Source organism: Kitasatospora sp. NPDC056531 (genome assembly GCF_042794375.1).
GTDB lineage: Bacteria > Actinomycetota > Actinomycetes > Streptomycetales > Streptomycetaceae > Kitasatospora.
In genome coordinates, this window is sequence record NZ_JBHTTU010000016.1 from 1 (window position 1) to 56,929 (window position 56,929).

Consider the following 56,929-nt stretch of genomic DNA (forward strand, 5'->3'; position numbering starts at 1 on the left):
GCCGGGGCCGGAGCGGCCGGGGCGGCGGGCGCGGCCGGAGCAGCAGCGGCGGGCGCGGGGGCAGCGGCAGGGGTCGGCGTGGGGCCGGCCTGGGTCGCGGCCTGGGTCACTGGGGTCACCTCGGTACCGGGCTTGTAGTCGGCGAAAAAGTCCCACCAGGCTCGGTCGACCGAGTTCGGGTCCTGGAGGTACTGCTGGTAGATCTCATCGACGAGCCACTCATTGGGACCAAAGCCAGTGGAGCTTGCCGAGCTGGGGGTTTCAGGTTGTGGCGACACGGCGGCAACCGCCCTCTTCCGCTTCCTTTTGGGATGTTTGGACAGCGGGGATTAAGGCTACGCCCCTGACCAGTGATCGCGCAGTCCCCGGGCCCCAGGCGTCGCCCAGATCACAGTCCTGACCTGCAGATTGGCTGAAAAAGTACGTTAGAAAGCCGTATCTGAGGGGAACCGACCAGGCTCGATCGGCCCCCATATGTGGGCGAAATCGGACAAAACCTCAGCCGAATCGTCCGACGACCTTCGTATGCGTCTGTGTCGGATCTGTGACAAATGTCCCGGCCCGCTCAGTGCTGCCCGGGCAGCCGGACCTCGATCCGGCAGCCGCTCGGGGACTCGGCCACGGCGATCCGCCCGCCGTGCAGGTCCACCGCCCAGCGGGCGATGGCCAGGCCCAGCCCGGTGCCGCCGTCCGCGCCCGCTCCGGAGGCGGTGGCGGTGCCGCTGCGGCTGAACCGCTCGAAGACCCGGGTGCGGTCGGCCGGCGGGATGCCGGGACCCTCGTCCTGGACCTCCAGCAGCAAGCCGCCCTCCTCGCCCTCGGGTCGGGCGCGCACGGTCACCGTGCCGCCGGGCGGGGAGTGCTTGCAGGCGTTGTCGACCAGGTTGGCGACCACCTGGTGGAGCCGTTCCGGGTCCGCCACGGCGGTCAGGCCGGCCGGGTTGACCTCCAGGGCCAGGCGGACGTCGCCGCGTCTGGAGAAGGCGCCGCCGGCCGTCGCGCCGTCCACGGTGACCCCGCGCAGCACGCCGTCCAGGAACTCGCGCACCTCGAAGGGGCGGGCGTCCAGGTCGACCACGCCGTCGTCGATCTTGGAGAGGTCCAGCAGGTGGGTGACCAGGCGGCCGAGCCGCTCGGTCTGCTCCAGCGCGGCCTCCAGGGTCGCCGGATTGGGCTGGACGACGCCGTCCACCACGTTCTCCAGCACGGCGCGCAGCGCGGCGATGGGCGTGCGCAGCTCGTGCGAGACGTTGGCGACCAGCTCACGGCGGTGCTGGTCGGCGGCCTGCAGGTCGGCGGCCATGGCGTTGAAGGCGGCCGCCAGCTCGCCGATCTCGTCGCGCGAGTTCACCTCGACCCGGCGGCTGTAGTCGCCGGAGGCCATCGCGCGGGCGGCGTCCGTCATCTCGCGCAGGGGGGCGGTCAGCCCGTGTGCGAGGAACTGCATGAACAGCAGCGAGGCGATCATGGAGAAGACCATGATGATCCGGATCTGGGTCTCGGACCGGATCGCCACGACCACCATCCCGGTGGCCAGGAACACGGAGACGATCACCAGCAGGGCGAGCTTGCCCTTGATCGAGCGGACGGGGTCGAGCGGGCGGATGTCGGCCCAGACCCGGCGGGCGGCGCGGACGGCCAGCGTCTGCGGGCGCACGCCGTCGGCGTCCCCGTTGCGTTGCTGTGGAAAGGTCATTGGTCCCTTGTGATCCCCGCGCGGTGGCACGGCGGTCTCGGGACGCGGGCCCCCCGGTGGCCCGTCGCCCGAAGCTCCCGCCGTCAGGAGAGCGGGGCCTCCAGTGCGTAACCGACGCCGTGGACGGTACGGATCCAGCTGGCGCCGATCTTGCGCCGCAGTGCCTTGACGTGGCTGTCGACGGTGCGGGTGCCGGACGCGTCGGTCCAGTCCCACACCTCGGCCAGCAGCTGCTCGCGGGTGAGCACCGCGCGCGGCTGGGCGGCCAGGCAGGCGAGCAGGTCGAACTCGGTCGGCGTCAGGTGGACGTCGCCCGAGGCCAGCCGGACCCGGCGCTGCACGTGGTCGATCTCCAGCTCGCCGAAGCGCAGGCTGCCGAGCGCGGGCGTGCGGGCGGCCTGCTGGGCGCGCTCGACGCGGCGCAGCAGCACGTTGACCCGGGCGGCCAGTTCGCGCATCGAGAACGGCTTGGTCATGTAGTCGTCGGCACCGACGCCGAGGCCGACCAGCAGGTCCGTCTCGTCGTCGCGCGCGGTCAGCATCAGCACCGGCACCGGGCGCTGCGCCTGGATCCGGCGGCACACCTCCAGGCCGTCGAAGCCGGGCAGCATGATGTCCAGGACCACCAGGTCCGGCTGCCAGGTGTGGAAGCCGTCCACCGCGCCCGGACCGTCGTGGGCCACGGCGACCTTGAAGCCCTCCGCACCCAGTCGGGCCGCGATCGACTCCGCGATCGTGGGCTCGTCCTCCACCACCAGCACTCTGCGCTGGCTGCTCACCGTGCCACCGGCGTTGTGGTTGTCCTGCTGAATTTCTGTCACGGTCACGCCACCGCCCCCAGGGCTGCGGGCCGGCCACCTGTGGGGATGGCGGGGCTCCGCTCGTAGTCTTGTTCCGTCGTGGACTGTGCCGGGTCCGCCGTCCCGTCGCGCGCCCAGGAGAGTGGAGGACGGGTGGTTCCCCGTCCACGTCTCCCGCGCACATCGCAGCGTACGGACAGTGGATGCTTTCCGGCAGGTGGACCGGACGTTTCCGGCCCGTGGGCCGGCTGTCCGGCCGCCCGCGGGCCCACTGCACGAGTGGGCACGGGCCGATACCTTACCCGGCGAATTTTCACTGCGTAACGGTACGTATGCAGTCGAGTTGACGCCAAGTCGCCGGTCAGAGGCCCTACTGACGCGTCAATTGGAAGAAGGTCTGGACCAATGCCGGTAATCCGGCCGGTCCCCGGGGCGACGGTCTTCACGGGCTTTTCTCAGGTGCCTCTCAGAACCTCGACGTACCGTGGCCACGACAACGCTCCGCCGGATGGGATCAGGGCCCCGCGCCGGTACGTTGGGCTGCGGCGAGGACCGACGGCTGCGGGCGTGGAGCGGAGGCGGCATGGCTGGACTGCGGCGCGACGCCGGCGGGAGCGCGGCCGCGCGGGTGCCGTACGGAATGCTCCGCCACGGGCTGCGCACCGGCGTATTCGAGTGGCTGCTGGAACGGGTTCCGACACCTCGGCGCAACCCCTTCACGCTCGGGTACCTCGCGGTGGTGGGCGCCACCACGACCTTCGCCACGCTCGCCGATCCGGAACTCGTCCAGCGGTTGCAGCAGGCCTCCAGTTCGGACGGCCACAACCTGCTCCAGCATCCTTTGCGCGCTCTTGTGCTGAGTGGGTTCTGGGTCGCCGGGGACGTGTGGATGCCGTACCTGTGGGGCTTCGCCTTCACCCTCGCGCCGCTGGAGCGCAGGGTCGGACCGGCCCGGGCGGCGGCGGTGTTCGCGATCGGGCACGTGTCCGCGACGCTGCTCTCCCAAGGGGTGGTGATCGCCGCGGTGGAGACCGGGCGGATGGCACCCGCGGCGATGGACTACCTGGACATCGGGGTCAGCTACGGCGTGCTCGCCTGCCTGGGGGCGGTGGCCGGGTTGTTGCCCCGGCGCGGGCGGCTGCTGGCGCTGGGCGGCGCCGGGCTGATGATCGCCCAGCAGATCGCCACCGAGAAGGACGTGGTCACGGCCGTGGGGCACCCGGCCGCGGTGCTCGCCGGAGTGGCGCTGTGGCGCTGGCTGCGCGGGGCCGAGCGGCGCCCGCCCCGGCCGCGCCGGCGCTCGGCGACGGTCCCGGCGGCCGGGTCGGCCCCCGCCGCGGTGCGCGCCGGTGCGCGGCCGTCCGCCGCGCGCTGACCGACCGACCCCTTCGTTGGGCTCTCCTTTCCCCATGCTTTTGACGGTGCCGTCCGCCGGTCCGTCCTGCGGCCTCTCTGTTCGCTCGTGGCGAACAAGGTGCCGGGAACATCCGGGCGCCGCGAAGCCTTAGTCAGGTCGGCTCAAGTTCACTGACTGGGGAGAGATCATGGCATCGACGTCCACTCCGCTCACCCTGCCCGTACTGCCGCTCGACGACGAGGTCGTCCTCCCGGGCATGGTCGTCCCGCTGGACCTGAAGGACACCGAGGTGCGCGCCGCCGTCGAGGCCGCCCGCGCCGCGGCCACCGGCTCCGGCAAGCCGCAGGTCCTGCTGGTCCCGCGGGTGGACGGCTCGTACGCGGCGGCCGGCACGCTGGCCACCGTGGAGCAGGTCGGCCGGCTGGCCGACGGCCCCGGCACTATCGGGCAGCCCGCCGCGCTGGTGCGCGCCGTGCGCCGGGTCCGGATCGGGGTCGGCACCACCGGCCCCGGCGCCGCCCTCTGGGTGGAGACCACGCCGTTCCGGGAGTCCTCGGTCGGCACGCCGGTGGCCGGGCGGGCCGCCGAGCTCGTCAAGGAGTACAAGGCGCTGTCCACCCAGTGGCTGCGCAAGCGCGGTGCCTGGCAGATCGTCGACCGGGTGGCCCAGATCGAGGGCGTCGGCGAACTCGCCGACAACATCGGCTACGCGCCCTTCATCACCGCCGAGCAGAAGCTCAAGGTGCTGCTGGAGGCCGACCAGGTCGCCCGCCTGGAGTACGCGCTGACCCTGCTGCGCGACCACCTCGCCGAGGAGGAGGTCAACGACACCATCCGCAAGGACGTCGAGGAGGGCGTGGCCAAGCAGCAGAAGGAGTTCCTGCTCCGCCGCCAGCTGGAGGCCGTCCGCAAGGAGCTGGCCGAGCTGAACGGCGACCCGGCCGACGAGGAGGGCGACTACCGCGCCCGGGTCGAAACCGCCGACCTGCCCGAGAAGGTGCGCGAGGCGGCGCTCAAGGAGGTCGACAAGCTGGAGCGCGCGTCCGACCAGTCCCCCGAGGGCTCGTGGATCCGCACCTGGCTGGACACCGTCCTGGAGCTGCCCTGGAACGAGCGAACCGAGGACGCGTACGACATCTCCGGCGCCCGCGCAGTGCTGGACGCCGACCACGCCGGGCTGACCGACGTCAAGGACCGGATCGTCGAGTACCTGGCCGTCCGCAAGCGCCGCTCCGACCAGGGGCTCGGGCTGGTCGGCGGCCCACAGGAGGGGCAGCGCGAAGCGCTTCCCAAGAAGGGTGGCGGTGGGCGACGGGCGGGCGGCGCGGTGCTCGCCCTGGTCGGGCCCCCCGGGGTCGGAAAGACGTCCCTCGGGGAATCGGTGGCCCGCGCCATGGGCCGCAAGTTCGTCCGGGTCGCGCTCGGCGGCGTCCGGGACGAGGCCGAGATCCGCGGTCACCGGCGCACCTACGTCGGCGCGCTGCCCGGCCGGCTGGTGCGGGCGATCAAGGAGGCCGGCTCGATGAACCCGGTCGTCCTGCTCGACGAGATCGACAAGGTCGGCTCCGACTACCGGGGCGACCCGGCCGCCGCCCTGCTGGAGGTGCTGGACCCGGCGCAGAACCACACCTTCCGGGACCACTACCTGGAGGTCGAGCTCGACCTCTCCGACGTCGTCTTCCTCGCCACCGCCAACGTGCTGGAGGCCATCCCCGAGCCGCTGCTCGACCGGATGGAGCTGGTCCGGCTCGACGGCTACACCGAGGACGAGAAGGTCGTCATCGCCCGCGACCACCTGCTCCCGCGCCAGCTGGAAAAGGCCGGCCTCGGCGACGGGCAGGTCAGCGTGGACGAGGAGGCGCTGCGCAGGCTCGCCGGGGAGTACACCCGGGAGGCGGGCGTGCGCACCCTGGAGCGCTCGATCGCCAGGGTGCTGCGCAAGATCGCCGCACAGGCCGAGCTGGGCGAGCGCGAGCTGCCCGCCACGGTCGGCGCGGAGGACCTGCGCGCCCTGATCGGCCGACCGCACCACGTGCCGGAGTCCGCCCAGGAGCCCGCCGAGCGGCGCACCGCCGTCCCCGGCGTGGCCACCGGCCTCGCGGTCACCGGCGCCGGCGGCGACGTCCTCTACATCGAGGCCTCGCTGGCCGACGCCGAGACCGGCGGCACCGGGCTGACGCTGACCGGGCAGCTGGGCGACGTGATGAAGGAGTCCGCGCACATCGCGCTCTCCTTCTTGCGCTCGCGCGGGGCCGAGCTGGAACTGCCGGTCACCTCCCTGCGCGACCGCGGCGTCCACCTGCACGTCCCGGCCGGGGCCGTCCCCAAGGACGGGCCGAGCGCCGGCATCACCATGACCACGGCGCTGGCCTCGCTGCTCTCCGGCCGCAGGGTGCGCACCGACGTGGCGATGACGGGCGAGGTGTCGCTGACCGGGCGGGTGCTGCCGATCGGCGGGGTGAAGCAGAAGCTGCTCGCCGCCGACCGGGCCGGGGTCACCACGGTGATCATCCCCAAGCGCAACGAGGCCGACCTGGACGACGTCCCGGCCGAGGTGCTGGAGCGGCTCACCGTCCACCCGGTGTCGGACGTGCGGGAGGTGCTGAAGCTGGCCCTGGAGCCGGCCGAGGTGCTGGTCGCCGCCGTGGCGTAGCGCTCGCCAGGGCCGACGGCCAGGGCCTGTCCGGCGGATCCAGCCGGGCCCGCCGGACAGGCCCGGCGCGTGCCACACTGCGGAGATGCCGTCCCCCATGCAGCGCGTCCTGGCCCGGGTGCCGGCCCGGCTGCGCCCGCTCCTGGTACGGCACCGCCGGCTGGTGAAGTTCCTGCTGGTCGGCGGCGGCTGCTTCGTGCTCACCGTGGTGATCGACTTCGGGCTCAAGCTCACCGTCCTGGAGCACAAGCCGGTGGCCGCGCTGACGGTGGCGACGGTGATCGCCACCGTCGTCTCCTACGTGTTCAACCGGCGCTGGGCCTTCCGCACCGCCGGACGCGGGCGGGAGGCCCTGCTGTTCTTCCTGGTCAGCGCGGTGGCGATCGGCGTCAACGACGCCCCGCTGGCGCTCTCCCGGTACGCCCTGGACCTGCGCGAGCCGTACGTCGACCCGCTCACCCAGGAGTTCGCCGACTTCCTCAGCGGGATGGTCGTCGGGACCTTCGTCGCGATGCTGTTCCGCTTCTGGGCGGTGCGGCGGTGGGTCTTCACCGGCCCCGCCGAGCGGGCGCGGCCGGGTTACGCTGCACCCGAGATGCCACGGGATGTCTCGTAAGACCGTGAGGTGAGAGTTATGCGCGGCGAGCCGGACGGCGTCCGGACCGGGCCCGCCAGTCAGCAGGGGATGCGCCGGGCCAACCTGGCCCTGGTGCTCGGGGTGATCGCGTGCGGCCCGCGCTCGCGCGCCGAGGTGGCCGCCGAGACCGGGCTGACCAGGGCCGCGGTCTCCTCGCTCGCCGAACAGCTGATCTCCGCCGGCCTGGTCGTGGAGGAGGGCCCCGCCGCGCCCAGCGGCAAGGTCGGCCGCCCCGGCACCGCGCTCGGGCTCAACCCGCTCGGGCCCGGCGGCCTCGGCGCCGAGATCGGCGTCCGACACCTGGGCGTCTGCGTGGTCGACCTGCGAGGGGAGGTCCGCGCCTGGCGGCGACAGGAGGTCGTCAACCGCGGCCGGCAGCCCGCCGCCGTGATGGCCGACCTCGCCCGGCTGGTGCGCTCCGCCGTCGCCGAGTCGGGCCTGCGCCCGGCCGGACTGACCCTGGCCGTGCCCGGACTGGTCGGCGCCAGCGGGGTGCTCCAACGGGCCGCCAACCTCGGCTGGCAGGACGTCCCGCTGGCCCCCGAACTGCGCCCGGCGCTGCGCACCGCCGGGGACCGCCTGGCCGAGCTGCCGGTCCAGGCGGACAACGAGGCCAACCTCGGCGGACTGGCCGAACGGTGGCTGGACGAGGGCCCGGAGGACTTCCTCTACGTCTCCGCCGAGGCCGGGGTCGGCGCGGCGATCGTGGTCGGCGGCCGGCTGCTGCGCGGCGCGCGCGGCTACGCGGGCGAGTTCGGCCACGTCCCCGTCCACCCGGAGGGGATGCGCTGCGCCTGCGGGGCGCACGGCTGCCTGGAGCAGTACGCGGGCGAGGCGGCGGTGCTGCGGGCGGCCGGGCTGACCGCTGCGCGCGGCGACTGGGTGACCCTGCTGGCCGAACGCGCCGGGGCCGGGGACGGGCCGGCCCTGGCGGCGCTGGCCGGGGCCGGCTCGGCGCTCGGCATCGCGGCGGCCGGGGCGGTCAACCTGCTGGATCCGGCCGAGGTGGTGCTGGGCGGCGGCTACGCCCGGCTGGCGCCCTGGCTGCTGCCGGCGATGCGCCGCGAGCTGGCCGCCCGGGTGACGGTGCGGCCCTGGGCGGAGGACCGGCTGACGGTCTCCAAGCTCGGCCGGCGCGGGCCGCTGCTGGGCGCGGCGGTCGGCGTGGTGCGTGCCATCGTCGCCGACCCGGGGCGGCTCACGGGCGGCTGAGGCCCGCGTTCCCGGAACACGGAAGAGCCCCCGGCCGACAGCGGCCGGGGGCTCGGGCCCCTCCGGCGAAGATCCGCCGGACGGGCCCGGAATCAGTGGTGCTCCGAGGCCGGGGGCTCAGGCCTGCGCGGACTCGGCGACGATCTCGCGGCCGCCGGAGCGCGGGCCGCGCAGCACGGCCAGGTAGGCGACGCCGACGCCGACCAGCGCCCAGATCACCAGGACCAGGATCGGCGTCCCCAGGTTGGTGGAGCCGAAGTAGGCGATGGACTTGGTGGCGCTGGTGCCGGCGCCGTTGGGGATCAGCGAGCCGATCGCACGCCAGAACGGCGGCATCATCGGGGCCGGGTAGACACCGCCGGCGCTCGGGTTGCCCAGCACCACGAAGACCAGCACCGCGAGGCCGATGCCGAGGACGTCGAACAGGCACTGCAGCGCCATGGTGAACGCGCCGACCGTGAACACCACCAGGGCGCCGATGCCGGTCAGGGCCGGGATCGAGCCGGGCAGCGCGTCCAGGACCGGTCCGGCGATGATCGTGCCGCCGAGGCCGGCGCCGACCGAGTACAGCGCCAGGACGCCGAGGCGGATCAGCAGGCGGTGGACGTTGGCCGGCTTGGAGCCGGCGCTGATGCCGAGGATCGAGGCGACCAGGTAGCCGCCGACGCACCAGCCGATGACCAGGTAGAAGGCGGAGAGGCCGTTGGTGTCGCCCTTGGCCAGCGGCACGACGTCCTCGACCTTGACCGTACGGCCCTGGGCCTTGTCCAGCGCGGTGGTGACGGTCTCGGCGGCCTTGGCGGCGGAGGTGCCGCGGGCGCCGCCGACCAGCAGGGTGTCCTCGGTGCCGGTCAGGTTCACGACCAGCGCGGCGTAGATCTTCTGGTCCTTGATCTGCTGGGTCGCCGTCTCGGCGTCCGGCGCGGTGACGGGCTTGACGGCCTCGGCCGGCACCGACTCCAGGGCCGCCACCAGCTTCGGCGTGACCTGCGGCGGGGCGACCACCGCGATCGACAGCTTGTGCGGGGTCGGGTGGTGCAGCGCCCCGACGTACGAGGTGATGAAGCCGAGTTGCAGCAGCAGCACGCCGATCACGAGCAGTGCCGCACGCGGTGTGACCGCGCCCTTCAGTTCCGCGACGAAACCCTGCCCCGGGGCGGCCATCCACATCTCCTTGCGTATCGGAAGAAATCGGATACTTAATACCATGAACTAGTTGGCTCGTCTCAACTCCCGCACCCCTTTCCGGCCACTGCGGCTGGGCGATACTGGCGCCGTGACGGACGAGGAAGCCCTGGTGGCGGTGGAGCGCGAGGTCGGGCTGATGTTCCGGCGGGGCCGCGCCAGAGTGGCGGAACTCTCACGCCGGGTGCACCCCGAGCTGGAGGGCCTGGGGTACAGCATGCTCGCCTACATCGAGCAGGCCGGGCGGGTGCGGGTGACGGACATCGGCGTGCACTTCGCGGTCGGCAAGGCCACGGTGAGCCGGCAGATCCGCGCGCTGGAGGAGCTCGGCCTGGTCGCCCGGGAGGTGGACCCGCGGGACCGCCGGGCCGCGCTGGTCTCGCTGACCGAGGACGGGCGCAAGCGCTACCTGGCCGCGTACGACGTGCGGATGCGGCGGGTGCGCGAGGTGATGGGCGGCTGGTCGCGGGAGGACGTGGCCCGTTTCGCCGAGCTGCTGCACCGCTTCAACGACGTGCTGGGGGAGCCGCCCGCGGAGTGATCGGGCCCCGCCCGGGGCTTTGCTTAGGCTTGGAGAAAGTTGCCTTAGTCAACCATCTGGCTTATGGTTGCTTAAGGCAACGAATTTTCCTGCCCGCGCATCCCCACCGCTCCCAGCGAAGGACACAGATGACCGTCACAGCCGAGGCGGCAGCCGGAGCCGCCGTCGACGACCGACCGATGACCCACCGGCAGGTGATGGAGGCGCTGTCCGGCCTGCTGCTCGGCCTGTTCGTGGCCGTGCTCTCGTCGACCGTCGTCTCCAACGCCCTGCCGCACATCCTCACCGACCTGCACGGCGGCCAGTCCGCCTACACCTGGGTGATCACCGCGGCCCTGCTCACCCTGACCGCCTCCACCCCGATCTGGGGCAAGCTCTCCGACCTCGCCAGCAAGAAGCTGCTGCTGCAGATCGCCCTGCTGATCTACATCGCCACCTCCGCGCTGGCCGGCCTCTCGCAGAACACCGGTGAGCTGATCGCCTGCCGCGCCCTGCAGGGCATCGGCGCCGGCGGCGTGGTCGCGCTCGGCCAGATCTGCCTGGCCGCGATGGTCCCGCCGCGCGAGCGCGGCCGCTACAGCGGCTACTTCGGCGCGGTCTTCGCCCTCGCCACCATCGGCGGCCCGCTGATCGGCGGCGTCATCGTGGACACCTCCTGGCTGGGCTGGCGTTGGTGCTTCTACGTCGGCATCCCGTTCGCGCTGGCCGCGATCCTGGTGGTGCAGCGCACCCTGAAGCTGCCGGTGGTCAAGCGCCCGGCGAAGATCGACTACCTGGGTGCGCTGGTCATCACCGGCGCCGTCAGCCTGCTGATGATCTGGATCACGCTGGCCGGCAAGAACTACGCCTGGCTGTCCTGGCAGACCGTGGCCATGGTCGGCGGCGGCCTGCTGCTGGGTGCTCTGGCGATCGTGGTCGAGCGCCGCGCCGCCGAGCCGATCATCCCGCCGGACCTCTTCAGGTACCGCACCGTCACCCTGGCCGCGATCGCCAGCGTGCTGGTCGGCGTCGGGATGTACGGCGCGACCACCTTCCTCAGCCAGTACTTCCAGCTGGCCCGGGCCAAGTCCCCGACCATGGCCGGCCTGATGACCCTGCCGATGATCATCGGCCTGGCGGTCTCCTCCGCCGTGGCCGGCCGGCTGATCACCAAGTACGGCAAGTGGAAGGCCTACCTGGTCTCCGGCACCGCGCTGCTCGCGATCGGCTTCGGCCTGCTCGGCACCGCCCGGGTCGACACCGACTACGGGCTGCTCTCGGTCTACATGGCGATCACCGGCGTCGGCCTCGGCCTGACCAGCCAGAACCTGGTGCTCGCGGTGCAGAACACGGTGCCCCGGCACGAGCTCGGCGCGGCCAGCTCCGTCGTCACCTTCTTCCGCACCATGGGCGGCGCGATGGGCGTCTCCGCGCTCGGCGCGCTGCTGAGCACCAAGGTCGGCGACTACCTGGCGGCCGACCTGGCCGCGGCGCACATCCCGGCCGGGCACGGGGCAGCCGGCGGCGGCATCCCGGACCTGGCCAAGCTGCCGGCCCCGATCGTCCCGCTGGTGACGGACGCCTTCGGCCACGGCATCGGCACCGTCTTCCTGTGGGCCGCCCCGTTCGCGGCGCTGTCCTTCGTCACCGTGCTGTTCATCCGGGAGACCGCGCTGAAGACCACTCAGGAGAACTGACCGGCGAGCCGGGGACGCGCGAGAACGGGCCGGGGAGTGTTCGACACTCCCCGGCCCGTTCGGCGTTCCGGAACGACTACGGCGCGGCGATCAGCACCAGGCCGTAGACCACGGCCGCCGCGCAGACGGCGAAGCAGGCGTACGCGCCGGCCAGCAGGGCGGGCTGGGCGCCGCCGGAGGCCTGGCCGCCCTCGCGGGCGCCCAGTGCGGCCTCACGGCGGGACAGCGCCAGGATGCCGAGGGCGAAGACGGCGACCACGGCGACGGTGACGCCGAAGCTGATGCCGGCGGTCTGGGCCAGGGCGGTCCACTTGATGTGCATGGTGGGTGCTCCTCAGCTCGCGGCGCTCAGGCCGCGACCGTGGTCGAGGCGGGGGTGGGGGCGGCGTTCGCGGCGACCTCGACCGGGGTGACCTCGGCGACGTCGTTGACGTTGTCCGCACCGACCGGCTGGCGACGGGAGATCATCCACATCGCGCCCGATCCGGCCACCAGCACGGCGCCGACCAGGGCGACGCCCCAGGTGCCCTGCCGGGCCAGCACGGCCGCGCCGCCGGAGACCAGGGCCGCGGCCGGCAGGGTCAGGCCCCAGGTGTAGACCATGCGGCGGACCAGGCTCCAGCGCAGCTCCGGCTTCGGGCCGCCGAGGCCGGCGCCCATGATGCCGCCGGTGCAGACCTGGGTGGTGGAGAGGCCGAAGCCCATGTGCGAGGAGGTCAGGATGACGGTCGAGACGGCCGACTCCGAGGCGAAGCCCTGCAGCGGCTTGATGTCGGTGAGGCCCTTGCCCATCGAGCGGATGATCCGCCAGCCGCCCATGTAGGTGCCGAGCGCGATGGCGGCGCCGGCCGAGACGATCACCCAGGTGGGGGGCAGCGCGCCGTGCGGCAGGGCGCCGACCGAGACCAGGGTCAGGGTGATGATGCCCATCGTCTTCTGGGCGTCGTTGGTGCCGTGCGCGAGCGAGATCAGCGAGGAGGAGAAGACCTGGCCGGTCTTGAAGCCCTTGTCGGTGGCCGCGGCGTTGCCCTTGCGGGTGATCGCGTACGCCAGCTTGGTGGCGCCCCAGGAGGCGAGACCGGCGACGAAGGGGGAGGCGACCGCCGGGATGATGATCTTGGTGATCACGGTGTCGAAGTTGACGCCGTTCATGCCGACGCCGACGATCGTGGCGCCGATCAGGCCGCCGTACAGGGCGTGCGAGGAGCTGGACGGCAGGCCGCGCAGCCAGGTCAGCAGGTTCCAGAGGATCGCGCCGGCCAGGGCGGCGAAGATGATCTCGGGATGAACGCCGGCCTTCTCGTTGACGATGCCGCCGGAGATGGTGGTGGCGACCTTCACGGACAGGAACGCGCCCGCGAAGTTGAGCAGGGCCGCGATGGTGACCGCGACCTTCGGACGAAGGGCCCCGGTCGCGATCGCGGTGGCGGCCGCGTTGGCGGTGTCGTGGAACCCGTTGGTGAAGTCGAAGGCGAGCGCTGTGATGATCACAACGGCTACCAGGAACGAGATGTGTTCCATACCCAAACAATCGTCGTAGTTGTCGCACGGACGTTGGTGACGTCGCGACCGTAGGTCGGCTTGGTAAACGGAAGGTGAACTGAGCCGGGAATCGTGGTTCCGTTGGTGGCCTGACGGTGGCTAGAAGCTTTCGGAGGGGTGGCCTGGACCGCGCTGAGCTGGACGTTAGCGAAGAACGCCCCGGTTCGCCCCCGTTTGCTGAGAGCTGTCTCACAGATCAATCGAGAATTAACCTCCAGGTCCGCATGCGCCCTGTTTCCGACGAGTAACCCGTGGGAGGATCGGCGGGATCCGGCTGGACCGGGGGCAGGGCAAGGGAAGTCGGGCGGGGAGGACCACCCATGGGCGGGGCTGCACAGCGCAGGGAGTCGACGGGCGTACGCCCCTGGGTGCGGGCGGCCCTGCGGTGCGGAGCCGTCCTCGCGGCCGCCGCGCTCGCGCTGCCGGCGGCCGCCCAGGCCGCCTACGCCGCGCCCGACCCGGGAACGGGCGTCGCGGTGGCCCCGGGCACGGACCCGATGGCCGAGGCCAAGGCCACCCTCGGGCCGCTGCTCGACCAGTTGCACGGGCTCTACCAGAGCGCCGAGGCCGCGACCGAGCAGTACAACGGGTCGGTCGCCAAGGTGGCCGAGCAGCAGGCCGCGCTCACCGACCTCCAGGGGAAGCTGGACCGGCAGCAGAAGCAGGTCGACACCGGGACGGACATCGCCGCCCAGCTCGCCGCCGCCCAGTACCGCAACGGCGCCGCCTCCGCGTACGCCGAACTGCTGCTCTCCAAGGACCCGTACGAGGCGGTCACCATCGCCGAGCTGCTGGCGGCGGCCAGCCGCTCGCAGTCCGAGTTCCTGAACAAGCTGAAGACCGACCGTGAGGCGCTCGACGGGCTGAAGAAGCAGACCGAGGAGGCGCTCAAGACCTCCCAGGCGCTGGTCGTCCAGCAGGACGCCGCCAAGGCCAAGGTCGCGGCCGACCTCGCCTCGGTCGAACAGCTGGTCTCCTCGCTGACCGGCGCGCAGCGCTCCGAGCTGGAGCAGCTGGAGAAGGCCAAGGCCGACGAGGCCCAGCTCGCCTTCCTCGCCTCCGGCGCCCTGGGCAAGGGCGAGCGCACCCCCTCGTTGACCGGGCGCGCGTCGGTGGCCTTCGCGCTGGCGCAGCTGGGGAAGCCGTACCTGTGGGGCGGCATCGGCCCGGACTCCTACGACTGCTCCGGCCTCACCTCGCAGGCCTGGCTGCACGCCGGCAAGCCGATCCCGCGCACCAGCCAGGAGCAGTGGGCACAGCTGCAGCACGTCCCGCTGAACCAGCTGCGGCCGGGCGACCTGGTGGTCTACTTCCAGGACGCCTCGCACGTCGCGATGTACATCGGCGGCGGGCTGATCGTCCAGGCCCCGCGGCCGGGGGCGTTCATCAAGGTCTCGCCGATCGGCTCGATGCCGATCCTCGGCGCCGTCCGGCCCGACCCGGACGGCGCGGCGGACGACGCCGGCGGTGCCTGGAAGGTGCCCGACCTGCCGAAGGGCTGGGACTCCGTCACCCCGATCGCGCCCAGCCCGGCCAACCAGGTCACGCCCACGCCCGCGCCGGGCAGCCCGGCGACCCAGCAGCCGGCCACCCCGGGGACGCCGAGCGGGACGCCCTCCGGCACCGGCACCCCGTCGGGCCCGGGCACGCCCACCGACACCGGCTCCGGCACCCCGAGCAACCCGGGCACGCCGTCCGGCAGCGGCACCCCGACCCAGACCCCGACGGGCACGCCGACGCAGACGCCCACGGGGACCCCGACCGGTACGCCGACGCAGACGCCCACCGGGACCCCGACCGGCACCCCCACCCAGACGCCGACGGGCCCGGGCTCCCCGAGCACCACCGGCTCGGCGGGCGCCTCGGCCCCGGGCAGCGCCACGGCGACCCTGCCGCTGGGCGGTCTGCTGCACTGACGCGGTACGACGGAGGCCGCCCCACGTCCGGTGACGTGGGGCGGCCTCCGCGTTGCCGCTACTCGGCCGCGCCCGAGTCGGGCTCGAAGCGGATGACGACGGCCTTGGAGGTGGGGGTGTTGCTGATGTCGGCGGTGGAGTCCAGCGGAACCAGGACGTTGGTCTCGGGGTAGTACGCGGCGGCGCCGGCCCGGGCCACCGGGTAGTGGACCACGCGGAAGTGGGGGGCGCGGCGCTCGGTGCCGTCGGTCCACTCGCTGACCAGGTCGACGTACCGGCCCTCGACGAGGCCGAGTTCGGCGGCGTCGGCGGGGTTCACCAGCACCACGCGGCGGCCGCCCTTGATGCCGCGGTAGCGGTCGTCGAGGCCGTAGATCGTGGTGTTGTACTGGTCGTGCGAGCGCAGGGTCTGCAGCAGCAGGCGGCCCGCCGGGACCTCGGGGGCGAACAGCGGGTTGACCGTGAAATTGGCCTTGCCGGTCGCGGTGGGGAAGGTGCGGGAGTCGCGCGGGCCGTGCGGGAGGGTGAAGCCGCCGGGGCGGCGGACCTTGTCGTTGTAGTCCTCGAAGCCGGGCACGACCCGGGCGATCCGGGCGCGCAGGCTGTCGTAGTCGGACCCGAAGTCCTCCCACGGCACGGTGTCCTGCGGCCCGAGGACGGTCCGGGCGAGGCGGCAGATGATCGCGGTCTCGGAGAGCAGGCCGGGGGCCGGCGGGCGCAGGCCGCCGCGGGAGGCGTGGACCTGGCCCATCGAGTCCTCGACGCTGACGAACTGGGCGCCGTGCGCGGTGACGTCCCGGTCGGTGCGGCCGAGGGTGGGCAGGATCAGGGCGCGGGCGCCGGTGACCACGTGCGATCGGTTGAGCTTGGTGGAGACGTGGACGGTCAGCCGGCAGCGCCGCATCGCGGCCTCGGTGACCTCGGTGTCCGGGGTGGCCGCGACGAAGTTGCCGCCCATCGCGAAGAACACCTTGACCTTGCCGTCGCGCATCGCCCGGATGGTGTCCACCGAGTCGTAGCCGTGCTCACGCGGCGGCTCGAAGCCGAACTCCTTGCCCAGGGAGTCGAGGAAGGCCGTCGACGGCCGCTCGAAGATGCCCATCGTCCGGTCGCCCTGGACGTTGCTGTGCCCGCGCACCGGGCAGACCCCGGCGCCGGGGCGGCCGACGTTGCCGCGCAGCAGCAGGAAGTTGACCACCTCGCGGATGGTCGGCACGGCGTGCTTGTGCTGGGTGAGGCCCATCGCCCAGCAGACGATGACCTTCTTCGAGGCCAGCACCAGCCGGCCGAGCTCCTCGATCTGCTCCCAGGGCAGGCCGGTCGCGGCGAGGACGTCCGCCCGTTCGGTCTTGAACGCCTGCGCCTCGAACTCCTCGTAACCGTGGCAGTGTTCGGCGACGAAGGCGCGGTCGACGCCGTCCTGCTCCAGGATGATCCGGTTGAGCGCGCGGAACAGGGCGAGGTCCCCGCCGAGGCGGATCTGCAGGAAGAGGTCGGTCAGCTTGGTGCCGTGGCCGACCAGGCCGCGCGCGTGCTGCGGGTTCTTGAACCGCTCCAGGCCCGCCTCCGGCAGCGGGTTCACGCTGACGATGGTGGCGCCGGCCCGCTTGGCGCGCTCCAGGGCGGAGAGCATCCGGGGGTGGTTGGTGCCCGGGTTCTGGCCGGCCACGATGATCAGGTCGGCCTGGTAGAGGTCCTTGAGGCTGACGCTGCCCTTGCCGACGCCGAGCGTCTCGGTGAGCGCGGAACCGGACGACTCGTGGCACATGTTGGAGCAGTCCGGCAGGTTGTTGGTGCCCAGGCGGCGGGCGAACAGCTGGTACGCGAAGGCGGCCTCGTTGCTGGTGCGGCCGGAGGTGTAGAAGGCGGCGCCGTCCGGGGTGTCCAGGGCGCGCAGCTCCTCGGCGATCAGCGCGAAGGCGTCGTCCCAGGAGACCGGGGTGTAGTGGGTGGCGCCCTCGTCGAGCAGCATCGGCTGGGTGAGCCGGCCCTGCTGGCCGAGCCAGTAGCCGGAACGCTCGGCGAGTTCGGCGACCGGGTGGGCGGCGAAGAACTCGGCCCGGATCCGGCGCTCGGTGGCCTCCTCGGCGACGGCCTTGGCGCCGTTCTCGCAGAACTCGGCGGTGTGCGTCTTGTTCGGCTCGGGCCAGGCGCAGCCGGGGCAGTCGAAGCCGTCCGGCTGGTTGACCTTGAGCAGGGTGGCGAGGGTGCGGCGGGCACCCATCTGCTCGGCGGCCATCCGCAGGCTGTGGCCGACGGCGGGCAGGCCGGCGGCCGCGTGCTGGGGCGCGGACACCTCGGGGGCGTCCTGCACCGGGTCGCTCTGCGGGGCCTGCTTGGCCATGACTGGGCTCCTCGGGTTCTGCTGGGACGAACCGCCGCACCGTCGCGGGGGCTCGCGGCCCATCCTTCCACCTGCGCCGTAGCAAGGGGAGGGCCGTCGGTAGAGTCTGGGCGTCATCACGGGAGGGGAGGGGCGCGTGCGAGTCGGTGACGTACTCGACGGCCGGTACGAGCTGACGGAGAAGCTCGGGCAGGGCGGTTTCGGGGTGGTGTGGCGGGCCCAGGACAGCCGGATGCGGCGGCCGGTGGCGGTCAAGGTCATCGGGCACCACGGCGACAACCAGGCGAAGGCCGCACTGCGGTTCGTCCGGGAGGCCTGCGCGGCCGGCAACCTCTCGCACCCCCACATCGTCACGGTGCACGACCTCGGGCAGTGCGAGCTCGGCGGCCAGGAGGTCACCTTCCTGGTGATGGAGCTGCTCACCGGCCGCACCCTGACCGAGGTGCTGCGGGCGGGGGTGCCCGAGCCGGCGCTCAGCCTGCGCTGGGGGCAGCAGATCAGCGGTGCGCTGGCGGCGGCACACGACGCCGGCATGGTGCACCGGGACATCAAGCCGGACAACATCATGATCACCGACGCCGGGCACCTGAAGGTGCTGGACTTCGGGATCGCCCAGCTGGACACGGGGGCGGGCGGGCTGACCACCACCGGGACGATCGTCGGCAGCCCGGCGTACATGGCGCCCGAGCGGTGGACCGGCGGCCGGGTGGACGGGCGGGCCGACCTCTACGCGCTCGGCTGCGTGCTGGTCGAACTCTTCACCGGGGCGCGGCCGTTCGGCGGGGACTCGACGCCGGTGCTGATGTACCAGCACCTCAACGAGGCGCCGGCGCCGCTGGACCCGGCGCAGTTCGGGCTGCCGCCGCAGGTGGCCGGGCTGGTCGCGGAGCTGCTGGCGAAGGACCCGGCGGACCGGCCGGCCGACGCCCGTACGGTCGAGCGGCGGTTGGCGGAGTCGGCGGGGTGGCAGGGCGGCGGCGCGGGGGTCGTCGCGGCGGTGCCGACGGTGGTGGAGCGGTCTACTCCGGATCCGGCGCCCGCGCCGACGCCGGTTCCGGTGGGCCCGGTGGTGCCGCCCGCGCCGACCGCGCCGCCAGCAGCTCCGTCCGTACCGCCGGCAGCTCCGCCCACGCCCCCGCCCACGCCGCCGTCCGTGCCGGCGGTGCTGTCCCCGCTCACCACCCCGCCGGTGGTCGCCGCCCCGCCGACCGCGGAGGCCGTACGGGCCGGGCTGCGCGAGCGCCGCTCGGCCGCCTACCGGGCGGCGACGGCGGGCGAGTCGGCGATCCAGCTGCAGGCGATCGCCCAGGAGTGCGTCACCGCGCTCGGCGCGACCGACCGGGACACGCTGGGCACCTGGCGGGACTTCACCTGGTACCTCAGCCGGGCCGGGGACCTGGACGGCGCGATCCGGCTGCTGTCCACCGTCGTGGAGGACATGGGCTCGGCGCTCGGCCCCGCCGACCCGGACACCCTGGGCGCCCGCTACCACCTGGCGTGGTGCATCGGCGAGAGCGGCTCGGCCGTCACCGCGATCCGGCTGCTGCACGAGCTGCTGCCGGACCTGACCGCGGCCTGGGGCCCGCAGGACAGCCGGGTGCTGAAGGCCCGGCACGACCTCGCCGTCCACCAGGCCAACCGGGGTGACCTGCAGAGCGCCGTGGTCCAGCTGCACGCCCTGCTGCCCGACCTCGCCCGCATCCTGGGCGAGCACCACCCGAGCACCGTCCAGGTCTGGCAGGACCTGGCCCGCTACCAGCAGCAGTTGGCCCAGGCCGGCCGCAGGGGGCTCGGCTCGCAGCGCCGCCGGGCGCCGAGGATGAGCCCGATCGAGGCGCTGGTGCTGGTCCGGCGGCTGCGGGTGTGGGACTTCGCCACCGACCAGGAGGCCCGGGCCTGCATCGACGCGTTCGACCGGGGGATGGGCCTGAAGGGCCTCGTCGACCTGGTGTTCGAGGCTCCGGACCACGTCTCGGACGAGGACCTGGTGGAGGAGATGTTCGGGCCCTGAGCGCGGCCGTCATGCGGCCAGCGCCGGCGCAGGCAGGGCGGCCAGCGCGCGCAGCAGCGCCCGGGCGGCGGCGTCGTTCTGCCGGAAGGCCGGGGCGTTGGTGCGCGGGCGGGCGAAGGCGGCCGCCGAGCGCAGGCTGGTGTGCGGGCCGAGCGCGGTGCGGCGGGGGTGCGGGGCGCCGCCCAGGGCGGGGTCGAGCAGCCGGCTGTCGGCGGGGGCGATGGTGACCAGGCCGGAGCGGTGGGTGTACTCCTCGTCGCTGACCACCTCCTCCACCACCCGACCGGCACGGTGCAGTCGGCGCAGCACCGGGTCGAGGGTGCGGGCCAGCGCGTGCTTGGGCAGGTACCCCTCGACCAGCGCGGTGGCGGCGACGGTGTGGCCGGGCACGGTGGTGCCGGAGGCCCGCCAGGTGCCGGTGGCCTCGTCCCGTTCGACCCGCACGCCGGCGCCGAGGAAGCGCACCACCCCGGCCTCGGAGAGGGCGAGCAGCTGGCGCAGCCGGAAGCCGGGCGGGCCGGAGGCGAGGAAGCTGAAGTAGCCGAAGAACCACTCGTCCACCTCCTCGGCGACCGAACGGGCGGTGAGCCGGCCGGCGGCGAGCACCCGGGGGAGCTGGCCGAACAGCGAGAGCAGGGCGAGGAAGGCGCCGAGGTCGGCGCTGTGCGCGGGGTCGCGGCGCCGGTCGGCGTCGGCGGTGACGTAGTCGCGCAGGTGGGTCTGGAGCTCCTCGGCGGAGCCGAGTTCGAGCCCGGCCAGCGGGTGGTCGAGCCGTTCGAAGTCGATCCGGTCGTCCGGGTCGGGGACGGCCTCGGTGACGAGGGCGGCGAGTTCGGGGGAGTACCAGGCGTGCCGGTCGTACCGGGCGAGGAACTCGGGCCAGGGCAGGGCGGTGCGCTCGGGGTGGGCGTGGAACAGCTCGTGGTAGTGCCCGAAACCGACCTCCTTGGCCATCAACGGCCAGACATCGCGCCGCAGTTCGAGCGGCCGGTCGGTGGCGAGCAGGGCATCTGTGGCGGCCGCGTCGAAGTACCGGGGGAGCGGGGCGGGCGGGCCCTGGAGCCGGTACTCGGTCTTGGCGTGGTACGGGACGCCGCGCCGGGAGCCGAGGTGGAGCACCGGTTCGCGGCCGGACGGGCGGTAGCGCAGCCCGGGTCCGTCGCCGTCGGGTTCGAAGCGGCCGCCGCGGCCCTCGGTGAGCAGCGCGACCAGGTCGACCGAGGCGAGGCCGAGGCCGCGCACCACCACCTGCTCACCGGGGGCGATCCCGGCCAACTCGGCCTCGGCATCGGCGGAGTAGGCGGGCGGGAGGTGGAAGCGGCGGTGCCGGGCGGCGAACTCGGCGTCGGCGGCGTGGCGTGGGTGCGGGGCGGAGTCGAGGTGGCCGAGGGTGAGGGCGACGTGGTCGGCGGTGAGCGTCCGGTCGGTGAGGTGGACGGTCTGCGGGCCCTCGGCCGGGCCGTCGATCCGGTGGACGGTGTCCCGGTGGACGGTGACGGTGATGTGCGGCGGCAGGTCGGCGACGACGCGGCGGAACACCCAGTCCAGGTAGGCGCTCTGGGCGCGCCGGGTGGGGAAGTCGGTGGGCGCGAGGCTGCGCAGCTCGGCCCGTACGGACGGGTCGGAGACCTCCCGGTAGGGCGCGAACTCGCTCTGCCGCCGCGCCCATTCGGCCAGCGAGGGGCCGGGGCGGACCGGGCCGTCGATGGTGGCGCGGTCGTCGGTGAACATGGTGACGTCTTCGGCCATCGAGTTCATGCGCAGCAGCGGGGACTGGTCGTGGCGCCAGATCCGGCCCGCGCCGGGCGGGTACGGGTCGACCAGGTGGATGTCCAACGGCCGCTCGGCGGGCAGGAGCTCGGTGGCGTTGGCGGCAATCCGCTCCAGCAGCCCGGTGCCGCGCGGTCCGGCGCCGACGATCACGAGCGCAGTCATGCCCGCACCACCTTGGCGAGGGCCGCGCGGGCGCGCTGGAGCGGGGTGGGCGGCAGGCCGTCCCGGGTGGCTCCCCTGGCGAAGTGCCGCTCGACGTAGTACTGCCCGATGGACAGCAGGGTGGTGACCACCAGGTACCAGATGGTGGCGACCATCAGCATCGGGATGACCTGGTAGGACTGCAGGTAGACCAGCTGCACCGAGTAGAGCAGGTCGGAGACGGCCAGCACGCTGACGATGCTGGTGCCCTTGAGCGCGCTGATCAGCATGTTCCCGGCGGTCGGCACGATCGAGCGCATCGCCTGCGGCACCACGATCCGGCGCAGCACCCGCCAGCGGCCCAGCCCGAGCGCGGCTGCCGCCTCCAGCTGGCCGCGGTCGACGGAGAGGATGCCGCCGCGGATCACCTCGGCGGCGTACGCGGTCTCCAGCAGGGTGAGGCCGATGACGGCGGTCAGGGTGGGGCCGATCAGGTTGACGGTCTTCACGGTGACGAACTCGGGGCCGAAGGGGATGCCGAGGCCGAGGGTCGGGTAGAGCGCGCCGATGTTGAAGAAGAACAGCAGCTGCACCAGCGGCGGGGTGGACCGGAAGATCCAGATGTAGCTCCAACTGAGGGTGCGCAGTACCGGGTTGGCGGACATCCGCATGGTGGCGAGGACGGTGCCGAAAGCGAAGCCGAGGGCGAGGGTGACGGCGGTCAGCCAGAGGGTCAGGGCGAGGCCGCCCAGCACGGACCGCGCGGTGAACCAGTCGGCGACCACGCTCCACTGGAAGGCCCGGTTGCGGATCACCGAGTTGACCGCCATCGCGGCCAGCAGCAGCGCGACCGCGGCGGCGGCCCACTGGCCGGGCTTGCGGCGGGCGACGATCCGGCCCCCGGGCCCGGGGACCGGTGGCGGGGCGGGGCTCCCGGCGCGGGCGGGGGCGGGCAGGACGTCCTGCGGGGTGGCCATGGCGGCGGCTCCTGGGCGGAGTGCGGGCGGGGAGGGGTACGGCGGTGGTCACGTACACGGGTCTCTGGCGCCGGCCCGCGTCCCTCAACGCGGCCGGCGCACGGCACTGCACTCCGCGTCGATCGTACGCATGCGCGATCGACGGCTGTCAAGGGTGGAAGAGGCGTGGCCGGGGCCGGTCGGAGCGTGTCGGAAAAGCGACAGGAGATCGCAACAGTGCGGCAATGATGGGTGGTTGACGTACCGCTCGGCCGACTGCTCAACTTGAGGCCATGTACGCCGAGCAGCCCCTGGTCACCCGCGACCACATCGACTTCGGTCGGGTGTGGTCCGCGGCGTGTCGCGGCTGACCCGGCAGCGGGCCGCCCGTCCGGCCTGATCTCCCGGCGGGGAGCCCTCCCTCGGTTCGCCCCGTCACGGGCCGGTAGTCGTCGTCGCCGACCGGCGACGCGTCAGGCCTTCGCTGCCGCCGACGACTTCGCACCGCACTCCGGCAGTTCCCTTCTCCCCGCCCCTTCGCCGCCGCGTACCCGACGGCCGCCCCGCCGCGGCCGCCACCGGTGTGCCCATCCGTGGTCCACCGGACTCCGCTCACCCCGAAAGGTTCCGCCATGCCCGTCGAATTCCTCGGCATCGCCGCCACCGGCGACGGCTCGGAGACCGACCCGCGCGCCATCGCCGCCTTCGACCGCGACCGGCTGATCGCGGTGCGGGCGTGAGCGGCGGGCGCGGCAGCGGGTTCCGGCGGGTCGCCCTGGACGACCCCCTGGTCGAGCCGCTGCTGCGCGAACTCACCCACGAGTACGTCAGCCGCTACGGCCCCGACGCGCACCAGGAGATGACCCGCTACCCGGGCGAGGCCTTCGCCGAGCCGCACGGCGTGCTGCTGCTCCTGCTGGAGGACGGCGAGCCGGTGGCCGGCGGTGCGTACAAGCGGTACGACGAGCACACCGCCGAGCTGAAGCGGATGTGGACCCACTCCGCGCACCGCCGCCGCGGCCTGGCCCGCCGGGTGTTGGCCGAGCTGGAGCGGACGGCGGCCGCCGCCGGGTACCGCCGGTTGTACCTCACCACCGGCCCGCGCCAGCCCGAGGCCAGAGGCCTCTACCTGGCGGCCGGCTACACCCCGTTGTTCGACGTCACCGCCGACCCGATGGCCATCGGCCCGCTCCCCTTCGAGAAGCACCTGCCCGTCCTCGGCAGGCCCCGGCACGCCCTGGTCCCGACCCACTGAAAGGCCCCTCGTGAGAACCACCACCGCCTCCCGCCGCCTGCTCGCGGCCACCGCCCTGCTGCCGCTCCTGGCGCTGGCCGCGTGCGGCTCGGACCCGGAGATCGCGGGCGCGACGGGGGCGAGCGGGCCGGCCGCCGCCACCGAGGACGTCGTCTCCGGCCTGAGCAGGTCGGAGGCGGCCGCCGCGCTGCTGCCCGAGGAGGTGCGCGAGTCCGGCGTGCTGACGTTCGGCTCGTCCGTCGGCGCAGCGCCCAGCGCCTTCTACGCCGACCGGACCACGAAGAAGCCGGTCGGGGTCGACATCGACTTCACCGACGCGGTGGCCAAGGTGCTCGGCCTGACCGTGCGGCGCGAGGAGGCCGCCTTCGAGACCATCCTGCCCGCCCTGGACAGCGGCAAGTTCGACGTCGGCACCGGCAACTTCGGGGTGACCACCGCCCGGCTGAAGACCATCGACTTCGTCACCTACATCGACGACGGCCAGGGCTTCGCGGTGAAGAAGGACAACACGGCGATCCAGCCGATCACCGACCTGACCCAGCTCTGCGGGCTGACCATCGGCACCGGCGCCGGCACCACCTTCGAGACCACGCTCAACGGCAAGAAGGGGGTCTGCACCGACGCCGGGAAGAAGCCGTACGAGGTCAAGGCGTTCAGCGAGGGCGGCGCGCTGCTGACCGGCCTCCAGCAGGGCCGGGTGGACATCGAGATGTCCACCATCAACGGCCTGCGCCACCAGGCCGCGCAGGAGGCCGCCGGGACCCGCTTCCTCAACGAGTTCCACCGGCTGGACGTCGGCTTCGCCTTCAAGAAGGGCTCCAAGCTCACCCCGGCCTTCCAGGCGGCGGTCAACCAGCTGATCAAGGACGGGACGTACCGGCGGATCCTCGAGAAGTGGGGGCTCGCCGACTCGGCCATCCCGCAGTCGCAGATCAGCCCGCCCGAACACCCGTGACCTCAGGGCCCGTTGAAGGAGTCCCCCGATGACCGTCAGCACCGAAGCGGTACCGGCCCCGCCGAGACCCACCGCCGGGCCCGGCCTCGACCCCGGCGAGCTGGACGGCCTGCGGACCGTCCCCGCCCGGCACCCCTGGCGTTGGGCGACCGGGATCGCCGCCGTCGTCCTGCTGGCCCAGTTCGCCCACGGCCTGGCCACCAACCCCGCCTGGGACTGGGCCACCTTCCGGCTCTACTTCACGGCCGACACCATCCTCCAGGCGATCGGCCGCACCCTCGAACTCACCGCCTACGGCACCGTGCTGGGCTTCGCGCTCGGCGCCGTGGTGGCCGCGATGCGACTCTCCCGCAGCGCGATCCTCCGGACCGTCGCCTGGGCCTACGTCTGGGTGTTCCGCTCGATCCCGCTGATCGTCCAGCTGGTGTTCTGGTTCAACCTCTCCTACCTCTACAAGCGGTTCGGCTTCGGCATCCCGTTCGGCCCGACCTTCGGCGGGTTCGAGACGGTCGGCGTGCTCGGCGCGCTGGGCGCCGCGGTGCTCGGACTCGGGCTGCACCAGGCCGCGTTCGCCGCCGAGATCATCCGCGGCGGCATCGTCGCGGTGGACGCCGGCCAGCGCGAGGCCGCCGCCGCGCTCGGCCTCCCGCGCTGGCGGCAGGGCTGGCGGATCGTGCTGCCGCAGGCCATGCGCGGCATCCTGCCGGCCGCGGCCAACGAGGTGGTCTCGCTGCTCAAGGGCACCTCGGTGGTCTACGTGATGGCGATCGGCGAGCTGTTCTACCAGGCCCAGGTCATCTACGGCCGGACCGGCCGGGTGGTGCCGCTGCTGATGGTCGCCACCGTCTGGTACGTGGTGCTGACCACCGTGCTGTCGATCGGCCAGTACTACGTCGAGCGCTACTTCTCCCGGGGTGCCCGGCGCACCCCGCCGCCCACCCCGCTGCAGCGCCTGCGGGCCTTCGCGCGGAGCCTGCCCGCCCGTACCTCCGGAGGACGTCCATGACCACGCTCACCGAGCCGCAGACCGCCCCGATGGTGCAGGTCCGCGGCCTGCACAAGAGCTTCGGCCCGCTGGAGGTCCTGCGCGGGGTCGACCTGGACGTCCCGGCCGGCTCGGTCACCGTGGTGCTCGGCCCGTCCGGGTCCGGCAAGTCCACCCTGCTGCGGGCGATCAACCACCTGGAGAAGCTCGACCGCGGCTACGTCGCGATCGACGGCGAGCTGATCGGCTACCGGCGCTCCGGCGACCGGCTGTACGAGCTCAAGGAGCGCGAGGTGCTGCGCCAGCGCACCGGCATCGGCTTCGTGTTCCAGAACTTCAACCTCTTCCCGCACCTGACCGTGCTGGAGAACCTGGTCGAGGCGCCGATCGCCGCGCTGGGCCGCCCCCGCGCCGAGGCCAGGTCCACGGCGCTGGCGCTGCTGGAGCGGGTCGGGCTGGCCGACAAGGCCGCCGCGTACCCCCGGCAGCTGTCCGGCGGGCAGCAGCAGCGCGTCGCCATCGCCCGGGCGCTGGCCCTGGAGCCCAAGGTGCTGCTGTTCGACGAGCCCACCTCGGCGCTCGACCCGGAGCTGGTCGGCGAGGTGCTGGACGTCATCAAGGACCTCGCCCGCAGCGGCACCACGATGATCGTGGTCACCCATGAGATCGGCTTCGCCCGCGAGGTCGCCGACACCGTCGTCTTCATGGACGGCGGCGCGGTGGTCGAGCAGGGCCCGCCCGCCGAGGTCCTGGACCGCCCGCGGCACGAGCGCACCCGGGCCTTCCTGGCCAAGGTGCTGTGAACCCGGTAAATCCCCCGAACCCCCTTTCACCGAGCAGGAGTTCCGCCATGTCCCTACCCCGTCGCGCCCCCGTGACCGCCGCCGCGCTCGCCGCCGCCCTCACCCTGGCCGGCTGCGGCAGCGGGGCCACGGGCGCCGCGGCGGACCTCGCCCCGGCCAAGGGCGGCACCGCGCCGAACGGCACCGTGGTGAACCTGTCGGCCAGGCAGGACCGGGTGACCACCGCCAAGGTCGACGCGATCGCGGCGCTGGTGCCGGAGGAGATCAGGAAGCGAGGCACGCTGAAGGTCGTCGACTCCATCGGCACCACCCCGCCGCTGGACTTCTACGCCGACGACGACAAGACGATCATCGGCGTCGAGCCGGACATCGCCTCGCTGATCGGCAACGTGCTCGGCCTCAAGGTCGAGTTCAACCCGGTCTCCTGGGAGAACATCTTCGTCGGCCTGGACAGCGGCAAGTACGACGTCGGCCTGTCCAACATCACCGTCACCGAGGAACGCAAGGAGAAGTACGACTTCGCCACCTACCGGCTGGACGTCCTCGGCTTCGAGGCGAAGAAGGGCAGCGGCCTCAAGGTCACCGGCGCCAGGGACCTGGCCGGCCGCACGGTCGGCGTCGCCACCGGCACCAACCAGGAGAAGCTGCTGCTCTCCTGGAGCGAGGAGGACGTCCGGGCCGGCCTCAAGCCGATCGACATCAAGTACTTCTCCGGCACCGAGTACTACCTCGCGCTCTCCTCCGGCCGGATCGACGTCTTCACCGGGCCGAACCCCAGCCTCGCCTTCCACGCCGTGCAGAGCGGTGAGACCGAGGTGGTCGGCACCTACTCGGGCGGCGGCGCGGACGTCCTCGGCAAGATCGCGGCGACCACCCACAAGGACAACGGCCTGGTCCGGGCGCTGAACGGGGCGCTCAACGAGGTGATCAGGAACGGCACCTACGGGCAGGTGCTCAAGCGCTGGGGCCTGGACGGCGAGGCGGTGCAGACCTCCGAGATCAACCCGGTCGGCCTGCCCAAGCCCAAGCCCTGAGGGCCTTCCCCGTTCACCTGTTCGTCCCCGCCCGCCGCTATGGTGGCCCATCCGACGGCGAACGACGTACGGGCGCGGTCGAGTTGGGGGAGGGCATGCACAAGGGCGAGGTGCTCGACGGTCGCTTCCGCTTGGACGAGTGGCTGGGCAGGGGCGGCTTCGGCGTGGTCTGGCGGGCGACCGACAACTGGTTGGAGCGGGAGGTCGCGGTGAAGCTGTTGCTGGCCGAGCACGCCGCCGACCGGGAGGCCGTCGGGCGCTTCGTCCGCGAGGCCAAGGTGGCCGGCGGCCTCTCCAACCCGCACATCGTCACGGTGCACGACTACGGCCGGGTCGCCGACGGCGACGGGGAGATCCACTACCTGGTGATGGAGGTGGTCCGCGGCCGGCCGCTGTCCGCGATCCTCAAGGACGGTCTGCCCGACCACGGGCGCGCGCTGGCCTGGATGGGGCAGGTGTGCGAGGCGCTCGACGCGGCGCACCGCAGCGGCGTCATCCACCGGGACATCAAGCCCGAGAACGTCATGATCGCGGACGGCGGGGACCGGGCGAAGGTGCTGGACTTCGGCATCGCCCGGCTGCTCACCCAGTCCACCGGGCTCACCTCCACCGGCAGCGTGGTCGGCACCGTCCCGTACCTGGCGCCCGAGTGCTGGTCCGGCGGCACCGTGGACGGCCGGGTCGACCTCTACGCGTTCGGCGTGATGCTGTACGAGGTCAGTACCGGCCGACGGCCGTTCCACGCCGACTCGCCGTACGAGTACATGCACAAGCACATGGCGGTGACCCCGCCGAGGATCCGCAGCCACGACCCGGCGCTGGCCGAGCTGGTCGCCCAACTGCTCGCCAAGCGGCCCGCCGACCGACCGGCCGACGCCGCCGAGGTGCTGGAGCGGCTGCGCCGGATCCGGCCCGGGATGCTGCGGCCGGACGACCCCAGCCCGGAGCAGCTGCGCCGCCGCGCCGACCAGGCCTGGCAGCGCGGCGCCGACGGCAGGGCGGCGGAGGCCGTGGAGATGCTGCTGATGCTGGTCCCCGACTTCGCCCGGATCTGCGGCCGGGCCGACCACCGCACCCTGCGCACCTGCCACGACCTGGCCCTCTGGCTGGCCCGGGACGGCAGCCGGGGCGCCGCCGTCGAACTGCTGGAGGCGCTGACGCTGGAGCCGGGCGCCGCCCCGGAGGCCCGGGCCGACCTGCGGCGCGACCTCGCGCACTGGCAGCGGGAGGCCGCCCGGCTCGGCCCGGGGGAGGGGAAGGACCTAGACCTGGGGGTGCTGCTCGGCGGCGGCACGCAGGGCCGCTGAGCCGCCGACGGCGATCGGGTCGCCGTGCCCGAAGACCACCGTCTCCACCGGCAGGGCGGCCAGCCGGTGGAAGGAGGCGAGGGCCTGCGCCGGGTCGGTGTTGAACACCCCGGGCCGGGTCTGGCCCTGGACGTTGGACACGGTGTCCCCGGTGAACAGCACCCCGGGCCCGGGCAGGTGCAGCGCGATGCTGCCGTCGGTGTGCCCGGGCACGTGCACGACCGCCGCGCCGCCGCCGATGTCCAGCACGTCCCCGTCCTCGACCTCGCGGTGCACCGGGCAGGGCTCGGCGGGCGGGATCGGCGGCAGGCCGTCCCACAGCTGCTGCTCGAAGGCGTTCAGCACGGGCGGCGCCGCCGGCTGCTCGCGCCGGACGACCGGCGCCTCCAGCCGGTGCGCCACCACCTCGGCGCTCCAGCGGCGGGCCAGCTCGGCGGCCGAGCCGGTGTGGTCCTCGTGGTGGTGGGTGAGCACGATCCGGCGCAGTGCGGCCGGATCCAGCCCGATGGTGCGGATGCCCTTCTCGATCCCGTCCGCCGACCCGGCGATGCCGGTGTCGACCAGGGTCAGTCCGTGGTCGTCCCGCCACAGGTAGGCGGTGCCGAACTCCAGGGTGATCATGTGCAACTCGTCGCGTACCCGGGTGATCTCCATGCCCGCATCCTGCGCCCGCGGGCGCCGTCGCACGCCCGCGTTCGCTCTGGGCCTGTCCCCGGCGTCGACGGCCCGCTCCCGGCGGATCCGGGTGTCAACCGTACGGGTCGCCGATTCGGGCCCCCGGGCTCCTGTGGGATTTGATGGGAATTCGCCCATCGGGACGGTCTGGTCCGCCGCCCCGGGCCGTTGGTATACCTCGTTGCCAGACTCGGGAGCGGTGTCCGCGCCGCCCCGGTGAACTGCGACGAAAGGCTGGTGACGGATCGATGAAGCTCCTCCGTGTCGGACCCCCGGGCGCCGAGCGCCCGGTCGTGCTGGGCGAGGACGGCACCGCGTACGACCTCTCCGGGCGGGCCCGCGACCTCGACGGGGCCTTCCTGTCCGGGCTGGACACCGCCGAGCTGGCCCGGGAGGTGGCCGCCGGACTGCTGCCGGTGGTGGACCTGGACGGCCAGCGGGTGGGCGCGCCGGTGGCCCGGCCCGGCAAGGTGGTCGGCATCGGGCTCAACTACCGCGACCACGCGGCGGAGGCCGGGGCCGCGATCCCGGCCGAGCCGGTGATCTTTCTCAAGCCGAGCTCCACCGTGGTCGGCCCGTACGACGAGGTGCTGGTGCCGCGCGGTGGCGAGAAGACCGACTACGAGGCCGAGCTGGCGATCGTGATCGGCCGCACCGCCCGCTACCTGGACTCGCACGCCGAGGCCGGCGGGGTGATCGCCGGCTACACGATCGCCAACGACGTCACCGAGCGGGCCTTCCAGTTCGAGCGCGGCGGCCAGTGGGACAAGGGCAAGTCGGCGGAGACCTTCACCCCGCTCGGGCCCTGGCTGGTCACCGCCGACGAGGTGGCCGACCCGCAGGCCCTGGAGCTGCGGCTCTGGGTCAACGGCGAGCGGAGGCAGCACGGCAACACCGCCGAGATGATCTTCCCGGTGCTCGAACTCGTCCGTTACGCGAGCCAGTTCATGGTGCTGGAGCCCGGAGACGTGATCGTCACCGGCACCCCGGCCGGGGTCACCCTGGGCCGCCCGGGCACGCCGTTCCTCGCCCCGGGCGACGTGGTCGAGATCGAGATCGACGGCCTCGGCCGCCAGCGCCAGGTGCTCGGCAAGGCCTAGCCCCGGGCGCACCCGACCCTTGGCACGGGGGTCGGGAGCCCAGCCCGGGTCACCGCCCGCCCAGCACCGCGCGCAGCCGCTCGGCCCGGTCCGTCTGCGGACCGTCCAGCGCGAGCAGCCCCGCCAGCACCTCCGCCGTCTGCGGATCGTGCAACGCCGTCGCCGCCGTCATCGCCGTGAACTGGTCCACCAGCCAGTCGCGCAGCTCCGCCACCGGCAGCGCGCGCCCCTCGTCCAGCCAGCTCAGCGACGCGCCCTCGACCACCGCGATCCACGAGCGCACCAGCAGGGTCAGTCGCGGCCCGGGCTCCCGCACCCCCAGGTGCCGCACCGTCCGCTTGAGCGCCACCCGCCGGACGTCGTCCACGATCGCCGAGGTACGGGCCGTCTCCACCACCGAACCGCCGCGCAGCAGCGCCGAGTAGCCGGCCTCGTGCTCGGCCACGAAGTCGAAGTAGCCGTCCAGCACCGCCGCCAGCTGCTCGGACGGCGTCCCGCTCGGTGGGACGGTGAACCGGCTGGTCAGCTCGTCCGCCGCGGTGCGCAGCGCGGCCTCGTACAGCTGCTGCTTGCCGCCCGCGAAGTAGCGGTAGACCAGCGGCCGGGAGGCCCCGGCGGCCTCGGCGACGTCGTCCAGGCCGACCTCCTCGGGCGGCCGGGAGGCGAACAGCTCCAGAGCGACCGCGATCAGCTGCTCGCGCCGCTGTTCGACCGACAGGCGCCGGTAGCCGGTGCGGCGCGGACGCGGCTCGGGTGCGGCCGGGGTGGGGACCGGGCCGGCTGCCGTGGTGGGGCGGGCTTCCATGGCCGTCAGCGTAATGGGCGTCGGACGGATCGGGACCTGTCGGGCACGGATCTTTCCGAACGGGTGTCCGCGCCGCCCACCGTCCGTCAAATCCCGGGCCGGTGCAGGTCAACCGGTCTGCGACAGGGGCTTGCAATCGGCCCCGGCAACGCGATGATGTCCGAATGGTTGAAGAACTGATCACCTCCGGCGGCGACACCCCGCGCCGCATCGCCGACGACTACGTCCGCGCCCTGGCCGACCTCGACCCGCTGACCGCGGTGTACCTCGGCCTCGACCCCGAGGACGACCGGCTGCCCGACCTCTCCCCGGCCGGCACCGAGGCGATCGCCGACCTCGCCCGCCGCACCCTGGCCCGGCTGGACGAGGCCGAGCGGGCCGGCGCCGCCGAGGACGAGGCCGAGCGCCGCTGCGCCCGACTGCTGCGCGAGCGGTTGAGCGCCGAACTCGCCGTCCACGACGCGGGCGAGAACTTCCGCGCGGTGCGCAACCTGGCGTCCCCGGTGCACAACACCCGGGAGGCCTTCACCCTGATGCCCACCGGCACCGAGGCCGAGTGGCGGGTGGTCGGCCGTCGGCTGGCCCGCCTCCCGCTGGCGCTGGAGCAGTACCGGCAGACCCTGGCCGAGGGCGTCGAGCGCGGCCTGTTCTCCGGTCCCCGCCAGGTGGCGACGGTGATCGGGCAGTTCGGCGAGTGGCTGGACGGCGAGGTGCCCGGCGGCTGGTTCGGGCAGTTCGTCCAGGACGCGCCCCAGGCCGTGCACGCCGAGCTGTCCGCCCACGCGGTGGCCGCCGCCGAGGCACTGGCCGCGCTGCGCGACTGGATGCGCGACGTGTACGCCCCGGCCGCCGCCGACACCCCGGACCCGGTCGGCCGCGAGCGCTACGCCCGCTGGGTGCGCTACTGGACCGGCGCCGACCTGGACCTGGACGAGGCCTACGCCTGGGCCTGGGGCGAGTTCCACGACCTGTACGCGCAGATGACGGTCGAGGCCGGGAAGGTCCGTCCGGGCGCCGACCCGATGGCGGCGATGAAGTGGCTGGAGGCGGACGGCCCGGCCATCGAGGGCGCCGAGCCGACCCGGGAGTTCCTGCAGGGCCTGATGGACCAGGCGGTCCGGGACCTCCAGGGCACCCACTTCGACCTGGCCGAGCCGGTCACCCGGGTCGAGTCGCGGATCGCCCCGGCCGGCAGCGCCGCCGCGCCGTACTACACCGCGCCCTCGCTGGACTTCAGCCGCCCCGGCCGGACCTGGCTGCCACTGCTCGGCAAGGAGCGCTTCCCGGTCTGGGACCTGGTCTCCACCTGGTACCACGAGGGCGTCCCGGGCCACCACCTGCAGCTCGCGCAGTGGAACTACGTCGCCGACCGGCTCTCCACCTACCAGGTGAGCCTCGGCGGGGTCAGCGCCAACCTGGAGGGCTGGGCGCTGTACGCCGAGCGCCTGATGGACGAGCTCGGCTACCTCACCGACCCGGGCCACCGCCTCGGCTACCTCAACGCCCAGATGATGCGGGCGCTGCGGGTCATCATCGACATCGGCATGCACCTCGGCCTGGACTTCCCGGCGGACTCCCCGTACAAGCCGGGCGAGCCGGTGAGCCCGGAGCACGCCCGCGAGTTCTTCGGGCTGTACTGCGGCCTGTCCGCCGACTTCCTGGACAGCGAGCTGGTCCGCTACCTGGGCCTGCCCGGTCAGGCGATCGGCTACAAGCTCGGCGAGCGCGCCTGGCTGCGCGGCCGGGCGGCGGCGAAGGCGGCGCACGAGGCGCGCGGCGAGGAGTTCGACCTCAAGGCCTGGCACATGGCGGCGCTCTCGCAGGGCTCGCTGGGCCTGGACGACCTGGTCGCGGAACTGTCGGCGCTGTAGCAGCCGCACCGCTGCGTACGGAGCCGTACAGGGTGGACCCCGGGACTCGGTCGCGAGCCCCGGGGTCCTGGTCCGGACCGGTCCGACCGGCGGCGATCCGATTGAAGGCTTGCAGCAAGGTCTTGCAGTCAACCTCCGGCGCCTGCTTGACTCCTGGCGACCGTCCAGGGACCGAGGAGGCGCCGCCATGCTGCCCGACACCACGTCGACCGAGTTCGACCTGCTCGTCGTCGGCGGCGCCGGAGTGGACACCATCGTCCGGGTCGAACGGCTGGAGATCCCGCCCGGCGACTCCCGGTTCGTCGAGCCGGTGCGCGACTACGTCGGCCACACCGGCAACGGCGTCGCCCTCGGCGCCCACCGGCTCGGCCTGCGCACCGCCTTCCTGGACTTCCTCGGCGACGACCCGCAGGGCGACCTGGTCCGCGCCCACTACCGGCGCCACGGCCTGCACTTCGCGCACCTGGTGAGCCCGCACGGCACCCCGCGCGGAGTCAACCTGGTGGACGCGGCCGGCCGCCGGTTCTCCTTCTTCGACGGCCGCCACCCCGCCGACCTGCGACTGCCGCGCGAGTTCCACCTCCCGTACGCCGAGCGCAGCCGGCACGTCCACCTCTCGATCACCGGCGTCAACCGGGACATGTACGGCGACCTCCACCGGCTCGGCCGCACCACCTCCACCGACCTGCACGACTGGGACGGCGCCGACCCGCACCACCGCGACTACGCCCTCAACTCCGACCTGGTGTTCCTCTCGGTGGCCGGCTGCCGCGGCCGGCACGAGGAGGTGATGCGCGCGGTCCTCGCCGAGGGCCGGGCCGCCGTGGTCACCGCCACCGCGGGCGCCGAGGGCTGCCACCTGCTCACCCGCGAGGACGGCGTCCTGCGCCACCTGCCCGCCGTCGACCCGGGCCGCCCGGTGGTCGACACCAACGGCGCCGGGGACGCCTTCGTTGCCGGCTTCCTGTACGCCTGGTTCCGCGGCCACCAGCCGCTGGACTGCGCCCGGGCCGGCTCGGCGGCCGGCGCCTTCGCCTGCACCACCGCCGGTACGCACACCGACTTCATCACCGCGACCGAACTCGATACCCTGCTGCTCCGGTGACCGATTTCTCATCGACCTCAAAGCCCGCGGTAACGACCTTTCCAGGCTGAGGCGTCATAGTCGTTGAGCGCACGCCGCCAGGGACTACGGCAGGAGAGACAGGCATGGGTCAGCACCGTCGCAAGAGGTCGCGCCGCCACCGTCTGCTCGCCCCCTCGCTGTTCGCGGGGCTGTCCGCCGTCGTGGTGGCCGCGGTGGTGACCGGGACGCACGGGCTGAACCTGTCCGACGCGACGGCCGCCGGGAAGGCGGCCCGCAGCGTCCGGGCCGCCGCGCCGATGCCGACCGCCAGCCCGAGCGCCACCGCGGGCGATCCCGCCCCGCCCGCCCAGGCCTCGGCCAGCACGCCGAGCGACAGCCCAACCCCCGGCGCCGCGTCGACCCCCGCCGACAGCCCCGCCGCCACCCCGACGGCCACCCCCGACACCCACGGCGCCGTCCTCGGCACCACCGCCGTCGCCCCCGCCGACGACAAGGAGGCCTCCACCGTGGGCGCGCTGTTCAGCGGCTCGGTGGCGGCCGGCAACCACTTCTGCACCGCCAGCGTGCTGCACAGCGCCACCGGCAACCTGCTGCTGACCGCCGCGCACTGCATCACCAGCACCGACGGCGTGATCTTCGCCCCCGGCTACCGCGACGGCTCCGCCCCGTACGGCACCTGGCAGGTGACCGCGGTCCACACCGCCAGCGGCTGGTCCCAGAACGGCGACGTGGACGAGGACTTCGCGATCCTGGAGACCGCCCCCAGCAACGGCCGCAAGGTCGAGGACGTGGTCGGCGGCAACCGCCTGGGCGCCGGCGAGCCCTTCGGCGCCACCGTCCACCTCTACGGCTACCCGGCCGACTCCGAGTCGCCGAGCCTCTGCACCAACACCACCGCCCAGCAGAGCGCCTACGAGCGCGTCATCCAGTGCCCGTCCTACCCGGCCGGCACCAGCGGCGGCCCGTGGATCAACGCCGCCACCGGTGACGTGGTCGGCGCCATCGGCGGCTACCAGCAGGGCGGCGACAGCGACGACACCTCGTACAGCGCCTACTTCGACCACACCATCGCGGACCTGTACGCCCAGGCCGAGTCCGCCGCGTCCTGAGCGCCCGGCCGGCGCGGGGGAGCGGAACGGCCCGCGCCCCCGCCGGTGTGTGCGCGTGAGGGTCCGACCCCGCGATCGCCGGTCCCCTCCGGGGCCCGACCCCGCCACCCCCGGTCCCCTCCGGGGCCCGACCCCGCCACCGCCGGTCCCCTCCGGGGCCCGGACATGACGAAGGCCCAGATCCGTGGATCAACTCCACTGATCTGGGCCTCAGTTGCACTTGTTGCGAAGTGCCCCCGGTAGGATTCGAACCTACGCACCCGCCTCCGGAGGGCGGTGCTCTATCCCCTGAGCTACGGGGGCCTGTTGGCCTGTCGGCCGCTTCCGCGTTCCGACGGAATGAACACTACCAGGCTTCGGCCGGGGTCCGTGCACGGGTTTCCGGAAAGATCGTCGGGCGGGCCCGGGGGGCGGAAGTGCCCAAAGGCCGGACGGGGCGGCGGGGCCGCCGATACCCTCGGTGAGGTGTCGGGAGTGTCCGGGCGGGTCCTCGTGGTGGACGACAGCGAGGTGATCCGCCAGCTGATCAGGGTCAACCTGGAGCTCGAAGGCTTCGAGGTGGTGACCGCCGCCGACGGCGCCGAGTGCCTGGAGGTGATCCGCCGGGTGAAGCCCGATGTGGTGACCCTGGACGTGATGATGCCCCGGCTGGACGGCCTGCGGACCGCGGCTCGGCTGCGGGCGACCCCGGACACCCGCCGGCTGCCGATCGCGATCGTGAGCGCCTGCACCCCGGCGGACCTGGACCTGGGGGAGACCGTCGGCGTGGACGGCTACCTCGGCAAGCCCTTCGACCCGGCCGACCTGGTGGCCCTGGTCCGGCGCCTGATGCGACTCACCGGGCAGCCCGAAGGGTTTCGCCCTGAGCGAACGGATCGCACGGATCGCGGCTGACACCCCTGGCGGAACGGCGCGGTGGCGTCTCAGCCGGCAGTCGGGGCGTCTCAACCGGTAAACCGAGTGGCGGGCGGGCACCCCGTCTCGCCTACGCTTGGCGTCGTGACCCCCGCAGACCTTTCCCAGGCAATCCAGGCCGCAGTGAGCTCCGCCGTCGAGGCGGGCGAGCTGGCCGTCGCCGTGCCCGAGCACGTGACGGTCGAGCGGCCCAAGAACCGGGACCACGGCGACTACGCGACGAACGTGGCCCTCCAGCTCGCCAAGGCGGCCGGCAAGCCGCCGCGAGCCGTTGCCGAGGTCCTGGCCGAGCGCCTGCGAGGCATCACCGGCGTCGCCAAGGTCGACATCGCCGGTCCGGGCTTCCTGAACATCACCCTGGACACCGCCACCGCCGGTGCGCTGGCGCGCACCGTCGTCGAGGCGGGCGAGGCCTTCGGCCGCAACGAAGCCCTCAAGGGCCTGAAGATCAACCTGGAGTTCGTCTCCGCCAACCCGACCGGCCCGATCCACATCGGCGGCGTCCGCTGGGCGGCCGTCGGCGACTCGCTGGCGCGCGTGCTGCGGGCCTCCGGTGCCGACGTCACCACCGAGTACTACCTCAACGACGCCGGCGTGCAGATCACCAAGTTCGCCGCCTCGCTGCAGGCCGCCGCGAACGGCCGCGAGGTGCCCGAGGGCGGCTACGTTGGCGAGTACATCGTCGACATCGCCAAGACGCTCACCGACGCGATCCCGGGCGTGCTCGACCTGCCCGAGGCCGAGCAGCTGCAGGTTTTCCGGACCGAGGGCCTCAAGCTCATGGTCGCCGAGATCAAGCGCTCGATGGACGAGTTCGGCACGCACTTCGACGTGTGGTTCTCGGAGAAGACGCTGCACGACTCCGGCGCCGTCGAGAAGGCCATCGACCGGCTGCGCGAGCAGGGCCACGTCTTCGAGCAGGACGGCGCGGTCTTCCTGCGCACCACCGACTTCGGCGACGACAAGGACCGCGTCCTGATCAAGGCCGACGGCGACAAGACCTACTTCGCCGCCGACGCCGCCTACTACCTGTCCAAGCGGGACCGCGGTGCCGAGGTCGCGCTCTACATGCTGGGCGCCGACCACCACGGCTACGTCAACCGCCTCAAGGCCATCTCGGCCTGCGCGGGCGACGACATGAACCGCAACATCGAGGTGAAGATCGGCCAGTTCGTGAAGATGCTTCGCGACGGCGAAGAGGTCCGCATGTCCAAGCGGGCCGGCAACATCATCACGATCGACGACGTGGTCGAGTGGATCGGCGTGGACGCCGCCCGCTACACCCTGGCGCGCTCCTCCACGGACTCGACGATCACGCTGGACATCAACCTGCTGACCAGCCAGTCCAACGAGAACCCGGTCTTCTACGTCCAGTACGCCCACACCCGGATGTGCGGCGTGGCGCGCAAGGCCGCCGAGCTGGGCGTGGACAAGGGCACGGCCGAGCAGTTCAAACCCGAGCTGCTCGCCACCGAGTGGGAGTCCGACCTGCTCGGCCACCTCGGCGAGTTCCCGCGCGTGCTGGCCGCGGCCGGCGAGCTGCGCGAGCCGCACCGGGTCGCCGTGTACCTGGAGAAGCTCGCGGGCAAGTACCACCGCCTGTACGAGAACTGCATGTTCCTGCCCAAGGGCGACGAGGAGCTCAACGACACGCACCGTGCCCGCCTCTGGCTGGTCGAGGCGACGCGCACGGTGCTCGCCAACGGCCTCACGCTCCTGGGCGTGACGGCGCCCGAGCGGATGTAGGCACCACCCCCAAGCGCACATCGGGGGGCGGCTGACGGTCAACGGAGACCGTCGCCGCCCCTCGCCATAGGTCTCGAAGGAACCCAGGACATGAGCCGTTCCGCACACCCCGCAGGCCCCCGCCACGGCGACGTGCTGCCCGAGGGCCACTACCAGGCCCCGCCGGCCGACCTGAACGCGCTGGACCCCAAGGTCTGGTCACGCACGGTCGCCCGCGACGCCGAGGGCGTGGCCACCGTCGGCGGGATCGACGTCAAGCAGCTGGCGGCCGAGTTCGGCACCCCGGCCTACGTGCTGGACGAGTCGGACTTCCGGACGCGGGCCCGCGCCTGGCGGGACGCCTTCGGCACCGACGCGGACGTCTACTACGCCGGAAAGGCCTTCCTCTCCAAGGCGATCGTGCGCTGGCTGCACGAGGAGGGGCTCAACCTCGACGTGTGCAGCGTCGGTGAGCTGGCGGTCGCGCTGGCCGCGGGGATGCCGCCGGAGCGGATCGCGCTGCACGGCAACAACAAGTCGGTGGACGAGCTCGAGCACGCGGTGAAGACCGGCGTCGGGCACATCGTGGTCGACTCCTACGAGGAGATCGAGCGCCTGGCCGCGATCGCCGCCCGCCAGGGCGTGCGCCAGCAGGTGCTGATCCGGATCACCGTCGGCGTCGAGGCGCACACCCACGAGTTCATCGCCACGGCGCACGAGGACCAGAAGTTCGGCCTGTCCCTGAACGGGGGAGCGGCCGCCGAGGCGGTGCGCCGGGTGCTCGGCCACGACAGCCTGGAGCTGCGCGGCATCCACTCGCACATCGGCTCGCAGATCTTCGACACGGCCGGCTTCGAGGTGGCCGCCCGCCGGGTGGTCGGCCTGCTGGCGGAGATCCGCGACGAGCACGGCGTCGAGCTGCCCGAGATCGACCTCGGCGGCGGTCTCGGCATCGCGTACACCAGCGAGGACGACCCGCGCGAGCCGGCCGAGATCGCGGCCGCGCTGGCCGACATCGTCCGCCGCGAGTGCACCGCCGCGAACCTCGACACCCCCCGGCTGAGCGTGGAGCCGGGCCGGGCGATCGTCGGCCCGACCGCGTTCACCCTGTACGAGGTCGGCACGGTCAAGCCGCTGGAGGGCCTGCGCACCTACGTCAGCGTGGACGGCGGGATGTCCGACAACATCCGCACCGCGCTGTACGACGCCGAGTACTCGGTGGCCCTGGTGTCGCGCACCAGCGAGGCCGAGCCGATGCTGGTCCGGGTGGTCGGCAAGCACTGCGAGTCCGGCGACATCGTGGTGCGGGACGCCTTCCTGCCGGCCGACCTGACCCCGGGCGACCTGATCGCGGTGCCCGCCACCGGCGCCTACTGCCGCTCGATGGCGAGCAACTACAACCACGCCCTGAAGCCCCCCGTGGTCGCCGTCAAGGACGGTGCGGCCCGGGTGATCGTCCGGCGCGAGACGGAGGAGGATCTCCTGCGCCTGGATATCGGATGACGAAATTCTCGTCTCAGATCATGGAACGACCGTAGATCCGTGCGGAAAGTCCCCGAGACTGGTACGGACCGAAGTTCCCGGCGGCCCCGAAAAGCCGCTGGAAATACCGAAGCACGATGAATGCAGAGCGGAGTCGGATGATGCGTACGCGCCCGCTGAAGGTGGCGTTGCTGGGTTGTGGTGTGGTGGGCTCCGAGGTGGCGCGCATCATGACGACGACGGCCGACGACCTCGCCGCTCGCATCGGTGCCCCGGTCGAGCTCGCCGGGATCGCGGTCCGCCGGGCCGGCCGGGTCCGCCCCGGGGTGCCCGAGCACCTGATCACCACCGACGCCGAGGCCCTGGTCAACCGGGGCGACATCGACGTGGTGGTCGAGGTGGTGGGCGGCATCGAGCCGTCCAAATCGCTGATCCTGTCCGCCTTCAAGCGGGGCGCCTCGGTGGTCAGCGCCAACAAGGCGCTGCTCGCCAAGGACGGCACCGAGCTGCACGCCGCGGCCGCCGAGGCCGGGGTGGACCTGTACTACGAGGCGGCGGTGGCGGGCGCGATCCCGCTGCTGCGCCCGCTGCGCGAGTCCCTCGCGGGGGACAAGGTCAACCGGGTGCTGGGGATCGTCAACGGCACCACCAACTTCATCCTCGACAAGATGGACACCACCGGCGCCGGCTACTCGGAGGCGCTGGAGGAGGCCACCGCGCTCGGCTACGCCGAGGCCGACCCGACGGCCGACGTGGAGGGCTTCGACGCCGCCGCCAAGGCCGCGATCCTGGCCGGCATCGCCTTCCACACCAAGGTCACCGCGGCGGACGTCTACCGCGAGGGCATCACCGAGGTGACCGCCGCGGACATCGCCTCCGCCAAGGAGATGGGCTGTGTGGTCAAGCTGCTCGCGATCTGCGAGCGGGCGGCCCACGGCGAGTCCGTCACCGCGCGGGTCCACCCGGCGATGATCCCGCTGTCGCACCCGCTGGCCTCGGTCCGCGAGGCGTACAACGCGGTGTTCGTCGAGGCCGAGGCAGCCGGCCGGCTGATGTTCTACGGCCCGGGCGCGGGCGGCTCGCCGACCGCCTCCGCGGTGCTCGGCGACCTGGTCGCGGTCTGCCGCAACAAGCTGGCCGGCGCCCCCGGTCCCGGTGACTCCGTGTACACCCGGCTGCCGGCCAAGCCGATGGACGAGGTGGTCACCCGCTACCACGTCAGCCTGGACGTCGACGACCGTGCGGGTGTGCTCGCCCAGGTCGCGTCCGTGTTTGCCGAGCACGGTGTGTCGATCGACACCGTGCGCCAGCAGGGCCGCGACGGCGACGCCTCGCTCGTCGTGGTCACCCACCGTGCCACCGACGCCGCGCTGTCCGCGACGGTCGACAAGCTCCGCGCGCTGGACAGCGTGCGGGACGTGGCCAGCATCATGAGGGTCGAAGGGGAGTAAGGAACGATGATGAGCGGCGTTGCCGAGAACGCGGCCAGAAGCACCCACACCCACCAGTGGCGCGGGCTGATCGAGGAGTACCGGGACCGCCTGCCGGTCACCGCGGCCACCCCGGTGGTCACCCTGCTCGAGGGCGGTACGCCCCTGGTCCCCGCCCAGGTGCTCTCCGAGCGCACCGGCTGCGAGGTCTACCTCAAGGTCGAGGGCGCCAACCCGACCGGCTCCTTCAAGGACCGCGGGATGACGATGGCCATCTCCAAGGCCAAGGAGGAGGGCGCGCAGGCGGTCATCTGCGCGTCCACCGGCAACACCTCGGCCTCCGCCGCCGCGTACGCGGTGCGGGCCGGGATGGTCTCCGCCGTGCTCGTCCCGCAGGGCAAGATCGCGCTGGGCAAGATGGGCCAGGCGCTGGTGCACGGCGCCAGGATCCTGCAGGTCGACGGGAACTTCGACGACTGCCTGACCCTGGCGCGCGAACTGTCCGAGAAGTACCCGGTCGCCCTGGTCAACTCGGTGAACCCGGCGCGGATCGAGGGTCAGAAGACGGCGGCCTTCGAGATCGTCGACATGCTCGGCGACGCCCCGGACGTCCACGTCCTGCCGGTCGGCAACGCGGGCAACATCACCGCGTACTGGAAGGGCTACCGCGAGTACGCGACCGACGGGATGTCCTCGCGCACCCCGCGGATGTGGGGCTTCCAGGCCTCCGGCTCGGCCCCGATCGTGGACGGCGCGCCCGTCCTCAAGCCGCAGACGATCGCGACCGCGATCCGGATCGGCAACCCGGCCTCCTGGGACTACGCGCTCGCCGCCCGGGACGAGTCGGGCGGCCTCATCGACAAGGTGACGGATCGTCAGATCCTTTCCGCCTACCGGCTGTTGGCCGCGCAGGAGGGCGTCTTCGTGGAGCCCGCCTCGGCCGCCTCGGTGGCCGGTCTGCTGGCGAAGGCGGAGGCCGGTCTGGTCGACCCGGGCCAGCGGATCGTCTGCACCGTGACCGGCAACGGCCTCAAGGACCCGGACTGGGCGGTGGCCGGCGCGCCGCAGCCGCAGATCGTCCCGGTCGACCCGGAGGCCGCGGCCCGGCGGCTCGGACTGCTCGACTGACAACGGGGTCTGACACTTCGACGGGCCGACTCTTTAGGGGGTCGGCCCGTCAAAGTTCTCCACTGACTCTTTTGTGTCAATTCCGTATCGCATTCCGAACCGATTCCGCACCTCTCTTTGACGGAGAGGGGTGTGCATTCCGGCCAGAACCGGCAACACACCAGATCGAAGGCCCACGGGGTGTACCACTGGGGAACCTCTCTTCGATACTCTGGCTTCGGCCGTGTGGCACATGCCCCGGGCCCGTCCTGGTACGGGCCGCGCCGACGACTGTGGCCGCCCGCCCCGTGGGGCCCTCGGCCCTTTTCCCACCCCTGCACCGACGACGCGCTCCGCGCTCGCCCGATTTCCCCAGGAGAGTCCACCGCATGGCCGGTCCTGCGTTCCGTGCCGCCGCCGTCCGGGTCCGGGTTCCCGCGACCAGCGCCAACCTCGGTCCCGGCTTCGACGCCTTCGGACTCGCGCTGGGCCTGTACGACGACGTGGTCGTCCGGGTCGCCGAGTCGGGCCTGACCGTCGACATCGCCGGCGAGGGTGCCGAGACGCTGCCCCGGGACGAGCGCCACCTGCTGATCCGCTCGATGCGGGCCGCCTTCGACCGGCTCGGCGGCCAGCCGCGCGGCCTCGAAGTGGTCTGCGCCAACCGGATACCGCACGGCCGCGGCCTGGGCTCCTCCTCGGCCGCCATCTGCGCCGGCATCGTGGCCGCCCGGGCCGTCACCATCGGCGGCCCGTCCGCGCTGGACGACGACGCCCTGCTGGCCCTCGCCTCCGAGCTGGAGGGCCACCCGGACAACGTCGCGGCCTGCCTGCGCGGCAACTTCACCATCGCCTGGACCGACGAGGAGTCGGCCAAGGCGGTCGCCATGGAGCCCTCGGAGCAGGTCGTCCCGGTGGTGTTCGTCCCGGCCGCCGAGGTGCTCACCGAGACCGCCCGAGGCCTGCTGCCGAAGACCGTGCCGCTGGCCGACGCCGCCGTCAACGCCGGCCGCTCCGCGCTCATGGTGGAGGCGTTGACCAGGCGGCCCGAGCTGCTGCTCGCGGCCACCGAGGACCGGCTGCACCAGGACTACCGCGCCACCGCCATGCCGGACAGCGCCGCGCTGGTCGGCGCGCTGCGCGCGGAGGGCGTCCCCGCGGTCATCTCCGGGGCGGGTCCGACCGTGCTGGCGCTCACCGACGAGGCGGGCGTCGACAAGGTGCTCTCCTTCGCCGGCCACCACGGCCACGGCGGGGACCCGGCGTTCGCCGCACACCGGCTCGGCATCGACCGGACCGGGGCCACCGTGCTCCCGCTGGACGTCTGAGCAGCCACGTCGGGCCCGGCGTCGAGCCGGGCCGTCCGGACACGATTGGCAGGCCCGAGGTCGGGGAATGTCTGAGGGGGTCGGTAGTGTTAATCTCATTGCTGCACCATGTGCCCTCCGGGGCTCGGTGCGCCGCGTCCCGATCCCAGCACTCCACGGCCGTGGAGTCGTGGCGATGTCCGGGGCGACGATTCTCCGGGAGCCCACCGCAGCGCGTACGCAGCCTGCCTGCGCGACATGCGGCCGCATCCCGAAGCCGTGACGGCACCTGACTCCCACCCGCGGCCTCCAACCTCGAGGCCAGGACGGGCGGAGCGCGGGTCACCGTCACGCGACGGGGGCCCGGGATTCGCAGGCAGCGTGGGGGCAACGCCCTCAGGGGAGGTCGACACACGACCGGCCCACGCGCCACCTCAGCACCACCGTGCTTCATGCACCGCACCTCGCAGCTCTCCCTCGACGGGCTCCCGCCATTCGAGGGATCACCGCCTCGGACCGACGCAGTCGAGCGTTGGTCAGGACAGCACAACCGGTCGCCGAGCCAGACAGGCCGACGTCCGCTCCAGGGAAGGACCCTTAGTGAGCGACTCCACCGATCTGATGGGCGCGCGCCCGGACGCCGAGGCGTCGGACGCCGCCGCCGCCCCCGCTGCCCCGGCGCGCCGCCGCCGCAGTGCCGCCGCGGGCCTGGACGGCATGGTCCTCGCCGAGCTGCAGAAGCTCGCCGCGGACCTGGGCATCACCGGTACCGGACGCATGCGCAAGAGCCAGCTGATCGAGACCATCAAGGAGAAGAGCGGCGGGGACCCGCTGCTCGCCGCCGGTGGCGCCCCGGCCGCCAAGCGCACCGCCGCCAAGGCGGACGCCGAGGCCCCGGCCGAGAAGCCGGCCCGTCGCAGCAAGGCCGCGGCGGCCGCGGCCGCCGCGCCGGCCGCCGAGCCGCAGGCCCAGATCGAGATCCCGGTCCAGGCCGCCGCCGAGACCGCCGCGCCCGCCCGTACCGAGCGCACCCGCCGCCGGGCCACCGCCGCCGCCGGTGCCCCGACCGCGCCGGTCGCCGCGGAGGCCGCCGCCGAGGCCGCCACCGTCGCGGTGGCCGAGCCCAAGCAGGCCGAGCGTCCGGCCGAGACCCGCGGCTTCGAGGGCCGCGAGGACGGTCGCGAGACCCGTCGCGACCGCCGTGAGCGCCGTGACCGCCGCGAGGGCGGCGAGCGCACCGAGCGTCAGGACGCCGGCGAGGCCCAGGCCGGGCAGGACGGCGAGGCGCGCGAGTCGCGCCGCGACCGCCGCAACCGCCGCGAGCGCACCGACCGCCAGACCCAGCAGGGTCAGCAGGGTCAGCAGCAGGGCCAGGCCGACGGCCAGCAGACCCGCCAGCAGGGTGGCCAGCAGGTTCAGCAGCAGCCGCAGGTCCAGCAGGGCGGCTACGACGACGACGAGTTCGGCGAGGGCCGCCGGGGCCGTCGCGGCCGCTACCGCGACCGCCGTGGCCGTCGCGGCCGCGAGGGCTTCGAGACTGGCGTGGTCGAGCCGCAGGTCGGCGAGGACGACGTCCTGATCCCGGTCGCGGGCATCCTCGACATCCTCGACAACTACGCGTTCGTGCGTACCTCCGGCTACCTGCCGGGCCAGAACGACGTCTACGTCTCGCTCGCCCAGGTCCGCAAGAACGGCCTGCGCAAGGGTGACGCCATCACCGGTGCGGTGCGCCAGCCGCGCGAGGGCGAGCGCCGCGAGAAGTTCAACGCCATGGTGCGGCTGGACTCCGTCAACGGCATGGACCCGGAGACCGGCCGCGGCCGCCCCGAGTTCAACAAGCTCACCCCGCTCTACCCGCAGGAGCGGCTGCGCCTGGAGACCGACCCGGGCGTGCTGACCACCCGGATCATCGACCTCGTGTCGCCGATCGGCAAGGGCCAGCGCGGTCTGATCGTCGCGCCGCCGAAGACCGGTAAGACCATGGTGCTGCAGGCGGTCGCCAACGCGATCACCCACAACAACCCCGAGTGCCACCTGATGGTCGTCCTGGTCGACGAGCGTCCGGAGGAGGTCACCGACATGCAGCGGTCGGTGAAGGGCGAGGTCATCTCCTCGACCTTCGACCGCCCGGCCGAGGACCACACCACCGTCGCCGAGCTGGCCATCGAGCGCGCCAAGCGCCTGGTGGAGCTGGGTCACGACGTGGTCATCCTGCTGGACTCGATCACCCGCCTGGGCCGCGCCTACAACCTGGCGGCGCCGGCCTCCGGCCGCATCCTGTCCGGTGGTGTCGACTCGACCGCGCTGTACCCGCCGAAGAAGTTCTTCGGTGCCGCGCGCAACATCGAGAACGGCGGCTCGCTGACCATCCTGGCCACCGCGCTGGTCGAGACCGGCTCGCGCATGGACGAGGTGATCTTCGAGGAGTTCAAGGGCACCGGCAACATGGAGCTCAAGCTCGACCGCAAGCTCTCGGACAAGCGCATCTTCCCGGCCGTCGACGTGGACGCCTCCAGCACCCGCAAGGAGGAGATCCTGCTCGGCAGCGAGGAGTTGGCCATCGTCTGGAAGCTGCGCCGGGTGCTGCACGCGCTCGACTCGCAGCAGGCGATCGAGCTGCTCCTGGACAAGATGAAGCAGACCAAGAGCAACGCCGAGTTCCTGATGCAGATCGCCAAGACCACCCCCGGCTCCGGCGACTGACCGTAGCCGCACGGCTGTCGAAGCACGGAACCCCGGATCGCGAGAGCGGTCCGGGGTTCCGTGCGTTGGCGCGCCGACCAGCAGATAGGCGGCTTTGTTCCAGCGTTGGGACAACTTGGGGCTATTCGATCATCTTGTCCGTTTTACTCTGGTCCGTATGGCCGAGCACAAGAGGGTCCCGAGTCGCCGCCGCAAGGTCCTGCGGGTGGCCGCCTGCGCGTCCGCCGCGCTCGTCGTCCTCGGTGGCGGGGCGGCCGGGTACGCGTACCTGAAGCTCAACGGCAACATCAAGAGCGTCGACATCAACGCCCGCCTCGGTGGCGCCCGCCCCCCGGCGGCCACCGACGGCTCCTTCAACATCCTGGTGCTGGGCTCCGACTCCCGGGCCGGCGAGAACGGCGGCCTGGCCGGCGGGGGCAGCGGCGACACCGCCCGCTCCGACACCGCGATGGTGGTGCACATCAGCCAGGACCACGCGCGGGCCTCCGTCGTCTCCATCCCGCGCGACACCCTGGTCGACCGCCCGGACTGCACCGACGCGAACGGCAAGGCCGTCCCGGCCGTCAGGCGCGCGATGTACAACAGTGCCTTCGAGGCCGGCGGCGCGGCCTGCGCGGTGAAGACCACCGAGCAGCTCACCGGGCTGCGGATGGACCACTACCTGCAGGTCGACTTCGCCGGCTTCGCCCGGGTCGTGGACGCGATAGGCGGGGCCACCGTGACCACCACGGTGGCCATCCACGACAAGGACAGCGGGCTCGACCTGTCGGCCGGTGAGCACCACCTCGACGGGCAGCAGGCGCTGGCCTTCGTCCGCACCCGGCACGGCGTCGGCGACGGCAGCGACCTCGGCCGGATCGAACTGCAGAAGCAGATGGTCAAGTCGCTGCTCCAGCAGGCCGGCGGGATCGGGTTGTTCTCCAACCCGGTCAAGCTGTGGTCGATCGGCGACACCATGACCAAGAGCGTCACCACCGACTCCGCGCTGGGCTCGGTGAACTCCCTGGTGGGGCTGGTCCAGGAGCTCAAGGGGATCGGCCCGGACCAGCTGACCATGGTCACCCTGCCGGTGGAGACCGCCCCCGGCGACCCCAACCGGGTGGTCCCGCAGCAGCCGCAGGCCCAGCAGCTCTGGGCAGCGCTCAAGACCGACCAGCCCGTCCCGCGGGCGGTCGTCTCGGCCCAGCCGCAGAACCCCGCCCAGGCTGCCCCCACGGCCTCCCCGACGGCCGTCCCGAAGGCCGTCCCGAAGCCCGCCGCGACGGCCACGGCACGACGCTGACGGCACCCGGACGGCCGCCCGGAATATCCCGGAACAAGCCCCCGTTTTGGAAGGTGCGGCCGGTCCTGGCAGACTGGTCCGTCGGTCCCGGTTCACGAGCGGCACTCAGCCGCCGACCCGGTGCCCTCCCGAAACCTAGGAGAACCCCTTGAAGTCCAACGTTCACCCGGAGTACGTGGTCACCCGCGTGACCTGCACCTGCGGCGCCGAGTTCACCACCCGCTCGACCGAGACCAGCGGCGAGATCCGCGCCGAGGTCTGCTCGCAGTGCCACCCGTTCTACACCGGCAAGCAGAAGATCCTCGACACCGGTGGCCGCGTGGCCCGCTTCGAGGCCCGCTTCGGCAAGCAGCACAGCGCGAAGGCCTAGCGCTCCCTCGGCGCCGGTTCCCGGCGCCCCCGTACTCGTTCCGGGGGCGCTGGGGACCGGCGCCGTTCGCGTCCCCCCGCGCGTTCCGCACGTCCCGCGTCCACCACCTCGCACGTTCCTAGCCCCGGGAAGAAGGCCACCCCATGTTCGAGGCAGTCGAAGAGCTCCTCGTCGAGCACGCCGACCTCGAAAAGAGGCTGGCCGAACCGTCCGTCCACTCCGACCAGGCGAACGCCCGCAAGCTGGCCAAGCGGTACGCCGAGCTGACCCCGATCACCCGGGTCTATCTGCAGTGGCGGCAGGCCGGCGAGGACATCGAGGCCGCGCGTGAGCTCGCGGCCGAAGACCCGGAGTTCATCTCCGAGGTGAAGGACTCCGAGCAGCGTCGCGACGAACTGACCGAGGAGCTGCGGGTGCTGCTGGTGCCGCGCGACCCGAGCGACGACAAGGACGTCATCCTGGAGATCAAGGCGGGCGAGGGCGGCGAGGAGTCCGCGCTGTTCGCCGGCGACCTGCTCCGGATGTACCTGCGCTACGCGGAGCGGATCGGCTGGAAGACCGAGGTCATCGACTCCAACGAGTCCGACCTCGGCGGCTACAAGGACGTCTCGGTGGCCGTCAAGACCAAGGGCAACACCGAGCCCGGCCAGGGCGTCTGGGCCCGGCTGAAGTACGAGGGCGGCGTGCACCGCGTGCAGCGCGTCCCCGCCACCGAGTCCCAGGGCCGCATCCACACCTCCGCGGCGGGCGTGCTGGTCACCCCCGAGGCCGAGGAGGTCGAGGTCGAGATCCACGCCAACGACCTGCGCATCGACGTCTACCGCTCCTCCGGCCCCGGCGGCCAGTCGGTCAACACCACCGACTCCGCGGTCCGGATCACCCACCTGCCGACCGGTATCGTGGCCTCCTGCCAGAACGAGAAGAGCCAGCTGCAGAACAAGGAGCAGGCGATGCGCATCCTGCGTTCGCGGCTGCTGGCCGCCGCGCAGGAGGAGGCCGAGCGCGAGGCCTCGGACGCGCGTCGCAGCCAGGTCCGTACGGTGGACCGCTCCGAGCGGATCCGGACGTACAACTACCCCGAGAACCGCATCTCGGACCACCGCACGGGGTTCAAGGCGTACAACCTGGACCAGGTCCTGGACGGCGACCTGAACGCGGTGATCCAGTCCTGCGTCGACAAGGACGCGGCGGCCAAGCTCGCCGCGGCCCAAGAGAACTGAGACCGGCGCGCCCCAGCCCGACGCATGCCTGAAGCCGGAGCGCAGAAACAAGAGGTCGTACGGATGAACCTGCTGCTCGCCGAGGTGGCCCAGGCCACCCAGCGGTTGGCCGCGGCCGGCGTGCCGTCGCCGCGCTTCGACGCGGAGGAACTCGCCGCCTACGTCCACAACGTCAAGCGCAGCCAGTTGCACACGGTGAAGGACGCCGACTTCGACGCCCGCTACTGGGAGGCGGTCTCACGCCGCGAGGCGCGCGAGCCGCTCCAGCACATCACCGGGCGGGCGTTCTTCCGCTACCTCGAACTGGAGGTCGGCCCCGGGGTGTTCGTGCCCCGGCCGGAGACCGAGACGGTCGTCGAGTGGGCGATAGACGCGGTGCGCGACATGGACGTCGCCGAGCCGCTGGTGGTCGACCTGTGCTCGGGCTCCGGTGCCATCGCGCTCGCCCTGGCCCAGGAGCTGCCGCGCTCGACCGTGCACGCCTTCGAACTCGACGAGGGCGCGCTGGAGTACACCCGGCGCAACATCGAGGCCAGCCCGGACCGCGCGCGGGTCACCCTGCACGCCGGGGACGCCACCAAGGCCTTCGAGGACGACCGCTCCTGGGACGGCCGCTTCGACCTGGTCATCTCCAACCCGCCGTACATCCCGCTCACCGAGTGGGAGTACGTCGCGCCGGAGGCCCGCGACCACGACCCGCAGATGTCGCTGTTCTCGGGCGAGGACGGCCTGGACACCATCCGCGGCATCGAGCGGGTGGCCGCACGGCTGCTGCGCCCGGGCGGCGCGGTGGTGATCGAGCACGCCGACCAGCAGGGCGGCCAGGTGCCGTGGATCTTCAACGAGGAACGCGGCTGGACGGACACCGCCGACCACCGCGACCTGAACAACCGGCCGCGCTTCACGACCGCCCGAAGGGTCGGGTCGTGAACATCGAACGCAGCACGACCGCCCGAAGGGTCGGGTCGTGAACATCGAACGCAGCACGACCGCCCGAAGGGTCGGGTCGTGAACATCGAACGCAGCACGACCGCTCGTGAAGCCGCGCTGTGAACGCCGTGATGAGCCATTCCGGAAGGGGACCGCACCGATGAGCCGCCGCTACGACTGTGCCGACGCCGGGGACCGCGCCACCGGCCTGCGCGAGGCCGCCTCGGCCATCCGCCGCGGCGAACTCGTCGTGCTGCCCACCGACACCCTGTACGGGGTCGGTGCGGACGCCTTCTCCCCGGAGGCCGTCGGCGAGCTGCTGGCCGCCAAGGGCCGCGGCCGCAACATGCCCTCGCCCGTCCTGGTCGGCTCGCCGACCACCCTGCACGGCCTGGTCACCGACTTCTCCGAGCAGGCCTGGGAGCTGGTCGACGCCTTCTGGCCCGGCGGGCTCACCCTGGTCGCCCGGCATCAGCCCTCGCTGCGCTGGGACCTCGGCGAGACCCGCGGCACCGTCGCGGTCCGGATGCCGCTGCACCCGGTCGCCATCGAGCTGCTGAACAACACCGGCCCGCTGGCCGTCTCCAGCGCCAACAAGACCGGCGGGCCGTCCCCGGCGACCTGTGACGAGGCGCAGGCCCAGCTCGGCGACGCGATCTCGGTCTACCTGGACGGCGGCCAGGCCGAGCACGCCACCGCCTCGTCCATCGTCGACGTCACCGGCAAGGTGCCGGTCCTGCTGCGGGCCGGCGCGATCAGCATCGAGCAGCTGAGGGAGGTCGTCCCCGACCTGGAGGCCGGAAGTTGACACCCACCGCCTCGCTCCATGACGGGCCCGGCATAGCGCCGTACCTAGCCGTGGGCCCCAGGCCGCTGGACCACTTCCGGATCCTGTTCGTCTGCACCGGGAACATCTGCCGCTCGCCGATCGCCGAGCGGCTCACCCGGCGTGAGCTGGACACCCGGCTCAGCCCCCGGGTGGCCGGCCGCATGCTGGTGGAGAGCGCCGGCACCTGGGGCCACGTGGGCGCGCCGATGGAGGACCACGCCGTGACCGTGCTCGACGAGTACGGCGCCGACAGCGGCGGCTTCACCGGCCGCGAGCTGCTCGACGAACACGTGGTGGAGGCCGACCTGGTGCTCACCGCGACCCTGGACCACCGCGCCCAGGTGATCTCGATGGGCCACGAGGCGGGGCTGCGCACCTTCACGCTGAAGGAGTTCACCCGCCTGGTGCGGACGATCGACCCGGGCACCCTGCCCGACCCCCGCCGCGGCGCCGACGTCACCGAGCGGGCCCGCGCGCTGGTCCGGGCGGCCGCCGCGCTGCGCGGCTGGCTGCTGGCCGCCACCCCGGAGTCGGACGAGCTGGAGGACCCGTACGGGGCTCCGATCGGCATGTTCCGCAACTGCGGCGAGGAGATATTCCACGCGGTCGACCCGGTGGTCACCGCGCTCACCGGCATTCCGGCGCCGCGCTGAGCCTTGGCTCCGAACGGCCCCGCGTCGCCGCGCCGGGTGGCGCAGGCGGTCCTACTCTGAGTAGACCGTCCATGCCGCGCCCGGGAGCCCTGCCATGACCGTCACCGATGCCGCTACCGGCTCGACCGCGACGAGGGGGCGCCCGTGGGCGTCCGAGGCGCTGTACCGGGCGGATCCGCAGATCGCCGACCTGCTGGCCGCCGAGGCCGAGCGGCGGGCCGAGACCGTCCAGCTGCTGGCGGGGGAGAACCTGACCAGCCCCGCCGTCCTGGCGGCGCTGACCGGGCCGCTGATCGACAAGTACGCCGAGGGCTATCCGGGCCGCCGGCACCACACCGGCTGCGCGCTGGCGGACGCCGCGGAGCTGCTGGCGATCGACCGGGCCCGTGAACTGTTCGCCGCCCCGCACGCCAACGTCCAACCCCGGTCCGCGACTTCGGCGATGCTGGCGGCCTACGCGGCGCTGCTGCGGCCCGGTGACGGGGTGCTGGCGATGTCGCTGGAGCACGGCGGCCACCTCAGCTGCGGCTCGCGGGCGAACTTCTCCGGCCGCTGGTTCGCCTTCACCGGCTACGGCGTACGCGAGAGCGACGGCCTGATCGACCTCGACCAGGTGCGCGACCTGGCCCGGCTGCACCGTCCCAAGGCCATCGTGGCGGGCTCGATCTCCTACCCCCGGCACCCGGACTGGGCGGCCTTCCGGGAGATCGCCGACGAGGTGGACGCCTACCTGATCGCCTCCGCCGCGCAGACCACCGGCCTCATCGCGGCCGGGGAGGCGCCCTCCCCGGTGCCGTACGCCGACGTCACGGTGGCGGCCACCCACAAGCTGCTGCGCGGCCCGCGCGGGGGCCTGCTGCTGTCCACCGCGGAGCTGGCCGAGCGGGTGGACCGGGCGGTGTTCCCGTTCAGCCAGGGCGGTGCGGCGATGAACGAGGTGGCCGGCAAGGCGGTCGCCCTCGCGGAGGCCGCGAAGCCCGCTTACCGGGCCTACGCGCAGCGGGCGGTGGCCGGGGCACGGGCACTGGCCGCGGGGCTAGCAGAGGCCGGAATGCGCCCCCTGACGGGCGGTACTGACACCCACCTGGTGACCGCCGACGTGAGCCCGCTCGGGGTGACCGGCGCAGAGGCCGAGCGGCGCTGCGCGGCCGCCGGGCTGCTCCTCGGCAAGTGCGCGCTGCCGTACGACCCGGCGCCGGCCGCCGAGGCCTCCGGGATCAGGCTGGGCACGGGCACGGTGACCAGCCAGGGGATGGGCGAGACGGAGCTGTCCGACATCGCAGGGCTGATCGCGCGACTGCTCGCCGGGGAGGCGGCCGCGCCGGTCGCGCGGCGGGTCCGGGAGCTGGCGGCGGTCTTCGCGGAATCCCGCTGAAGGCCCGAGCGGACGACGGTGGGCGAACCGATCAAGAGGTGTCGTCCACGGGCATCCGGTTCTCCTACCCGGGAGGGCGAACCGCGATGCACATCATGGGCGTCCGACTCAATAAGGTGTGTGCCGTGGCGACGCACCTCGAACCCCGGGACGGCAGGGGAGTACCTTCGGTACCTCCCCGTTCGACAGTGATGCAGGAGGCCAGTGGTGCGTGAGTATCTGCTGGTGCTGTTCTGCACCGCCGCCGTCACCTACCTGCTGACCGGCCCGGTCCGGAAGTTCGCCATCGCGGCCGGCGCGATGCCTCCGGTCCGCGCCCGTGACGTGCACCGCGAGCCCACCCCGCGCCTCGGCGGCATCGCCATGTTCGGCGGGCTGTGCGCGGGCATCCTGGTCGCCTCGCAGCTGGACAACCTGAGCAAGGTGTTCTCCCAGGGCAGCGACATCCGCGCGCTGCTGTCCGGCGCCGGGATCATGTGGCTGCTGGGCGTGCTCGACGACAAGTGGGGCGTGGACGCGCTGGTGAAGCTCGGCGGCCAGATGATCGCCGCCGGTGTGATGGTCTGGCAGGGCGTCACGGTGATCACCCTTCCGGTGCCCGGGGTGGGCGCGGTCGCGGTGAGCCCGACCCAGGGCATGGTCATCTCGGTCACCCTGGTCGTCGTCATGGTCAACGCGGTGAACTTCATCGACGGTCTGGACGGCCTGGCGGGCGGCATGGTCTGCATCGCCGCGATGGCGTTCTTCCTGTACAGCTACCGGCTCTGGTACGGCTACGCGATCACCGACGCGGCCCCCGCCGTGCTGTTCAGCGTGCTGCTGATCGGCATGTGCCTGGGCTTCCTGGCGCACAACATGCACCCCGCCCGGATCTTCATGGGCGACTCCGGCTCGATGATGCTGGGTCTGATGCTGGCCGTCGCCGCGATCTCGATCACCGGCCGGGTCGACCCGGACCTGATCAACAACGAGACCGGTTCGCAGACCGCCACCGTGCACGCCCTGGTGCCGATCTACATCCCGCTGCTGCTGCCGCTGACGGTCATCGCGCTGCCGCTGGCCGACCTGCTGCTCGCGGTGGTGCGCCGCACCTGGGCCGGTCAGTCCCCGTTCGCCGCCGACAAGCGCCACCTGCACCACCGACTGCTCCAGGTCGGGCACTCGCACAGCCGCGCCGTACTGATCATGTACTTCTGGGCCGCGCTGATCGCCTTCGGCACGGTGGCGTTCTCGGTGACCAACACCGGCCGCACCGTGGTGCTGACCCTCGCCGGGCTCTGCCTGGTCGGCCTGGTGGTGCTGCTGACCCCGCGGTTCCGGCCGCGCGCCCCGCGGGCGGTGCAGTCCTTCGTCCCGCCGCGGTACCGGCGGCAGTCCTCCGCTCCGATGGCTGAACTGTCGGCGAAGGACAAGCAACTTCTGGGTGAAGCCGGCCGGGGCTCCTCCGCACCCTCCGACCACGACAAGGCCACCGGCCGTCGCCAGTAGGTGGGTTGACGTTCCGTCAAATAGCCTCACCCGTACGGCGGATTCGCTGCGCCGCCGGTGTGACAGGAGCCACACGTTCATGGTAAAGCTCTCATCAAATAGTTTGTGATACCGTTCACGAGTACCGAGAACACGCCGAAAGACCTGACAGGTGGAGGACTTCCGTCCCTGGTTGGTCTCCCTCGACGGGCCCGCCGCTCACGCGGGCGGCCCGGCGGCGGCCCGCTCGGTCCGGTATCACCCGCCACCGTCTGTGCCCGTCCCCCGCCACATCGACATGCCGCCGGAGCTGCCGACATGCCGTCCACCGACGCCCGGATCATCCGTGGCGCCGCAATCCCTACTGCGTGCGCCGGAATCGCCGCGATGGCGATCTCGACTGCGGTCGTAGGAGTCAAGGGGTTGTACGGCGCGCTGTTCGCAGTCCTGCTGGTGATCGCCTTCTTCAGTGTCGGCCAGGCCGCCGTTGATCGTCTGAGCAGAGGAAATCCCCAGCTCCTGATGCCGGTGGCCATGTCGGTCTACATGGGTCAGATCCTGCTGGTGGGGATCGTGCTGGCGGTCTTCAACGGGACGACCGCCTTCGACACCAAGGTCTTCGGACTCACCGTGTTGGGATGCACGTTGGTCTGGACGATCGCGGTGGTCCGCATCGGGATGAAGGCCAAGATCTTCTACGTGGAGACCGGCTCCTCCTCCGACAAGGGGGACCCTCCGGAGCGTCAACCGTGACGCTGTCGCCTCCCCTCTTCGAGGAGGGGGTGGTGTCTGCTGCCCGGTCGACGGACTGCTATCGTCCGGGGCAGCCACGGGGTGTGGCATGCGGCTGGATCGTTCCGCTGGTCGGACGGATGGCGCTCCAGACCCCACCCGTCTCCGCACCGCCGGCCGTGCAGGGGCCGCGCGCTTCGGCGCCGCCCCGCCCTCACCGGCTCGCGAGACAAGAATCCAGTCAAAGTGCCGCACCGTGGCCGAGGGCCGCGCCGACACACCGAGGTTGCCGTAACTATGTGTCACGACGAAGGAGTCCGTGGTGAGTGCTGACAGGCTCACGCAGCTTGCCTCTGAGGCCGACTGCCACCTGTTCTCCGGCTGCGGCTTCCCGGCGCCCGGCCTGAACGATTTCCAGTTCAAGCCGATCTTGACGATCGGCAGCGTCGAGTTCAACAAGCCGATGCTGCTGTCGATGATCGTCGCACTGCTGGTGATCGGCTTCTTCGGGGCTGCTTTCGCCAAGCCGAAGCTCGTGCCGGGCAAGCTGCAGCTGGTCGCCGAGATCGGTTACGAGTTCGTCAAGCGAAGCATCGTGCTCGACTCCATCGGCAAGCGGGGACAGAAGTACGTCCCGATGATGGTGTCGTTCTTCTTCTTCATCTGGGTGCTGAACGTGATGTCGATCATCCCGTTCGTTCAGTTCCCGGCCGCCTCCGCCATCGGCTTCCCTGCCGGCCTGGCCTTGGTCGTCTGGGTCACCTACATGACGCTGACGTTCAAGAAGCACGGCTTCGTCGGTGGTCTCAGGAACCTCTGCTGGCCGTCGGGCGTGCCCGGCTGGGTCATGTTCATCCTGGTGCCGATCGAGTTCGTCTCGAACATCTTCCTGCGGCCCTTCACCCTCGCGGTGCGACTCTTCGCGAACATGTTCGCCGGTCACCTGCTGATCGTGATGTTCTCGGTCGCCTCCTGGTACCTGCTCACTCCGACCATCGGTGCGCTGTACTCCGGCGCCTCGTTCACCGTGGCGGTCGGCCTGACGGCCTTCGAGCTGCTGATCCAGTTCCTGCAGGCGTACATCTTCGTTCTTCTCGCCAGCACCTACATCGGCGGAGCGCTCGAAGAAGCGCACTGACGCCGAACCGGCGCCGTACCGTCGGCGCCGGCCCGCGCGGGCAATCTCCCGACCAAGACTCCCGGTGGCCAACCACCACCGGTCCCACCACGCATAAGGACAGATTGAGATGCAGAACCTCGCTGAGGTCTCCGGTTCCGTCGCCTCCCTGGGCTACGGCCTCGCCGCCATCGGCCCCGGCATCGGCCTGGGCCTCATCTTCGGTAACGCCGTCCAGGCCATGGCCCGCCAGCCCGAGGCTGCCGGCCTGGTCCGCACCAACATGTTCATCGGTCTGGCCGTGACCGAGGCGCTCGCGCTGATCGGCATCGTCATGCCGTTCGTCTTCGGCACCAAGTGACCCTGCGCTAGTCGCTTCCGACGAAAGGTCCAGATATGTCGCTCGCGTTCATCGCGGCAGAGGGGGAGAAGATGAACCCCCTCATCCCCGCGTGGCCCGAGGTCATCGTCGGCCTGCTCTGCTTCTTCATCGTCTTCGGTCTGCTCGGCAAGAAGCTCCTCCCCAGCATCGAGAAGGTGCTGGCGGAGCGCCGGGACGCCATCGAAGGCGGCATGGAGCGCGCCGAGGCCGCTCAGGCCGAGGCCCAGGCCCTGCTTGAGCAGTACCGGGCCGAGCTCGCCGAGGCCCGTCACGAGGCTGCCCGCATCGTCGAGCAGGCTCGCGAGCAGGGTGCCGCCCAGCTCGCCGAGATGCGCGAGGAGGGCCAGCGTCAGCGCGAGGCCATCGTCGCCGCCGGCCACGCCCAGATCGAGGCCGACAAGAAGCAGGCGACTGCCGCCCTGCGTCAGGACGTGGGTTCGCTGGCCACCCAGCTGGCTTCCCGCATCGTCGGCGAGT

The 56,929-nt window shown here is 72.5% G+C and carries 48 protein-coding genes and 1 tRNA gene (1 of these 49 cut by a window edge); 37 read left to right on the forward strand and 12 right to left on the reverse strand.

All coding sequences use genetic code 11. The annotated features are described in order from the left end of the window. The 3 genes from ACFQ87_RS16775 to ACFQ87_RS16785 all read right to left on the reverse strand — a co-directional run. The coding region (locus ACFQ87_RS16775; RefSeq protein WP_380611512.1) for a hypothetical protein at positions 1–278 on the reverse strand (278 nt) is incomplete at its 3' end. Between the two features lie 287 nt (positions 279–565). Then, complete coding sequence (locus ACFQ87_RS16780) at positions 566–1,696, reverse strand: sensor histidine kinase (protein ID WP_380611513.1); 1,131 nt, start codon at positions 1,694–1,696, stop codon at positions 566–568. 83 nt (positions 1,697–1,779) lie between these two features. Further along, positions 1,780–2,517, reverse strand: coding sequence for a response regulator transcription factor (locus ACFQ87_RS16785; RefSeq protein ID WP_181970677.1), 738 nt, complete (start codon positions 2,515–2,517; stop codon positions 1,780–1,782). A 562-nt stretch (positions 2,518–3,079) separates the two neighbouring features. Here ACFQ87_RS16785 and ACFQ87_RS16790 point away from each other — a divergent pair. The 4 genes from ACFQ87_RS16790 to ACFQ87_RS16805 all read left to right on the forward strand — a co-directional run bounded on the left by ACFQ87_RS16790 (position 3,080) and on the right by ACFQ87_RS16805 (position 8,355). After that, positions 3,080–3,871 carry a rhomboid-like protein gene (locus ACFQ87_RS16790; RefSeq protein WP_380611514.1) on the forward strand — a complete coding sequence of 264 codons (792 nt, stop codon included), beginning with the start codon at positions 3,080–3,082 and terminating at the stop codon, positions 3,869–3,871. 169 nt (positions 3,872–4,040) lie between these two features. After that, entirely contained in the window at positions 4,041–6,506 is a 2,466-nt protein-coding gene (lon, locus tag ACFQ87_RS16795) for an endopeptidase La (RefSeq protein WP_380611515.1), read from the forward strand. Positions 6,507–6,591: 85 nt separating this feature from the next. Next, positions 6,592–7,122, forward strand: a complete 531-nt coding sequence (locus tag ACFQ87_RS16800; protein ID WP_380611516.1) for a GtrA family protein — start codon at positions 6,592–6,594, stop codon at positions 7,120–7,122. Between the two features lie 18 nt (positions 7,123–7,140). Next, the gene (locus ACFQ87_RS16805; RefSeq protein WP_380611517.1) at positions 7,141–8,355 is read left to right on the forward strand and encodes an ROK family protein; all 1,215 of its coding nucleotides are present in this window, start codon (positions 7,141–7,143) and stop codon (positions 8,353–8,355) included. 117 nt (positions 8,356–8,472) lie between these two features. Here the strand turns inward: ACFQ87_RS16805 and ACFQ87_RS16810 are convergent, their stop codons facing one another. Next, on the reverse strand, positions 8,473–9,519 hold the full coding sequence (locus tag ACFQ87_RS16810; RefSeq protein WP_380611518.1) for an ABC transporter permease: 1,047 nt from the start codon (positions 9,517–9,519) through the stop codon (positions 8,473–8,475). 112 nt (positions 9,520–9,631) lie between these two features. Between ACFQ87_RS16810 and ACFQ87_RS16815 the strand changes: the two genes are divergently transcribed. Both ACFQ87_RS16815 and ACFQ87_RS16820 read left to right on the forward strand, forming a co-directional pair. Beyond that, complete coding sequence (locus tag ACFQ87_RS16815; RefSeq protein WP_380611519.1) at positions 9,632–10,081, forward strand: MarR family winged helix-turn-helix transcriptional regulator; 450 nt, start codon at positions 9,632–9,634, stop codon at positions 10,079–10,081. Between the two features lie 128 nt (positions 10,082–10,209). After that, positions 10,210–11,757, forward strand: a complete 1,548-nt coding sequence (locus ACFQ87_RS16820) for an MDR family MFS transporter (RefSeq protein WP_380611520.1) — start codon at positions 10,210–10,212, stop codon at positions 11,755–11,757. 76 nt (positions 11,758–11,833) lie between these two features. On the opposite strand, the gene ACFQ87_RS16825 is transcribed toward ACFQ87_RS16820, so the two are convergent. Next, the gene (locus tag ACFQ87_RS16825) at positions 11,834–12,079 is read right to left on the reverse strand and encodes a hypothetical protein (protein ID WP_380611521.1); all 246 of its coding nucleotides are present in this window, start codon (positions 12,077–12,079) and stop codon (positions 11,834–11,836) included. Between the two features lie 26 nt (positions 12,080–12,105). Next, positions 12,106–13,278, reverse strand: a complete 1,173-nt coding sequence (locus tag ACFQ87_RS16830) for an anion permease (RefSeq protein ID WP_380611522.1) — start codon at positions 13,276–13,278, stop codon at positions 12,106–12,108. Positions 13,279–13,619: 341 nt separating this feature from the next. Between ACFQ87_RS16830 and ACFQ87_RS16835 the strand changes: the two genes are divergently transcribed. Further along, positions 13,620–15,215: an NlpC/P60 family protein gene (locus ACFQ87_RS16835; RefSeq protein ID WP_380611523.1), complete on the forward strand. Its 1,596-nt coding sequence runs from the start codon at positions 13,620–13,622 to the stop codon at positions 15,213–15,215. A 58-nt stretch (positions 15,216–15,273) separates the two neighbouring features. On the opposite strand, the gene ACFQ87_RS16840 is transcribed toward ACFQ87_RS16835, so the two are convergent. Then, on the reverse strand, positions 15,274–17,559 hold the full coding sequence (locus ACFQ87_RS16840) for an FdhF/YdeP family oxidoreductase (protein ID WP_380611524.1): 2,286 nt from the start codon (positions 17,557–17,559) through the stop codon (positions 15,274–15,276). A 136-nt stretch (positions 17,560–17,695) separates the two neighbouring features. Here ACFQ87_RS16840 and ACFQ87_RS16845 point away from each other — a divergent pair, with 136 nt between their 5' ends. After that, positions 17,696–19,570, forward strand: a complete 1,875-nt coding sequence (locus ACFQ87_RS16845) for a protein kinase (RefSeq protein ID WP_380611525.1) — start codon at positions 17,696–17,698, stop codon at positions 19,568–19,570. Between the two features lie 9 nt (positions 19,571–19,579). Here the strand turns inward: ACFQ87_RS16845 and ACFQ87_RS16850 are convergent, their stop codons facing one another. Together ACFQ87_RS16850 and ACFQ87_RS16855 are read right to left on the reverse strand one after the other, a co-directional pair. Then, positions 19,580–21,505 carry an FAD/NAD(P)-binding protein gene (locus ACFQ87_RS16850; RefSeq protein ID WP_380611526.1) on the reverse strand — a complete coding sequence of 642 codons (1,926 nt, stop codon included), beginning with the start codon at positions 21,503–21,505 and terminating at the stop codon, positions 19,580–19,582. Beyond that, positions 21,502–22,461, reverse strand: coding sequence for an amino acid ABC transporter permease (locus ACFQ87_RS16855; protein ID WP_380611527.1), 960 nt, complete (start codon positions 22,459–22,461; stop codon positions 21,502–21,504). The genes ACFQ87_RS16850 and ACFQ87_RS16855 overlap by 4 nt, the downstream gene beginning before the upstream one ends. 715 nt (positions 22,462–23,176) lie before the next feature. On the opposite strand from ACFQ87_RS16855, the gene ACFQ87_RS16860 reads away from it, so the two are divergent. The 6 genes from ACFQ87_RS16860 to ACFQ87_RS16885 all read left to right on the forward strand — a co-directional run bounded on the left by ACFQ87_RS16860 (position 23,177) and on the right by ACFQ87_RS16885 (position 28,779). Then, a complete protein-coding gene (locus ACFQ87_RS16860) occupies positions 23,177–23,695 on the forward strand; it encodes a GNAT family N-acetyltransferase (protein ID WP_380611528.1) in 519 nt (172 codons plus the stop codon). Positions 23,696–23,705: 10 nt separating this feature from the next. Then, positions 23,706–24,650, forward strand: a complete 945-nt coding sequence (locus ACFQ87_RS16865) for an ABC transporter substrate-binding protein (RefSeq protein ID WP_380611529.1) — start codon at positions 23,706–23,708, stop codon at positions 24,648–24,650. Between the two features lie 28 nt (positions 24,651–24,678). Continuing rightward, positions 24,679–25,656, forward strand: a complete 978-nt coding sequence (locus ACFQ87_RS16870) for an amino acid ABC transporter permease (protein WP_380611530.1) — start codon at positions 24,679–24,681, stop codon at positions 25,654–25,656. Next, positions 25,653–26,438: an amino acid ABC transporter ATP-binding protein gene (locus ACFQ87_RS16875; RefSeq protein ID WP_380611531.1), complete on the forward strand. Its 786-nt coding sequence runs from the start codon at positions 25,653–25,655 to the stop codon at positions 26,436–26,438. The genes ACFQ87_RS16870 and ACFQ87_RS16875 overlap by 4 nt, the downstream gene beginning before the upstream one ends. A gap of 47 nt (positions 26,439–26,485) precedes the next feature. Beyond that, on the forward strand, positions 26,486–27,472 hold the full coding sequence (locus ACFQ87_RS16880; protein WP_380611532.1) for an ABC transporter substrate-binding protein: 987 nt from the start codon (positions 26,486–26,488) through the stop codon (positions 27,470–27,472). A 95-nt stretch (positions 27,473–27,567) separates the two neighbouring features. Continuing rightward, positions 27,568–28,779 carry a protein kinase gene (locus ACFQ87_RS16885; protein WP_380611533.1) on the forward strand — a complete coding sequence of 404 codons (1,212 nt, stop codon included), beginning with the start codon at positions 27,568–27,570 and terminating at the stop codon, positions 28,777–28,779. Here ACFQ87_RS16885 and ACFQ87_RS16890 read toward each other — a convergent pair. Further along, a complete protein-coding gene (locus ACFQ87_RS16890) occupies positions 28,735–29,433 on the reverse strand; it encodes an MBL fold metallo-hydrolase (RefSeq protein ID WP_380611534.1) in 699 nt (232 codons plus the stop codon). The two genes, ACFQ87_RS16885 and ACFQ87_RS16890, sit on opposite strands and share 45 nt — an antisense overlap. Before the next feature lie 269 nt (positions 29,434–29,702). Here ACFQ87_RS16890 and ACFQ87_RS16895 point away from each other — a divergent pair, with 269 nt between their 5' ends. Beyond that, the gene (locus tag ACFQ87_RS16895) at positions 29,703–30,554 is read left to right on the forward strand and encodes a fumarylacetoacetate hydrolase family protein (protein WP_380611535.1); all 852 of its coding nucleotides are present in this window, start codon (positions 29,703–29,705) and stop codon (positions 30,552–30,554) included. A gap of 49 nt (positions 30,555–30,603) precedes the next feature. Here the strand turns inward: ACFQ87_RS16895 and ACFQ87_RS16900 are convergent, their stop codons facing one another. After that, a complete protein-coding gene (locus ACFQ87_RS16900; RefSeq protein ID WP_380611536.1) occupies positions 30,604–31,359 on the reverse strand; it encodes a TetR/AcrR family transcriptional regulator in 756 nt (251 codons plus the stop codon). A 164-nt stretch (positions 31,360–31,523) separates the two neighbouring features. Between ACFQ87_RS16900 and ACFQ87_RS16905 the strand changes: the two genes are divergently transcribed. The 3 genes from ACFQ87_RS16905 (at position 31,524) to ACFQ87_RS16915 (ending at position 35,426) form a co-directional block, all read left to right on the forward strand. After that, positions 31,524–33,230 (forward strand): DUF885 domain-containing protein, encoded by a 1,707-nt coding sequence (locus ACFQ87_RS16905; RefSeq protein ID WP_380611537.1) that lies wholly within the window; start codon positions 31,524–31,526, stop codon positions 33,228–33,230. Positions 33,231–33,417: 187 nt separating this feature from the next. After that, positions 33,418–34,335 carry a carbohydrate kinase family protein gene (locus ACFQ87_RS16910; protein ID WP_380611538.1) on the forward strand — a complete coding sequence of 306 codons (918 nt, stop codon included), beginning with the start codon at positions 33,418–33,420 and terminating at the stop codon, positions 34,333–34,335. A 104-nt stretch (positions 34,336–34,439) separates the two neighbouring features. Further along, positions 34,440–35,426 (forward strand): trypsin-like peptidase domain-containing protein, encoded by a 987-nt coding sequence (locus ACFQ87_RS16915; protein ID WP_380611539.1) that lies wholly within the window; start codon positions 34,440–34,442, stop codon positions 35,424–35,426. A gap of 231 nt (positions 35,427–35,657) precedes the next feature. On the opposite strand, the gene ACFQ87_RS16920 is transcribed toward ACFQ87_RS16915, so the two are convergent. Then, positions 35,658–35,729 (reverse strand) — tRNA-Arg (locus ACFQ87_RS16920). Between the two features lie 171 nt (positions 35,730–35,900). Here ACFQ87_RS16920 and ACFQ87_RS16925 point away from each other — a divergent pair. The 19 genes from ACFQ87_RS16925 to ACFQ87_RS17015 all read left to right on the forward strand — a co-directional run. Next, positions 35,901–36,320 (forward strand): PleD family two-component system response regulator, encoded by a 420-nt coding sequence (locus ACFQ87_RS16925; RefSeq protein WP_380611605.1) that lies wholly within the window; start codon positions 35,901–35,903, stop codon positions 36,318–36,320. A 105-nt stretch (positions 36,321–36,425) separates the two neighbouring features. Beyond that, positions 36,426–38,087, forward strand: coding sequence for an arginine--tRNA ligase (gene argS, locus ACFQ87_RS16930; RefSeq protein WP_380611540.1), 1,662 nt, complete (start codon positions 36,426–36,428; stop codon positions 38,085–38,087). Between the two features lie 90 nt (positions 38,088–38,177). Then, positions 38,178–39,569 (forward strand): diaminopimelate decarboxylase, encoded by a 1,392-nt coding sequence (gene lysA, locus ACFQ87_RS16935; RefSeq protein WP_380611541.1) that lies wholly within the window; start codon positions 38,178–38,180, stop codon positions 39,567–39,569. 137 nt (positions 39,570–39,706) lie between these two features. Beyond that, the gene (locus ACFQ87_RS16940) at positions 39,707–40,999 is read left to right on the forward strand and encodes a homoserine dehydrogenase (RefSeq protein WP_380611542.1); all 1,293 of its coding nucleotides are present in this window, start codon (positions 39,707–39,709) and stop codon (positions 40,997–40,999) included. 9 nt (positions 41,000–41,008) lie between these two features. Next, on the forward strand, positions 41,009–42,106 hold the full coding sequence (thrC, locus tag ACFQ87_RS16945) for a threonine synthase (protein WP_380611543.1): 1,098 nt from the start codon (positions 41,009–41,011) through the stop codon (positions 42,104–42,106). A gap of 368 nt (positions 42,107–42,474) precedes the next feature. Continuing rightward, positions 42,475–43,413, forward strand: coding sequence for a homoserine kinase (gene thrB, locus ACFQ87_RS16950; RefSeq protein ID WP_380611544.1), 939 nt, complete (start codon positions 42,475–42,477; stop codon positions 43,411–43,413). 579 nt (positions 43,414–43,992) lie between these two features. Beyond that, positions 43,993–46,095: a transcription termination factor Rho gene (gene rho / locus ACFQ87_RS16955; RefSeq protein ID WP_380611545.1), complete on the forward strand. Its 2,103-nt coding sequence runs from the start codon at positions 43,993–43,995 to the stop codon at positions 46,093–46,095. A 157-nt stretch (positions 46,096–46,252) separates the two neighbouring features. Further along, positions 46,253–47,377: an LCP family protein gene (locus ACFQ87_RS16960; protein WP_380611546.1), complete on the forward strand. Its 1,125-nt coding sequence runs from the start codon at positions 46,253–46,255 to the stop codon at positions 47,375–47,377. A 148-nt stretch (positions 47,378–47,525) separates the two neighbouring features. Continuing rightward, positions 47,526–47,747: a 50S ribosomal protein L31 gene (gene rpmE / locus ACFQ87_RS16965; protein WP_030235761.1), complete on the forward strand. Its 222-nt coding sequence runs from the start codon at positions 47,526–47,528 to the stop codon at positions 47,745–47,747. Positions 47,748–47,890: 143 nt separating this feature from the next. Continuing rightward, positions 47,891–48,967 (forward strand): peptide chain release factor 1, encoded by a 1,077-nt coding sequence (gene prfA, locus ACFQ87_RS16970; RefSeq protein ID WP_380611547.1) that lies wholly within the window; start codon positions 47,891–47,893, stop codon positions 48,965–48,967. 63 nt (positions 48,968–49,030) lie between these two features. Further along, positions 49,031–49,897, forward strand: a complete 867-nt coding sequence (gene prmC / locus ACFQ87_RS16975; protein WP_188302982.1) for a peptide chain release factor N(5)-glutamine methyltransferase — start codon at positions 49,031–49,033, stop codon at positions 49,895–49,897. Positions 49,898–50,057: 160 nt separating this feature from the next. Beyond that, positions 50,058–50,705 carry an L-threonylcarbamoyladenylate synthase gene (locus ACFQ87_RS16980; protein WP_380611548.1) on the forward strand — a complete coding sequence of 216 codons (648 nt, stop codon included), beginning with the start codon at positions 50,058–50,060 and terminating at the stop codon, positions 50,703–50,705. After that, on the forward strand, positions 50,702–51,379 hold the full coding sequence (locus ACFQ87_RS16985; protein ID WP_380611549.1) for a protein-tyrosine-phosphatase: 678 nt from the start codon (positions 50,702–50,704) through the stop codon (positions 51,377–51,379). Before ACFQ87_RS16980 ends, ACFQ87_RS16985 begins: the two co-directional genes overlap by 4 nt. A 94-nt stretch (positions 51,380–51,473) precedes the next feature. Next, positions 51,474–52,754, forward strand: coding sequence for a serine hydroxymethyltransferase (gene glyA, locus ACFQ87_RS16990; protein ID WP_380611550.1), 1,281 nt, complete (start codon positions 51,474–51,476; stop codon positions 52,752–52,754). 207 nt (positions 52,755–52,961) lie between these two features. Continuing rightward, entirely contained in the window at positions 52,962–54,242 is a 1,281-nt protein-coding gene (locus ACFQ87_RS16995) for an MraY family glycosyltransferase (protein WP_380611551.1), read from the forward strand. 366 nt (positions 54,243–54,608) lie between these two features. Then, positions 54,609–54,974 carry a hypothetical protein gene (locus ACFQ87_RS17000; protein WP_380611552.1) on the forward strand — a complete coding sequence of 122 codons (366 nt, stop codon included), beginning with the start codon at positions 54,609–54,611 and terminating at the stop codon, positions 54,972–54,974. 301 nt (positions 54,975–55,275) lie between these two features. After that, positions 55,276–56,091, forward strand: coding sequence for a F0F1 ATP synthase subunit A (gene atpB / locus ACFQ87_RS17005; protein ID WP_380611606.1), 816 nt, complete (start codon positions 55,276–55,278; stop codon positions 56,089–56,091). A gap of 109 nt (positions 56,092–56,200) precedes the next feature. Then, positions 56,201–56,431, forward strand: a complete 231-nt coding sequence (gene atpE / locus ACFQ87_RS17010) for an ATP synthase F0 subunit C (protein WP_380611553.1) — start codon at positions 56,201–56,203, stop codon at positions 56,429–56,431. Positions 56,432–56,466: 35 nt separating this feature from the next. Further along, a protein-coding gene (locus tag ACFQ87_RS17015; protein ID WP_380611554.1) for a F0F1 ATP synthase subunit B crosses the window boundary here: on the forward strand, positions 56,467–56,929 show its 5' portion. Its footprint extends 95 nt past the window's final position; the window shows 463 of its 558 coding nt (coding positions 1–463); its start codon is at positions 56,467–56,469; its stop codon lies off the right edge, out of view.

What these genes read in the sequence shown, in the direction of transcription:
- ACFQ87_RS16915 (WP_380611539.1), top strand. Translation starts at nt 34,440, where the DNA reads ATGGGTCAGCACCGTCGCAAGAGGTCGCGCCGCCACCGTCTGCTCGCC.
- prmC (WP_188302982.1), top strand. Translation starts at nt 49,031, where the DNA reads ATGAACCTGCTGCTCGCCGAGGTGGCCCAGGCCACCCAGCGGTTGGCC.
- ACFQ87_RS16835 (WP_380611523.1), top strand. Translation starts at nt 13,620, where the DNA reads ATGGGCGGGGCTGCACAGCGCAGGGAGTCGACGGGCGTACGCCCCTGG.
- ACFQ87_RS16820 (WP_380611520.1), top strand. Translation starts at nt 10,210, where the DNA reads ATGACCGTCACAGCCGAGGCGGCAGCCGGAGCCGCCGTCGACGACCGA.
- ACFQ87_RS16905 (WP_380611537.1), top strand. Translation starts at nt 31,524, where the DNA reads ATGGTTGAAGAACTGATCACCTCCGGCGGCGACACCCCGCGCCGCATC.
- thrB (WP_380611544.1), top strand. Translation starts at nt 42,475, where the DNA reads ATGGCCGGTCCTGCGTTCCGTGCCGCCGCCGTCCGGGTCCGGGTTCCC.
- ACFQ87_RS16940 (WP_380611542.1), top strand. Translation starts at nt 39,707, where the DNA reads ATGATGCGTACGCGCCCGCTGAAGGTGGCGTTGCTGGGTTGTGGTGTG.
- glyA (WP_380611550.1), top strand. Translation starts at nt 51,474, where the DNA reads ATGACCGTCACCGATGCCGCTACCGGCTCGACCGCGACGAGGGGGCGC.
- ACFQ87_RS16900 (WP_380611536.1), bottom strand. Translation starts at nt 31,359, where the DNA reads ATGGAAGCCCGCCCCACCACGGCAGCCGGCCCGGTCCCCACCCCGGCC.
- ACFQ87_RS16825 (WP_380611521.1), bottom strand. Translation starts at nt 12,079, where the DNA reads ATGCACATCAAGTGGACCGCCCTGGCCCAGACCGCCGGCATCAGCTTC.
- ACFQ87_RS16885 (WP_380611533.1), top strand. Translation starts at nt 27,568, where the DNA reads ATGCACAAGGGCGAGGTGCTCGACGGTCGCTTCCGCTTGGACGAGTGG.
- ACFQ87_RS16960 (WP_380611546.1), top strand. Translation starts at nt 46,253, where the DNA reads ATGGCCGAGCACAAGAGGGTCCCGAGTCGCCGCCGCAAGGTCCTGCGG.
- ACFQ87_RS16780 (WP_380611513.1), bottom strand. Translation starts at nt 1,696, where the DNA reads ATGACCTTTCCACAGCAACGCAACGGGGACGCCGACGGCGTGCGCCCG.
- ACFQ87_RS16895 (WP_380611535.1), top strand. Translation starts at nt 29,703, where the DNA reads ATGAAGCTCCTCCGTGTCGGACCCCCGGGCGCCGAGCGCCCGGTCGTG.
- lysA (WP_380611541.1), top strand. Translation starts at nt 38,178, where the DNA reads ATGAGCCGTTCCGCACACCCCGCAGGCCCCCGCCACGGCGACGTGCTG.
- ACFQ87_RS16790 (WP_380611514.1), top strand. Translation starts at nt 3,080, where the DNA reads ATGGCTGGACTGCGGCGCGACGCCGGCGGGAGCGCGGCCGCGCGGGTG.
- ACFQ87_RS16910 (WP_380611538.1), top strand. Translation starts at nt 33,418, where the DNA reads ATGCTGCCCGACACCACGTCGACCGAGTTCGACCTGCTCGTCGTCGGC.
- ACFQ87_RS16890 (WP_380611534.1), bottom strand. Translation starts at nt 29,433, where the DNA reads ATGGAGATCACCCGGGTACGCGACGAGTTGCACATGATCACCCTGGAG.
- ACFQ87_RS16840 (WP_380611524.1), bottom strand. Translation starts at nt 17,559, where the DNA reads ATGGCCAAGCAGGCCCCGCAGAGCGACCCGGTGCAGGACGCCCCCGAG.
- thrC (WP_380611543.1), top strand. Translation starts at nt 41,009, where the DNA reads ATGAGCGGCGTTGCCGAGAACGCGGCCAGAAGCACCCACACCCACCAG.
- ACFQ87_RS16850 (WP_380611526.1), bottom strand. Translation starts at nt 21,505, where the DNA reads ATGACTGCGCTCGTGATCGTCGGCGCCGGACCGCGCGGCACCGGGCTG.
- ACFQ87_RS16870 (WP_380611530.1), top strand. Translation starts at nt 24,679, where the DNA reads ATGACCGTCAGCACCGAAGCGGTACCGGCCCCGCCGAGACCCACCGCC.
- ACFQ87_RS16855 (WP_380611527.1), bottom strand. Translation starts at nt 22,461, where the DNA reads ATGGCCACCCCGCAGGACGTCCTGCCCGCCCCCGCCCGCGCCGGGAGC.
- ACFQ87_RS16830 (WP_380611522.1), bottom strand. Translation starts at nt 13,278, where the DNA reads ATGGAACACATCTCGTTCCTGGTAGCCGTTGTGATCATCACAGCGCTC.
- atpE (WP_380611553.1), top strand. Translation starts at nt 56,201, where the DNA reads ATGCAGAACCTCGCTGAGGTCTCCGGTTCCGTCGCCTCCCTGGGCTAC.
- ACFQ87_RS16875 (WP_380611531.1), top strand. Translation starts at nt 25,653, where the DNA reads ATGACCACGCTCACCGAGCCGCAGACCGCCCCGATGGTGCAGGTCCGC.
- prfA (WP_380611547.1), top strand. Translation starts at nt 47,891, where the DNA reads ATGTTCGAGGCAGTCGAAGAGCTCCTCGTCGAGCACGCCGACCTCGAA.
- ACFQ87_RS16805 (WP_380611517.1), top strand. Translation starts at nt 7,141, where the DNA reads ATGCGCGGCGAGCCGGACGGCGTCCGGACCGGGCCCGCCAGTCAGCAG.
- lon (WP_380611515.1), top strand. Translation starts at nt 4,041, where the DNA reads ATGGCATCGACGTCCACTCCGCTCACCCTGCCCGTACTGCCGCTCGAC.
- ACFQ87_RS16880 (WP_380611532.1), top strand. Translation starts at nt 26,486, where the DNA reads ATGTCCCTACCCCGTCGCGCCCCCGTGACCGCCGCCGCGCTCGCCGCC.
- ACFQ87_RS16810 (WP_380611518.1), bottom strand. Translation starts at nt 9,519, where the DNA reads ATGGCCGCCCCGGGGCAGGGTTTCGTCGCGGAACTGAAGGGCGCGGTC.
- ACFQ87_RS17000 (WP_380611552.1), top strand. Translation starts at nt 54,609, where the DNA reads ATGGCGATCTCGACTGCGGTCGTAGGAGTCAAGGGGTTGTACGGCGCG.
- ACFQ87_RS16800 (WP_380611516.1), top strand. Translation starts at nt 6,592, where the DNA reads ATGCCGTCCCCCATGCAGCGCGTCCTGGCCCGGGTGCCGGCCCGGCTG.
- ACFQ87_RS16980 (WP_380611548.1), top strand. Translation starts at nt 50,058, where the DNA reads ATGAGCCGCCGCTACGACTGTGCCGACGCCGGGGACCGCGCCACCGGC.